The organism is Methylobacterium persicinum (genome assembly GCF_022179525.1).
In the GTDB taxonomy this organism is placed as follows: Bacteria; Pseudomonadota; Alphaproteobacteria; order Rhizobiales; family Beijerinckiaceae; genus Methylobacterium; species Methylobacterium persicinum.
In genome coordinates this window covers 55251-109265 of record NZ_BPQX01000021.1, presented here as the reverse complement: position 1 = coordinate 109265, position 54015 = coordinate 55251, and the positions used below count along the sequence as shown (strand labels likewise).

The following is a 54015-nucleotide window of genomic DNA, read 5'->3' as shown; positions in this document are numbered from 1 at the left end:
ATAGGGAGGAATGCCGACCTGTCGCAGCCCCGCAGTCGGGTAGTGCGTGACCGGCACCGGAGCGTCGCCGGGGGCGGGGGCGATCTCTGGGAATAGGTTCACCGACCGTTGTGCGCTCGCGATGACGCTGCGCGACTGATAGGCGCCGCCTGTAAGGGTCACGCGCGCCATCAGTACGGCTGCCCGGAGTAGATGTTGAAGCGGGCGGGCGCCGTAGTCAGCGTGTCGGGCATGCTCAACGTGCCGATCTGGCCGTTCGCCACCTTGACCGTGTTCAGGGATGCGCGCGCCAGCGCCGTCATCGTCGGGTCCGGCGCCTTCTGGTAAGACGGACGAAGACGAGCCGCGAGGTTGTAAAGCAGCGCCTCGGCGTACTCATCCGGCAGCACGATATCCGTCGTCAGATCGGGGAATGCCGACAGGGTGGCCTGCACGACGATGTGAATTTCGCCGGTTGAGGGCGCCGGCCACACGTAGAGCGTCCCGACCGGAAAGTCGGCGTCGAGGTAGACCGCCGCCGGGAAGCCCGGGGCACCCTTCAATGCGAGGCCGGCGTAGTCCTCGCGGCTGCGAATGACGCTCAGCGGGACATCGACCGCGTTCGCCGCCTCGCGGATCTGAGGCCCGAAATCTGCGCTGAAGTCGAGCGAGAAATCCGGCGCGATGCGTTGTCCGGGGTTGATCCGGAAATAGGCGCTTTCGATCTTGGTGATGCGGCCGGATGTGGCGAATTCGAAATTCGGCCCGATCCGGTATGCCGTAGCCCCGGTGGCGGGAGCCGAAACATCGACCAGATGGTAAACCATCCAGCGCTTTCGGTTCCACTGCGCCAGCATCATGTTGAGGTCGAGGAACGCGTCGTTCACGTCCTCGGCCTGAGGCGTCACGCCGACGCCCAGGACACCCGTCTTCTTCAACGCTTGCGTGATGAGGTCGAGCGGGGTCATGGGCGTCCGCCTTCGTTGGCCTTAGACGGGCTCGATGTTGCCGGCGTCCATGCTCTCCTGCGCCTGGACGGAAAGGCGCACGGGAGCGTTCTCGTCCTGCTTCTCCGCGATGCCGTCGAGCTTGGCGCGGGTGTTGTGATGGATCACGAGCTGCGCCTCGCGGTCGGTGCGGTGCATGTCCGCCTCGCCGGGGGTATCGAACCAGTCGTGCTCCGGCTGGAACAGGCTGGCCGCCTCGTTCGGGTCGTTGGCGGCCTTGGCGCCGAGGACGGGATGATACTTCGTCTTCGGAAAGCCCGCGAACGAAGCGCGCGTGTTGCCGGAGAGAACGGCCGCGGCCTCGGTGCGAACCGGTTCCTCACGCTCTTCCTCGGGCTGCTTAGACGCCTCGACGTTGGCCTTGGCGATCTCCTGCTGGCTCTTCACCTGCTGAGCCACATCGCTCGGGGAAAGGTCGCCGCTGCGGGTCGTGCTGCCCTGCGGGATGACGGGATCGTTCTTCGATGCCATGACGGCTACTCCTGAGTTTCGGTGAGACGGTTGACGGAGCCGGGCGGTCGGCCGCGGCGCTTGCGAGGCTCATCGGCAGGATCGCCGGCCTCGGTGTCGTCGGATTGGACGGCCTCGGACGCGTTGGCCTCGCCGAAGGGGGCCTCATTGACGCCGAGGGCGGTCATGAGCGGGGCCAATTCGGCGCGAACGATGGCCTGAAGGATCGGCGCGAGGATCGCCCCGTCGAAGCCGGGATGCGTGCTCAGTTCCTCGCGGAGCATCGCGCGCATGGTCCCGGCGTCGATTGGCCCAGGCGGGTCCACCCGCTTCTGAGCCATGAGCGGATCACCCGCGTTTGCCTGAGTGACCATGCGCCCGCCGTCAGGGTGGGCGCGGTGGACATCGCCGGGAGACGACGACCACCCCGCATAGGAATGCGCATGTTCGTGGGCACTCTGGACGATAGCTACACGGCCATCGTCGTTATAAAGCATTCGCGGGTAGTCCATTTAAGTATTCCTTAGATCATACTGCGTCGGCAATTACGGTAGCAAATTCCGGCCGCAGTGCCGCGTACCCGTAGAGGATGTCTAGACGGGTGATGAACTGGTCAGAGTTGATGTTGTAGCCTCGCACCATGCGGAGCGAGATGCCGTCGAAGGTGGCGCGGGCGGCTCGATCCACACCACCGGGGAGTTCCAGATCGGCGGTCGCCATCGTCACGGCCTGCTTACCCATGGCGATGTTCTTCCGGTACACCTCGCCTGCGTTGAACGGGGAGGTGATGGCGGCGCCGTTGGCCGGGGACGAGTCAACGGTCTGGTAGGGCACGGCGATGCCGCCCACCGGGGGGATGAGCGCCGGGTAGATCGGCAGGCTGGTCGAGCCGGTCGGGACGTTGGCGGTGATCAGGAAGGTGGCGAGGCGCCCGGTAGACTGCTTGGTCACGCGGTTGACCGAGTAGACGCCCGCGAAGCGGACGTAATCGCCCTTGTTGAGCGGGCCGGCGGTAGCGGACACGGTGATGTTCGAGCCGGACTGATTGGCCCCATTCACGGTCGGCAGCGCGCCGTAGGCGCCGGTCACATGGTTCAGAACCGTCTGATCCATCATGTAGTCGAAGCCGATGGCGTCGTTCGTCATCGTGCCAGTGCGATACTGCTCACCGATCTTCTGCTGGTTGTTGAACAGACCGGACAGCGCCGACACGGTGCGCGCCTGCGTCTCCGGCGAGAACACGATCTTGCGCTCGCCAGGGCCACGCCGAACACCGTAGTGATCGAGGCGGGCGCCGGCATCGAGGAACGTCGCGAGGTTCGGCGAGAGCGTGGCATTTGTGGCCGGGTCGGCATTGCGCGACACGGACGGGATGGTTTCCGCCAAGGTCATGATGTCGGCTGCGACGGCGCCCGCGAGGTTGTTCATCATCGGGGCGAGAATGCGCTCGCCGAAGTCGTCCAAGCTGAGCGCCATGTCCGCCGAGGAGAACGACACGTCCACACCCTTCTGCTGCGAGATCGTCAGCGGCGTGGTGTTCTCAACGGTATCCTGCGGAACGGCGGTCGGGCCGGAGCGGACGACGTAATCGTTCGGCAGGCGGATGCGCAGCGTGGAGCCGATCTTGGCGCCGACGCGGGCGTACTGGTCGTCGTACTGACGGTCGATGCCCTGCAAAAAAGCGTTCGAGTTGATGAAGCGGTTCAGCGCCTCGCGCGTGATCTGCTGTAGGGTAAGGAGATTGTTTGCCATGATTTGGCGAGCCTCATGTGCCGGCCCTGGCGCGTCGCGTCACAGGGCGAAAAGGGTGCGGTCCTTCGTCCGCGGTTCAGGCCCGGTCTCGATCCGGAGTGCTGCGAGGGAGGGCACGGCTTTGACCCGCCGAGGTGGGTGGTGGCCCGGTGCGTGAGGTCCGGAGAGAGGCACGCGAAGAGCACGGCTTGCCCTGCCGAGAAGGGTCTTGAGGGCGGGAAGCGCCGGGGCGCCTACTTGATCTCGCCGCGACGACGCCGCGCGAACCACTCATCATCCGACAGTTTGTCAGGGTCGGTGATCTCGTTGCGCCCGCCATTGCTGCCGACAGGCGCGATGGGCGGCGGGGCCTTGGACAGGGCCTTGGGCGGCGGCGGGGCGCTCAGCTTGTCGGAAAGACGGGCAAGCGCGATGGCCTGCTGACGCTCGGGCATCTGCAAGATGCGCTCGTACTCCTCCGGATTGGTGCCGAGGTGGTAGAGCGTCTTGTGCGCGTTGCCCGCGTCGATAGCCGCCTGCGCCAGCGCAGGATCGAGGCCGCCGAACGCGCGGAAGGTGGACAGCGCGTCGTTGAAATCGGCGTATTCCTTCGCACCCTGCTCCACGACGGTGTTGCAGGCTTGATCGAAGGCGCGTCGCGCGACGATGGCCGCGGCGCGGGCGTTGAGGGCAGCGTCGTCGCCTTCGGGCCGACGCTGCGGCTGTTGCTCGGCCTGCTGCTCTTCCTCGCCGCCAGCCACACGGCGCAACCGCGCTTCCAATTCAGCGGCGCGGCGCTCGGCGGCCTCGGCCCGACGCGCTTCCTCATGGCGCTGACGCGTCATCTCATCGAAGCGACGCTGCAGCCATTCCGGGGTCTTGGCGCGCTCAGGCTTAGCCTCAGGCTCAGCAGCGGCTTCCGCCTCGCCGGACGTGGCTTCCTCGCCCTCGGGGCGATCAGCGCCGTCCTGGGACTCCTGGGGCGATCCCTCGGGGGTTTGAGATGCAGGCGTAGCTTCGCGATCCGCCTCGGGGGCGGCTTCGGTTTCGTTGTCGAGCATGGGTATCCCAAGGGGTCTAGCCCGGATTTGCCGTCCGGTCGGCTTTGCGGCCCGAAGGCCGAAACTCACTGGGCGCGAGGCGCCAAGAAGGGTTGAAGCTGATTGGCCTGCGCTTCACCGGGCTGCATCATGCTCGCCGCCGCAGCGCCGCCGCCGATGAGGCCGGCTAGTCCGTACTTGCGCAGGATGCTCACGATGTCGTCGGAGAAGGTGACGTAATTGCGAGAACCGTCGCCAGCGAGCCGCGAGCCGCCATCAAGGTACTGAATGCCGGGAACGCCGGCCTCACGAAGACGCAGCGCGGCGGCAGCAGACGACCCGAAATCAGGCTCAATCAGACCACCCATATCAGAGCCAGGGATTGGCGAGCGGTCACGGATGGCCGCATAGGCGTCGCCACCCGTTGCGTCGGAGCGAAGCCGTGCGCCCATGTCGCCTGCGAGGTCACGGACGCGGGGCTGCGCGGCAAGAAGCGCGTCCCAATTCAGCATCTTAGCTGGGTCGGCGTCGATGGCGACCTCGTACATGCGGCCAGGGTTCTTGCCGGCACCGTATTGAAGTCGCCCACTCGCCAGAATTTCGCGCGCGTCAGCGCCTTGCGGGGCGTGCTGCGGCATGTACTGAAGCATCGTGTCGAGGTGCTGACGTGCCACGGCAGGGTTGCCGTGCGCAGCATCCATTACGGCAGCAGCCAAGTCAGCAGCGGACTGCGGCTGTGATGTGTTGGCGGCAAAGGGATTTCTATCAAGGGTAAATTGGGGGCGAGCGCTGAGGATATCGCGATAGTGCTGAGCGACCCCTTCATTCCCAGCAAAATAAAGCCCGTGCCCATAAGCTTGGGCGCCCTCCCCCGTGCCGATCTTTGACAGGCTGAACTTGTCGAAATCGTGCGGTGAACCATGATAGGCGCGGATCGGGCCAGAGCCCAACGCTGTCTCCCCCTGGCGAACAGCCGCGCCGCCGAGGCCGCCCGTCATCGCCAGACCAGCGATGCCGTTAGCCGCGTCCATCGCTTCCTGGCTGACGTGGCCGGTCGCGGGGTCGAAGACACCCTTCTCACCGCGCGCCACCTGACCGGGGAAAAGCGACGCATCGTAGGCGCCCAGCACCGCCTGCGGCAGCGCCACGGTCATCCGACCCTCGTCCGTGATGCCGAGCGGCAACAGGTTCGCCCGCGTCGTCACCTCGCCGGTCGGCGCGGACGTGATGACGGGCTTGCCGGTCACGTCGTCCAACACGGAGCGGCGCAGAAGCGATTGGCCGAGGTACTTCGACAGCAGGTTCCCTTGGGCCTGCTGCACCTCGGGGCTGAAGAGGTCGAGAAGACGGTTCTCGGCCATAGATCAGGCTGGCCCCATCCCCGGCTGCGGCATTTCCTGAGGGGCCGGCATCCCCTGAGGCGGCATGGGGGGCATCTGCGGCGCCTGTTCCGTGCCAGCGTCCTGATCCGCATCGCCCGGCAGGCCGGGTTGCATCATCTCAAGCAGCAGTTTGCGGAAGACCATCCGCATCGCGTCGGGATCGGTCGCCCCGACTACCTTCAGGCGATCCGTCTCTGCGCGGTAGCTATCGAGGGCATGGCCGTCCTCGGCGCGGTCGTTCTTTTGCTGCAGGGCGTCGTGCTGCTCTTGGATCCGCTGCATCGCCTGCCCGAGTGCCGTGTGAAGCTGCTGAACCTGCTGCTGCAACTGCTCTTCGGCTGGCGGCGTACCCTGCCCGAGGATGGCGGGCGGGATGGTGCGCTTGATCCGCTCCACAAGCTCGTCGGCACCGGGGAAGTCAGCGTTCTTGAACAGGATGTCGCCCGCGATCTTGGCGAGTTCCTGGTTCTGCTGCAGGATCTGCGACATGGCGTTGAACGCCTCCTGCCGCCGGGTCGCGAAGGCCGGACCGACATCCGCCTCGACGGCGTACCGACCCACGTTCGGGTTGAAGATCGTCGCCACCTTGTCGCGCAGATCCGGATCGGCTTGGGCGCGCTTCAGATCCTCGTCCGAGGCCGGCCGCCCCGCCACCATCTTCTGCACCGGCTTATCGGCATCGGGCGCCACCTGAACGTCGCTCTGATCCCCGCTCTCGGCCATGATCTTCACGACGCGTTCGGTGTCGTAGACCTTCGGGATGAGGTCGATCATGATGCGGCCGGTGAACCGGATGGCTTGCGCAAGGTGGTCGATGTAGTGGTAGGTCGCGTTGTCGCCCTGGCGCTGGCGCTGCTGGATCGCGACGCCGCTGCGCTCGTTCGAAGGGGCGCCCATCTCGGCCTGATACTGTCCGGAAACGAGCATCAGTTCATTCGAGGCGGTCTGCATCCCGGTGAGGTAGGCGGACGACTGAACCGGCGGCTGCGCGCGTTGCGGCGACGAAATCGGCGTGCCGTCCTCCGCGACGTCGTTCCACGGCAGGACGGAATAGTTCTCCCGGTTCGCGTTGTTCCAGTATTGCTCATAGCCCTCGATGGCGCGAGCGGGGGCCATGAACGGGCTCTTGCCCTGCAGGGCTCCGAACTCGGCCGCGGCCGACGTCCAGAAGTTGTACATCCGCTGTGCGTCCTTCATCGCGCGGGTGTGTCCCTTGCGATCCAGAACGCCGTCGATGACGGTCTCTTCCCCGATCACCCGCACGAGAGGGACGAACTGGCCGGGCCACACGTTGCGGTCCACGATGCGCGAGCCCGCGATCTTGAACCACTGCACCTCGAACCGTTTGGTCGGGCGCTCGGCGCGAACGCGGGTTTCTTTCTCCGCATCGAATTGCTCGCGCAGATCCGGGGGGATGTCGCTGCGCAGCAGGCTCGTGCCATCGTCCAGGGCATAGAGCGTGTCGGCGATCTCCCGGCGACGATAGTATTCGCAGATCCGGACGTGATCCTTGGTGTCCCAGGAGTTGCCCTCGTCGCACAAGGCGCGGGAGCCCACGACGTCCTTCCACTGCGGGTGCTCGGTCTTGAACAGGTCGGTCGGCACGTCCTGAAACACGAAGCCGAACCGCGCGTCGGAACCGTCGAAATCCTTGATGTCCGGGTCGAGGTAGACCGAGAGTGGGTCCGCCACACGCTGGATCTTGATGTCCTGATCGAACGAGGTCGGGTCGATATACTCGGTCAGGATGCGCCAGTAGCCCCAGCCGCCATAGATCTGGTGCCGGGATGCAGCCTCATAGGCTTCGGTCGCGTTTGAACGGTATTCGATATGCCGAACGATGCCCTCGAAGATCTTGGCGCTGTCGTAGGTCGCGCCGTCGCCGACCGGGCGGATTTCGATCCCGGCCTTGTTCTGGCGCGCGTCGTTCAGGATCTGCAGGTTGTGCTGCCGGACCTTGTTGATGGTCAGGCAGGGGCGCGGGCCGTTCGGGTCGTTGACCCGGCTCTGAACCTGCTGCTCGTCCCACTGGTACTGGTTATCGCTGTCGCCTTCCGCGAACTTCTGGTCGGCATTCCAGCGGTCGCGCGCCTCGGCCTCCCAGTCCTGGCAAGCCTTGAAACGCTTCTGCGCCTCGCGGACGATCTCCCTCTCTTCTGCGGTTTCGCGGGGCATCAGCGACGCGGCGCCTTATATTCGAGGCAGTACACCACTTCCTCGCCCTCGGTCTGAACGCGCACGGCCGGCATCTGCCGCGGCAGCTTGCGGCGGTCGCTCTCGGCGTGGTGCTCGGCCATAATCATGTCGGCGCGCAGTTGCGTGAGCGGCGCATCGGCCGGCATGCGAACGGCGGTGGTGAAGAGGATGGGGCGGGGCATTAAACCAAAACCAGCCCTTCAAAAAATGCGGCGATGGTTTCTCTTTGAATGCGCCCCCCAAATTCGCCCATCATCATGCGAAGGAGCAGCCCGTGCAGGGGGTTGTCTTGTTCAATCATCAGGCGCTGCGCACAATACGCGGAGACGTCGGCTCTACCTCATCGAGCGCAAGAACGCGCCGCGCCCAGACATCGCCGAACGAGGCGCGCAGACGAAGATCAACTTCTTGCGTCAAGCTTAGGCCGTGGCGCTCAGCGGAAGACGCAACCTGCTCTTGGATCTTCGTTGATAGTCTCATGCTTTTGCTGCGAGCCGGACCAGTCACGTTCTTCTTCATCATCACTCACCCCATCCAAGCGGTCGGAGACGCGGCGCCACGGTTCAGATCCAGCTTCGGCCGCGCCTTGACCTTCGGCGCCGCCAGCGACATCGCGAGCCCGCGAAATGCGTCGGCGCAATGCGAGTGCTCGTCGTGCAGCGGGTTTTTGCTGAACAGCTTCGTGTCCGGATCCACGTCGTAACGGTAGTGCCGGAGGTGGTTCAGGCCGTCAGCGCAGCGCTCTTCATCGAACCAGAGCGACGGGAAGAGCGTTCGGGCCGCGTTGATGCCGTCGAGGACAGCGCGGCGGGGCTGCACGATCACCGTGCGCCCAGCGGTTCGCATCATCTGCGCGATGGTTCGGCCGTTGGCCCCAAGCGTCGTGGCGTCGGCGTCGTGCGGCAGGTAGTCGGTGCCGTAGACGTAGGGCTTGGCCTGCATGGCCCGCAGAATGTCGGGAATGGCTGTCTGCGCGACTTCCATGTAGTCGAGAACGCGGTATTCGAGCCCGACCGCCTGCGCGAACCAGATCGCCGTGCTGTCGGCCCAACCCAAGTCCCAGAAGGTGTGAACCGGCTTCGTCCGGTCGTAGGGAACACGGGTGATGCGGCCTTCCTCGGTCGCGGCGCGCATTTCCTTCGCGTAGATCGCCCCGTCGAGCATCTGGCGGGTGTGGCCCTGCCAGATGTTGAGATAGGCATCGGGGTCGCGCGCCGCGAGTTCGTCCTTTTCCTTCCGCAAAACCTCGGGGAACCACGGGTTGTCGGACCAGTTCAGCGGGACGACCTTCGCGCCGGCCGGAGGGCGCAGCACGAAGCGCTGATAAGTCGGATCAGTGTCCAATTCCGGGTTGAACGTCACCCAAATTTCCGAACCGTCTTTGCGGATCGTCGGAATGAGCTTGGACCACGACGCGTTTGAGACGGTCTGGGCTTCCTCGACCCAGCAGACGTCGATCCCTTCCGTAGACTTCAAACTGTCGATCTTGTGCCGGAGGCCGGAAAAGATGAACTCCGAGCCGTTGCGGCCGATGATGCGCTTGTCCTGGACCTCGAACGCGCTTTTCAGACCCAACTCATCAATCTGGTTCGACAGCAGTTGGTGAACGCTCTCGTTGATGGAATTCTGGAACTCGCGGGCGCAGAGAACGCGCATCGGGCGAACGGCGGCCTGAATGACGAGCGCCCTGGCCGCGCCCCACGACTTGGCCCCGCCACGACCGCCGTAGAGCACTTTGTAGCGGGCCGGCTCGAACAGGAACGCCAGCTTTTCGGGGAAGTCGGCGCTAGTTTTGCCCATGAGCGGGACGCTCACTGCGTCGGATCGGCCACGAACAGGTTGACCTGCACGCCGCTCGCCGCGGTGCCGAAAATGTCGTAGCCCACGAGGCCGGTGAGGGTGCTTAGCGCCGCCGGCAGGGTCCGCGACCGCTGAGCCTTGATCGTCACGGCGGTGTGGGTATCCAAACCGTTCGCCGTGGTCCACGTCCGCCCGGTGATCTGCACGATGATCGGAGAGCCCGTGTCCTGCACCATGTAGGCGATCACGGGCACCTGACCGGACGGCACGGTGATGGGCCGGGCGAAAGTGAACGTCGCGGTGCCATCCGCCGCGGTCGTCATCACCGTTCTCTGGATGCGCGCGGCATGGGTGTGGTCGGCGCGAGCGTAGGCAGTGGACGTGCCGGGTGTGCCGTCGAGGGCAGTCGCCGGCGGCGCCACGCCTGATGCCGGGGGAACCTGCGTCGCCCGCGCCAGTCCCGACAGATCGGGGGTCACGTCGAGCCCGGCGAGCGCCCGTCCTGCCATCAGGCCGAAGACGGCGCCAGCGGCGATAGAGAAGGCGATCCGGCGCATGGCCTGCCTCGTCATGACGGATAAGCGAACCCGGCGGGCGGCGTGCCGTCCTGCGTCACGGTCCACTGAGAGCCGCCGTTGGCGTTCACCGCACCGAAGAACGGCGCCGTACCGGCATCGAATGTTTGACCGCCGACGCCCGTCGCCGGGTTGGCGGTCGTGCTGCCGTTCCACGAGGCGGGCGTGCCATTGGTGACGCTGCGTGCCCAGAGCAACTTCGCCGTGCCGTCGTAGGCGATTTCGACGCGGTCGCCGGGGTTGTAGGCGTTCACGCTGAGCTGATGGTCGGGGAAGATTAGCGTCCCGACCTTGTAGTAGCCCATCGTGAAGTTGCGACCGCCGAAGTAGCCTTGGTCGATGCCCGCCGAGGCGTTGGCGAGGCCGAACCCGCCGGGGTCGCTCGGGCCCGAGTTGTAGTAGGCCGCGACGAACGACTTCCCGCTGGGACAGGCTTTGTTGAAGCGGGTCTGCTTGTCGCTGCCGGTCCCGCCGTTCTTCGCGGTCAGGTTGTTGTTCGAGAGCGTGATCGCCGTCGAGGTGAAGGCCGGATCCCACGTCAGCGATGGCGCCGGGGTCGCCGGGTTCAGGAAACGGAAGCCGGGGCGGAAGCCGGGCGGCAGTGGCCGCGAGGGGAGAGCGTCGGCCCCAGACGCGATCAGCCCGCAGGCGCCGGCCAGCAGCCCGCGACGGGAGATCATTTCTGGTACTCGGTGACGACGCAGGTCTGCGCTGCCGCGGTGTAGGCGGTCAGTGCGGTCAGGGTGGCGACCGGCGGCGTGAAGTACGGCGCGGTGCCGGACGGGATGAACAGGGAGCCGTTGCCGACCGACGCGCCGGCCAGGGTGGCGCCCGTCTCGCTGATGCTGACCCCGCCCGACGCGCACTGGATGCCGAGCGCGATGCGGTTCGGGTTGGCCGCCGCGATCTGCGTCGAGACGTTGGCCGAGAGCGTGGTCGAGGTGACGGTGATCGCGCCGGGGCTCGACGTCGGCGTAGCGACGGCGGACTGGCCGTTGACGAGCGCCTGGGCGTGCGCGGCGACAGGCGCCAGCAGGCAGAAGCCGGCGAGAAGGAGGCGGGAGAGCTTCATCGCAGCAGCCCTCAGTTCAGCGTGTAGCCGTCGAGTAGCGATACCGTCGCCGCGGTCGTGCCGTTGATGAACGAGGCGGTAAACGTCCCGCCGAGTGCCGGCACTTTCAGGGTCACGGCAGTGTTCGCGGTGACGGCCTGGGTGATGGCGTAGGCGCCGTTGCTGATGCTCAGCGTGCCGCCCGCGGTGCTGAACACCTGCGCTTGGAAGTAGCCATACGGCGAGGGCGAGGCATTCGGGACGTTGCCCCGAGCCGTGCCGGTCAGCGTGGCGCTCGCGGCGACGCTCTGGCTCACGCCCTCGGCATACCAGACCGAGCCTTGGATCTTAGCCGTCGCCGCATTGAACTGGCCGTAGAGCCCCTTGAGGGCGGCGACGATGGACGAATTGCCGGAACCGCCGTAGGCCGTGTCCGCCGTCGTCCCGAGCGCGGCGATCTCGCTGGACTGGTTGGCGGCCGTCGAGGCGCCGGTCGGCAGCGGCAGGGCCGTCGCGCTGATGGGCTGCGTGGTCGCGCTACTGTCGGTCTTCACCGCCGTCGCGTTGCCGCCGATGACCGCGGCGGTGTTCTGGACGGCGAACGTGCCGGCGTTGGTGACGGCGCCGGAGATGACCCACGGCGACGTGCCCTGATTGGCGGTGACGGTGCCGGAGACGGCCTGCGTCGCGGGGAAGTTCGAGACGCTGACCGATCCGCCCGGCGACAGGATCAGGCGCCCGTTGCTGTCGAGCGCAACATAGCCAACCTGCGCGTTCGAGAACGTGGGCAGCGTCGAGTTGTACTGGCCGACGAAGCCGTTGACCGGAACACCGCCCGTGATGCCTTGAATGGCCTGTGCCGCACCACCATTCTGGCCAGCAGGCGTGACCGAGCCGGTCGCACCTCCGCCGCCGCCGCTCCCACCGCCGGAGACGTACAGCGGGTTCGTTGACGTGCCGAGCGGCTGACCGCGCAAGTCATACAGCGACACGCCGGCATATTGCTGTTGGGCGAGGGCAGGACTGGCGAGGCCGACGGCGAGGGCCGCGGCCAGGATGAGGCGCTTGAGCATGGGGTGGTCCGTTCAGGCGCCCGAGGTCTGGGCTTCGAGTGCGGCCTTCATCTCGGCCATGCCGCGCAGATGGGCGGCGATGATGGTCTCAAGGGACACGCGGGCGATGGCAGTAAGCGCGTGGGCGTGACCGGTCGTGCGGCCGGCCTCTTGCGCGTGCATGATGAGGTCGGCGATGGCGGCCTCGATATCGGCGGGGAGGGTCATTCCTCCCCCGGCTTCACAAACCGGATCTCGACAAGCGAGCGGATCGCCCCGCCTTCACCGTCACCGTCGATGGGCTGAGTGGGCTTGCCCCAGGCGCGGTCAAGAATGGCATTGGCCGACGCGCCGCGGGCCGCTGGCGGCGCAGCCTTGTCACGCATGATCTCGGCATGCGTCTCAATGGCTTCGACGGTCAGTGACCGAGCCAATTCCCGCACTTCGGCTGGGATTTTAGGGCGGCCGTTCGGGTTGCCGGACTTCCCCGGCTCAAAAGGGGTGCCAATCATGCTGTTTTCACGCTGTTCGCAGCGCGCTTCTTCGCCTTCTTCGCCATCACCGGCTCATCGCCGACCCGCACCACGCACACCGGCCCGCTGGAGGCCCATGCGATGCGAAGGAAGCCGTCAGGAGCGGGATCGACGGGCCGCTTGGTGTCAGTCACCCGCGAACAGCCCGAGGCCCGCCACGAGCCACGCAATCGCAAATTTGGCCGGCAGGGTAAGCCAGCGGAAGATAGCGGTGAGGGTGGGTATCAGGGCATCTCGAAAATCAAAACGCCGATGGCCAGAAGCCAAGCGATGAACAGCACATCGGCCACCATCACCGGCTCCCCCATGAACGCCGCGAAGCAACGATGCAGCCCACGACCGAAGCGAAAAACATCCCGAGGCCAAATCCCGATACAAAATCCGGCGTCGGCATCACTCGCCCTTGATCGCGCCGAACCGCCGGTCATACTCGGCCTTCCAGTCGCCCAAGAACCACGTCTGACCTTCGGCCGGGGTGATCTTGCCTTGGCAGACCAGCTTCTTGCAGAGCCCTTCGAGGCGATTCTTATCGACCTGGTTGTAGGCGCCCGTGTTCTTTTGTGGCCAGAGGTTGGCGGCCACGTTCGAGCCACCGCACTCAATCGGAACCCGGTCGTCCAGATCGCAGCCAGACGCCGCACACCATGCAGAGTGATGCGTCGGCAGGCCGTATGCCTTGTAGACCGCGTTCTTCTCGGCGGTTGTGGCGTGGCGGCGCTCGGTCGTGCGGTGGTGACAGATCACGTCCACCGATTGCGTCTCAACCGCCCCCGGCGTCAGAGCCGGATCGGGCTCCGTCCCGTCGCTCTCGACGGCCCAGGCATGGGTGGAAAGCCCTGCCACGAGGGCCAGAGCGAGGGGGAGGCGCATTGGGTTTCCGGGAGTGGGGGTCGGTGCGGCCGTGGCTTCGGGGGCGACCCGGCGGACGGCTGGTTAAGCCCCACCTCTGGGGTACCGCATTGAACTCTTTGCCCGCGCTTGGCGCGTCTGGGCGGAATTTTGGGGAGCGTCAGGGAGAGACTTGCTCGATCCCTGAATAGCATCCGCAGGGCGCGACGGTTGCATTTCTGCCACACCGAAGTCCCTGCGTCGCTCACGGTTACTAGGCCGCGCGCACCTTGTCAACACTCACGGTTGCGCGGTGTTGCTTTCCCAAAGCGGAAAAAACGACCTCGATCCGCTGTGCCGGCAGCGTGTTGAGCAGCCGACCCACGAACGCCTCGATCTCAGCCGTGCCGAAATCGACCCGTACGGGCTGCCCTTCACGAAACCGGGGCTGAGCCGCCTTGCTGAACGCGTCGGCCGCCACGGCGGCCATGAGGCGATGGATGGCCCTGTCCGGCACGGGCCTCGGCTCCCCAGCAGACGAGATGACGCCACTGACGCCGGTTACGGCGCGGATCGGGTACCACGACGCGCCATGCGGGATGCCGACGAACAGGTAGCGCGGGAAGACGGGGCGCTCCACGAGCATCCGTTGCCGATGCTTGACCATCTCGACCATGCCGGTCGGAAGCAGCACCGGGTAATCGAGCGCAGCCAAGGCGTCGCGCACGGCGACCTCGGCATTGGGCGCCGTATGGGCGGCGATCCAGATGCGGATCGGGTTCTCAGTCTCACTCATCACGGCGGCCTCTCTCGGGGTCGCCGCGGTCACGGTCGGGAATGCGCGGGAGAGATGATAGCGCGGCCCATGTGGGAAGCAATCCCACGGATGCCGCGAAACGAGGTTAGGGGGTTTCTACCCTTTCTACCCCCCTAGAGAGAAAATATGAGAGAAAGAGCATGCCCAAAAGGTGAACATCCAAGGTAGAGGGTAGGGGTGGGGTAGTAAGGTATTAACTAGAAAAAAATCTTTTTTCTCTATATATATCAATTATCTAAGTCCGGAGGTTTCTACCCTTTTCCACATGGGTAGAAAGGGGTACTAACCTCAATGGCCAAGCTTAGAGCCTGGGGTAGTAACCCCCACTAACCCCCCTTTCTACCCCCCGATTTTGGGCAGTAAAAAGCCCGCCAGAGGCGGGCTTGAAGGGGCGGTTTTCGGGCCGGTCAAGCCTGCTTGGGCCGCTTGCTCTTGGCCCCTTGCGGGGCGGGTTTTTCAGCAGCCTCCGCGATCTCCGCGAGCCGACGGTGGATGTCGCCCAGCATGCCATTCTGCTCTTCCAACATGACCGCGACCATCTGCACGGCCTTGATGAGTTGGTCGGCCTGTTCCTCGCGCATCGTTCAATGCCCCTTCACGTAGACGTAGGTCGTCCTAGGGCGCCCGCCCTTGGTCCCTGCTGACGGCTTCTCCTCGCGGATCTCAATGCTCTCGGCTTCCGCGAGGTTAGCGATGATGCCGGATAGCTCGCGGGCCTGGATCCGATTGTCCACGCGCCGGTAGAGATCCATGCGCGAGATACCCTGCCCCCGCCCCTTGCGGATGATGTCGAGCACGAGCTTGGCGTTCGCCTGATGCTCGTTCTCGGCCATGTGGTTGCGCAGACCGTCCACGAACGAGGCCATCGACCAGTCGATGAGGTTCGAAGCGAATGTCACGTCCTGGATCTCGATCCGGCATCGTCCCATGTCGCGCCAGTGCCGACCGCAGGCGAGGATGGCCGCCATGCGCTTCACCATCTCACCGGCCCGCGCGTAGACCTCAAGCACGGGGTCGGTATCCGACTGCACGATCATGGCTCGCGCCTTGGCCTGCGCTTCCTTCAGCGCGGCCTCCGCCTCCGGCGTCGCCGGCACGATGAACGCAGGCGGCGGGCGCTCCGCGTCGTCGGCGAGCGAGGAGAAGGCTTGCAGTTGCTTGCGGTCCTGCCACGTCCGAAGGGTCTGAAGGGCCTCCGCGAAAACGGGAGGCACGGCATCGGCCGGCAATGGGTCTTCAATCGGCGCGACGCGGTTGTGGCGTTGAAGCACGAGGAAGCGGTTCAGGAAGCCCCCCGCGACCTGGGCCGACCGGAGTTGCGAGAAAAAGTTCGTCGGCGTGGTCGCCCCATAGAACGTGAGGCAGGGGCGGTGGATCACCGTGTCGGTGCGGGTGGTGACGCCCTCCGGCTCGAACGAGCCCATATTCTTGCCCCAGACGGAGCAGTAGTCGTCCAGAAGCGACATTTCCTGGGACGAGGAGTTGCGCGCCACGAACTTGCGCAGCACCTTGCCGACCTCATCGATGACCTGAACCTGTGTCGGCTGCTCCGAGAGCGTCATGCCGAGTTTCGCCGCCGAGGAGACGGCCGATTTCAGCAGGTGGCCCAGCCCCGCCTCCCGATAGAGCACCTTGACGGCCTCCTGCGGCCAGTCCTTGCCCCCGCCCGTGGGGGCGATGGTCAGCCAGTACAGCGACGTGGAGGACCGCGGCACTCCCGTGTAGACCTGCCGTCCCACGGCACCGCCCACCGCCGTCAGCGCGGCGGCCGTCGCGAACAGACGGCACGGATACATGGAAGTCGCCATGATCCAGTCGGCGATGTCACCGATCAGGCCCGGCACGCGCAACGCCTCGTCGGGGTAATCCTGCGACGGGACCACCTCCACGGACGCGGGCGGGATGACCTCGCCCGTCTCCTCATCGATTACCGTGCCGTCCGGCTCGCGGCGAACCTGCCGCGTCAACAGCGCCGCAGCGATCTCCGCGCCAGTTCCATCATCTCCGACCTGCCAGCCGAAGCTCTCGGGATCCTTGCCCATCTGCTGGCAAAGCCAGCGTGCGGCCGCAAGCGGATCGCGCTCGAACCCGTACTCAATGACCAGATCGATGGGAGTCCGCGCCCCTTGGCGCGGGTCGCCCATATCGCCCACACCCCAGTCTCGAATACCTTTCGGCGCGATGGACAGGTCTTCCTCCAAATTGCGGCCGAGCGATTTGGACGATACCCGGAACGCCCCCGTGCCGGGGTGGAAGCGCGCGGCCGCGCCGAATACGGCAGGAACCCAAGCATGCAGGGCCTCCAACGCCGCGCCGTTGACGTTGCGGAAGAACGGCGTTCCGCCCTCTGCTAAGGCGGTCGGCAGGCTTGTCATTGTGCCTGATGCGATAGGCCCAAGCAGATCAGGCTTCGGCGCGTTCTCCGCATCGTATCTGGCCACGGCCTCGCGCAGAACGGTGATCGTGCGTTCCGCCGCCTGAACGACATCGGGCGTCCCCGGCAAATGCCAGCCGGTAATGGTGAGGTAGCGGCCGCGCCCGTACATCTCGACGCCGACCGGATCGCGCTTGAGAGCGGCCGCGATCTTGCCCGTGGCGATGATCCGCAGGCCGCATTCGGACGGCGTGACCTCGCAATAGGTTTCGGCCAGATCCACGACCTGCCGCGCCATCGGCGAAAGCTCACCCGTGTTAGGATCGCGGCAGTGATCGAGATCGATCCCCGTCAGATCGTCGTCGTCCGCCAAGACGAAGCCGATGCCATCGAAGCGGTTACGCTCCGCACGGGCCACCGCCTGATCATAGGTGCCCCAATTCGAGGGGTTTGCCGTGCTGGCCTTGAAGCCGGTGCTCGGCTGGTATGGCACCTTGGTCGGTTTCGGGCCGCCACGGTCTTCATAGCGCCAGCACACCCATTGGCGACGCGACTTTAGCCGCTGGATTGCGGGAATGTCCGGCAGATCAGAGTAGGTACAGGGCCGCGCGACGGCAGCCGGATCGAATGGAAACCCGAGCGCGGCCATCACGCTGCCTCGCTGTGTTCGGCCTCTTCCACGGCCTGATGCGCGGGGATGACGTCTGGCTGGGCCGGGCGATCACCACCGATCTCGGCCCGGATGCCGGCGCCGAAATCCTCCACGATCAGGCGGCAGACGTGCTGCCATTCCTCCGGATGCAGAAGGGCGAGATCGGTGCGCCCCAAGCTGTCGAGATAGGCCCCTGCCCTTCCCTGTGACGCGCGCCGCAGCGCGCCTTGCTCATATCGGTCGAACTCGCGCACTGGCATGCGACTGGCCCTCATTCCGTGACCGCCGTCGGTGCACTGCTGGCACAGCCATCCGACGCGGGTGCCTTTCATCACCCCGAGGCCGTCCGCCCGCCGTCGGCAGACGAAGCAGCACTCGGGGTCATCCATGTTCGCGATCACGCCGCCTCGGCGGGGATCACCGCGCGGGGAGACCAGCCGCTCGCCGCCGCAAAGCGGTAGCCGACCACCTCCCAGAACTTGCCGTTCTGCCGGACCTGGATCTGGTCGGGCCAGATGAGGCCGGAGGCTCTGGCAAGCCCCTCCGCCACCGTGCCCGGCGCGTCCCCGCCGCCCATCCTGCGCCACCACTCGCCCGCCTTGCGGCGCGCGGTGCCCTGATGCTCAAGGCACACCCAGACGCGGTGCGTGGCGATCCCGCAGTGGAATTCTGCGCGCAGGCTGTCGGGTGAGCCGACCTTCTGATGCCGCGCGAAGGCGACGGCGCTGACGTCGAGCCACGGCGGCCCGTCGGTCGAGAGGATGGTGTGGGTCGCGTCCGCCACGGCGTCGTGCTTCGGCGCCTCGTCGCGGATCCATTCATGGCCGCAGGTCACGCATTCCCGTGCGTTCAGCGGGTTCAGCGACTGGCAGGCCGGGCACTCCTTCGCCCTGACCTCATCCTCGCCGTCCTTGCCCTTCTTCGCCTTCGGCGCCCCCCGCGCCGTGATCGCGTCGATCGGCCCATGCGCCTTCACGCAGCCGGCATAATCTAGGATCAGCGCGTCGGTCTTGCCGGGCGCCTTGCGCAGGGCCCGGCCGACCATCTGCACGTACAGGCCGGTGCTCTGGGTCGGGCGCAGGAGGGCCAGCATATCGACCTGGGGCACATTGAACCCCGTGGTCAGCACCGACACCGACGTGAGGCAGCGGATCCGTCCGGCCTTGAACGCGCCGATGATCCGGTCGCGCTCGCCCGCGGGCGTTTCCCCCGTGACCGTCTCCGCGGTGAAGCCGGCCTCGCGGATCGCGTCGCGGACGTGCAGGGCATGGGCGACGCCCGCGCAGAACGCGAGCCATGCCCTCCTCTCGGCGCCGAACTGCACCATTTCCGCCACCGCGGCGCGGGTGATGTGATCGTGGTCCACCGCCGCCGCCAACTGGCCCGGCACGAAGTCGCCCCCGCGCTTGGCCACGCCCGTCGTGTCGAGTTGCGTGAACGTCGCCTTGGACACGAGCGGCGACAGGTAGCTTTCACGGATCAGGTCGCCCACGTTGGCGTCGTAGACCACGCGGTCGAAGATCGCGCCGTCACCCTCATCCAGTCGCCCGCTGTCGAGGCGGTACGGCGTGGCCGTCGTGCCGACCACGCGCATGTCGGGCGTCAGGTCGCGCAGGTCGGCGAGGAACCGGCCATAGGACGTGTCGGACGAGCGCGGGATTAGGTGAGCTTCGTCTACGATGATGACGTCGAAGGCGCCGAGTTGCCGGACCTTTCGAAACACGCTCTGGATCGACATGAACAGGATCCGCGAGCGCGTGTCACGCCGACCCAGCCCCGCGGAGTAGATCCCGGCTGGCGCAGCCGGCCAGTAGCCCAGCAACTCCTTGAAGTTCTGAGCCACCAGTTCGCGGGTGTGCGTCACGATCCCGATCCGGAGATCGGGCCAGCGCGCCAGGAGTTCGCTCGTGAGCGCGGCGATGACGAGCGCCTTGCCGGCGCCCGTCGGCAGGACAATGAGGCCGTTGCCGCCGCCGTCCTGCCAGTACGCGTAGAGCGCGTCCAGGCTATCGCGTTGGTAGTCGCGGAGGGTCAGCATGGCTGAGCTTCCCGCGTGCTGTTCCAGATCGTCTCGTCCGGCGTGACGACCAGCCAAGAGTGCTGGCAAAGGCGCTCACGTAAGAGGTCAGCCAATTCAATGGCCTTGCTCTGCGTGCGATGCGATCCGGCCGGAAAGCGCGGATAGTCCAATAATCCGACGCGGACCCCGACTTCGGCGCCTCCCGTGTAGATGAATTCCGTGGGCTCGACGGTGACGCACAACCCTTGCCTGCAAAATTCACGGCAGACTTGGCGAGCCATCGTAAGGTCGCCAGCAATGTAGATCGTAGCCGTGTAGGTTGGAACGCAGCGCATAGTCATGACTCGCACGTCCCCCACTGACTGCACGGCGTGCTAAATTCGACCATAGGATCCAGCAGTAAGCTTCCCTGCCGGCCGCCCTGAGTGGTGCGCGACCATTCTACTCGATCGTGGATCGTGTAGCCGCCGCGTCCGCGGTACTTTTCCGGTGACGCCTTGAAGGCCGGATCACTACTGAAGGGCATGAAGGTGCCAAGGCTGTTTTTCGCGATGCTGGCGAGCAACTGCTCCCACTCCGCGATCCGCTCAATGTGCTCCGGAAAGCGAGCTGCGATCGTCCTGATCTCGTCCTTGCTGGACATGATGCAGGGCATGCAGCCAACCCGGCTGAACCCTTTTGCGTAGAGCGGGTTCGGGTCCACGCCATGTTTTGCGTGGAAGGCGAAAACTTCATCGCGTGTCCAAGTCAGCAGCGGTCGATAGGCGTAGGACCGCCATTTTGCTTTGACCTCTTTCGAGATCTTGAGGCCATAGGGCGGCATGAGCTTCTGCCACTTCGGCAGCAGCGATCGCGCCAGGCTCTCGTCTGCACGCACGCCCTGCCAAGAAATCAGCGCGCGCCCGGCCTCAATGATCGGAAGTTGCACGCCCTCCCACATCGGGCGGATCTTCAGTTCCTCGGTGCAGAACCGCGCCTTAGTCGACGGGAACCGAAGCTTCCAGATTGCAAGATCCAAGAACGGGTTGCCAGTAGGCACCATCAACGCAACGGTGCGATCTACCTTCTCCTGCGGAATTCCTTGACCCGGCCAGTTCGCAGCGACGAACGCGCGCTTGCGAGCGATCTCCTTCGAAAAATCGGCTTTGACCCACTCAATCGCCGGACCGCCGGTCTTGCCCGGAAGCTCGCGCACAAAATCATAGGTCCATTCATGCTCATTGCCGGTGTCTGCAAACACGGCACGTGTCCGTCGTCAGGTGATTTGAGACGATCAGGGACGCTCAGGAACGGAGGCTCTGGTCCACCTAGGGTGAGAGGTTAGGCAGCCTGCGCGTGGTGGCGCAAGCGGCGGTCCATGAGGGTCTGGCGCTTGATCCGCGCTCGCTCCTGCAGGATGGCCTCGCCGCGGCCGAAGTAGACGTCGGCAGGGGTGAGGTTGCCCAGGTTCTCGTGAGCCCGAGCGTGGTTGTAGTGCTCGACAAAGGCGGCAACCCGCGCCTCCAGTTCGCCGGGCAGGTAGGCGTGTTCGAGCAGGATGCGGTTCTTGAGCGTCTGGTGCCAGCGCTCGATCTTGCCCTGCGTTTGAGGATGGCGGGGCGCGCCGCGGATATGGGTCATGCCCCGGCTGCCGAGCCAGTCTGCCAGATCACCCGCGACGTAGCTCGGCCCGTTGTCGGAGAGTAGCCGCGGCCGGTGCGCCACCTGCACATGATCGAGCCCGGCCGCCGCCAGCGCCAGATCGAGCGTGGCGGTGACATCGCCGACCTGCATGGTCGCGCACAGCTTCCACGCCACGATGTAGCGCGAGAAGTCATCCAGCACGGTCGAGAGGTAGTACCAGCCCCAGCCGATCACCTTCAGATAGGTGAAGTCAGTCTGCCAGAGTTGGTTGGGTGCGGTGGTCTTGTTGCGGAACTCGTTGGCGGCTTTGATCACGATGTAGGCCGGGCTGGTGATCAGGTCCTGGGCCTTGAGCAGGCGGTAGACGGTCGCCTCCGAGACGAAGTAGCGCCGCTCGTCGGTGAAGCGCACCGCCAACTCGCGTGGGCTGAGCTCTGGCTCCTCCAGTGCGAGGGCGACGATCTGATCGCGAACCTCGGCGGGCAACCGGTTCCAGATCCGGCTGGGTCGGGACGGGCGATCCGCCAGTGCCTCGGGGCCGCCACGCTGGAACGCGTCGTACCACCGGTAGAACGTCGCCCGGGTGACGCCGAGCTTCTCCAGGGTGGAGCGCACCGGCAGATGGGATTGCTCGACCAGCCGGATGATCTCCAGCTTCTCGGAGGCCGGGTACCTCATGCCTCGTCGCCCCCAGCCCCGGTCATGCTTTTTTTCAGCAGGCGGTTCTCCAGAACGAGATCGGCCACGACCTCCTTCAGCGCACCCGCCTCGCGACGCAGGTCCTGGACCTCGTCGGCGGTCGCGGCACGGGTCGTGTCGCCGGCCAGCCGCTTCTTGCCGGCTTCCAGGAACTCCTTGGACCAGCCGTAGTACATCGAGCTGGCGATGCCCTCGCGACGACACAGCTCGGCGATGCTGTCCTCACCGCGCAGCCCTTCCAGCACGATGCGGATCTTGTCTTCGGCCGAAAACTGCCGGCGCGTGGCGCGTCGGATGTCCTTGATCACGGCTTCTGCCGGCTTCCGCGCCGGCCCGGACGTCTGTTTCATCTTCGCTCCTGGGGGCTACGATGAACCAGACATCCTCCGTTCGTGAAGACCCTCAATCTGTCTCAGGAGTGCTGACGGCGGACAATCCGCCGGATACCAGTCGCGCTTTCCTTGCCCGCGCAATCGCGCAGGAAGCCGCTGTGGACGCCAACGGCGCACATAAGGGCACATGGAAAGAAGGCTTCTCGGTTTGCTTCTACGGAGCCACGGCCGACGAAGCGAAGGGACGGGCCGAAGCATGGATCGAGGCCGAGCGCGTCCGAGCGACAGAGACGGCCGAAAGCCGTGCGGCTGCTGCCGACAAGCAGAGGAAGCCGCGCTGATGAACTCGCTCGCCTCCATCGACAACGACCGCATCATCCGCACCCTCCGCGATGAGAACGACACCCTCCGCGAGCGCATCCGCCAGCTTGAGGAAGCGCTGATCCACCCGGTGCTGCCGCCTCTGTCATGGGGATTGAGCCCGAAGCAGTCGCTTATCCTGCAAGCCATCCGCGCGGCCTCGCCAGGATACCTGCACTTAGATCGCGCGATGATCATCCTCTACGGCATGAGCGACGAAGCCCCATGCAAGCGGGTGCTTTACGTCTTCATGGCGCACACCCGGCGCAAGCTTGAACGCGCTGGCGTGCCGCTCGTCATCGAAGCGGTGGCGTTTCGGGGTTGGCGTCTGCCTCCCGAAAGCCGTGAGACCTACGACGCGGCCATCGCTGCCGAGAATGAGCGCTTAAATCTGCCGAGGCGGGCCGCATGACCCTCCTCCTCCCCACCCTCACGATCCTGATGTCCTACCCGATCCTGCTCGCCCTGTGTGCAGCGGGTGAGGGGGTGGCTGTCTTCAAGGAGTAGCGCGATGCCGGAACTGCGACCATTGCCGACGAGCAAATTTTATCCGCAGAGCTATGAATTCGAATGCTCGTCGTGCGGCAAGACTGATCGAAACACGTTCTGCGAGCCATATGCCACGCAGATGCTTGAACGTAGGCTCTGCTACGGCTGCAATCATTGGCGCAACTTCGCTGAAAAGAAAGGTCCGGAGTGCAATAAGCTCACGATCATTGATGGGATGATCTACACGCCCGGTGACCGCACCACTGGCGAGATGCGTGGCATGGCTGGGCGCCGGTTCGACATCGAATACGTCGAACCGAGCGTCTACGCTGGGCAGAAGATCACAACGTTCGATCTGTGGAGTGGCGGCCCGCTTCCAGAGAAGCTGCGCGAACAGTTTCCCGACACCGCCCGGTTTCTTGGCGGCGCCAGAAAGGCGCAAGTTGGCGAGATCACCTGCTTCAACCCGTCAGATCGGCGGTCAGAGCCATACCCGCTACCGACAACGCTGAAGGCTAACGCAGCCCCTCTCCCGCCCACCGATCAGAGCGCAGGAGGCGGGGCGTGATCGGGCGTACCTACCTCGAACGCGGCGATCCCGTCGTCGTCCTGACCCGCTGGGGCAAGGGCGGCGGTCCCCGCAACGTCCTCATCCGCCGGGCCGATGGATCGCAGGTCGTCCGCCCGTTCCGCGGCCTTCGGAAGCCCACCGCCGCCCCCGCCCCGACCCCCACTAGGACGATGGAGTAGATGATGGTCAGCGGTATCCGACACATTGGCATTCTCGGCGCCCTCGCCGCGGCCGGCGCGCTTGCCGGAGGCGCCGACATCCTTGAGCCGCGGCACGAGAGACCGCCGGAACCGGACCGGGACGCACGCCGCGCCGCAGAGCGCGACCGCCTTGAGCGGCGGCGACACGAGGAACGCGCGTGGGAGCGTAAGCAGCGGAGACGCGCGGCCGATGAGCTTCGCGAGCAGATGCTCCGTGAGCGCATCGCGAAGGGCGTCGATAGCCGCGATGACAAGTATCTTCACAGCGCCGCCCGCCGCCGCCGTGCCGCACAACGCGCCAAGACGGAGGCTTGAGCCATGAGCGAGACCACGAACGCGGGCGGGGGAGAGCCGACCCTTCACAGAAAGGCACAGTCCTTGATCCAGCGCCTTGAACACGCGGCTGCCGGCGGCCTGTTCTGTTGTGAGGCTGACCGAGAAGAAGCTATCGAGATCGTTGCGGAAGAGATGTCCGCCCTCACCGCCCCCTCGCCCGAGCCCGGCGGGGTGGTGGCCGAGCCGGTGGCACGAACTGGTCTCAAGATATGTCCCGAGGAAGGCACGGACGAACATCTGTGCGCCTTCCCAAACTGCACCTGCGCATATGAGCGGTTGCCCTATCCAGGGCCATCCGCACCGACCCCTGCCGCCGGGGGTGGGGAGACGAATACTGAGACGACCGGCGTAGCTCCACACTCGCCGGTCCAGAGCGTGGCGGGTGAAGCTGCATTCCAAGGAACCCGTGCAGCCGATCCCGTCACGCTCGCCAATGAGAAGCCGACGTGCCTCGCACAGGGAGCCTGTGTCTATCCGCGCTGTGCTTGTGCTTTAGGGGCTGCCCCCTCCCCCGCGTCACCTGCCGGGGATCTGGCGGCGCTGAGTGCGGAAGCATTCCCCGGCCCGTGGGAATACCGGGACGACTGCATCACAGGTGCTGACCGACAAGAGGCTCAAGAGTCACCGTGGTATGGCGGCGATATCATCTGCGACATGCCCAGTGAGGGCTGCGACAGTCAAAAGCACTGGCCCGCGAATAGGGCTTTCATCGCCGCCCTCGTGAATGCTTTTAGAGAAGGCCGTCTGAATGAAGCCGCCCCCGCCGCGCCCCGGAAAGGGCCGAGCGAGGAGGAGATCGCGAGTCTGATTAGGCGCCTTGTCTTCGTAGACGCAAGCAGCCCAGAAGCCATTGACCGAGCATCGCGTGAAGCGGCCCGCGCCGTCATCGCCCTCCTCACCCCCGCAGATCGGGGAGAGACGCGGGCCGCCCGTGACGTACTGGCCGAGCGGCGGCGGCAGATATCAGGTGAACAATGGTCGCCCGAGCATGACGACTTCCACGAGGAAGGCGAGCTGGCCGACGCGGCTGCCTGCTATGCCGCCGGCTCTATTCCAATGGCGCAGGTCGCCCCGGATAGCGACCGCTATGTCTCCCTTTGTCCGTGGGACCAGTCATGGTGGAAACCAAGCGGGGGCCGCCGCCGCAACCTCGTGAAGGCCGGCGCTCTCATCCTCGCTGAGATCGAGCGCCTTGACAGGGCCGAGCGCGACGGGGGTCGGGCTGACCAGGGCGGGGAGGCGCGGTGATGACCAGCGATGATGCTTTTATGGTCGCAGCCGGCGTCCGTTACTGCCTCGGTAGGCATAGCTACGCGCCAAGCCTGTGCTGTGGATGGCTCAAGACCAAATGGCTAACACTTAGTGAGGGTGACCGCTCGGTCATCCTGCGCGACATCGGTGAGCATATCAGCGGCGTCAAGGAAGGCCGCTGGCACAATGCACACCCCGGCTGGGAGGCCGACCTGCAAGCCTGGGTTTCCTTCCGCGAGTGGGCGACACTCAGCGAGGCCAGCCGGGATCGGTATCGCGCCGCTCTTTTTGATGTGGGTCGCCCATGACCGCCCCCGATCCCACCACCCGCGCAGAGGATGGAGCGGGGCGTGATTACGTGCTGATTAAGCGCGGCCTCTACTGGCGGCCGGGCGCGCAGGGCTACACCGGCCTGCTATCGGAAGCCGGTCGCTACTCGGCGGCGGACGCCGCTGCTTATGCCGCCCACGACAACGACAGCACACGCGCATGGCCTGCCGACGAAGCGAGAGAGTTCGCGCCCGCTTGCTGGCAAGAGACGATGCTGGCGTTCCGCACGAAGGAAAGGGATGAGGCCGAGTCCCGCGCGGCGACAGCCGAAGCCGAGGTCGCGAGGCTGCGGGAGGCGCTGGCCGAGGCGGAACGCGAACACACCGATATGATGTGGCAGCTGCGTCGCGCCGAGGAGCGGTCAGAAGACGCTGAAGCCTCCGCATCCGCCCTCCGGGAGAGGGTCGCTGTGCTTGAGGCGATCCTGAAGCCATTTTCCGAAGCCGCCGAGAACTTAGACGACGATGAGCACGGGCATCTTTGGGAAAGCCCGGCAGCAATGGCGCTGGACGCTGAACATCTCCGCGCCGCCCGCACCGCCTTGGAGGCCCATTATGCAGACGACTGAGAGTGACGCGAGGATGCATAACATGCAAAATAAGTGAGGCTTTGTCTTATTATTGGAGGTACGTCGTGTTCAAGAATATATTGGCATTTTCCGTTCTTCTTGGTCTTGTCGTAACATTCGGTTTCACCATACTTGGGATCGGCATATGGTTATCTCAGATACTTAAACCATATATCGGAATGATGGCTTCTGGATTGTTATGCGCCGGTTTGACTACGTTTATCGGCATATTGTCGGCGGCTATATTTGCTGTAACCATAGTCAATGCAGCGGAAAAAGCTGGAGACCGGGCCGGTCATTGCAGTGATGAAGCGGGGCTCGCCGCGACAGCCGAAGTCGCGAGGCTGCGGGAAGAGATCGCCGCCCTCCGCGCTCAGCCGGATAAAGACGAGGGAGCGGGACGTGGTTGAGGCCCTGAAGCTGCTCAGCAACGTCCTTCTGTACGGCTACGCCATCCTCGGATGGATGCTCACCATGAAGTGGACGCTACAAGCCATGGTGGCTACCGAAAACCGCCGACTGCGCCGCGCTCTTCCCCCGTCTGAGAAAGGAGACAATCATGGCTGACGCAGTTCGTCCGCTCGCTTACCGACCCAAGGATGCAGCCACGATGCTCGGGATCAGTCGGTCACTGATCTATCAGATGGTGGCGGAGGGGCAGATCGCGTCCAAGAAGTTCGGGGCCGTCACCGTCATCCCGCACGACGAGCTTCAGCGGTTCTTGGACTCCGTAGAGCCGTCCCCCGCGACGAAAGCGGCCCAGGCATCCATCAAGTGACGGCGCTTCTCAAGAGCGTCGCCGCGCCGGTAGGCCCGCTCGGTCTCATCGCCTACGAGGTGAGCCAGCGCGGCCTCAGCTAGGTCGCCCGCGAAGTCGGTCTCTTCCGTCACCCAGTCACGAAATGACGACCGGAAGCCGTGGACCGTGAAGCCCTCATCGTTGAGGCGCCGCAGGAACATCGCGAGCGCCATGTCCGACAGAGGTTTGCCGTTCCGCGCCGGGAAAACGAAGCCCCCATCTCTCGGCGAGCCGTCACGCGCCTGTGCCAGGATCGCCAGCGCCCGCGCGGTGAGTGGGACGCGGTGGACTCGATTGCCCTTCATGCGCAGAGCCGGCACGGTCCAGATGGCGCCGGCCATGTCCACTTCGTCCCAGGTCATCCCGCGCGTTTCGCCGGATCGGGCGGCCGTCAGGATGGTGAATTGCAGAGCCAAACACGAATGGCTTTGCAGCCCGGCGGCGATCCCCGCATAGAACGCCGGCACCTCGGCATAGGGCATGGCTTTGTGGTGGCCGCGCTGCAACCGCTTCGACTGAGGCAGGAGCACATCGAGATGACCCCGCCACTGCGCCGGGTTCTCGCCGGAACGATGCCGGCCGACGCGGGCTGCATCCAGAATGCGTTCAATCCGCCCCCGCAGCCGCCGCGCGGACTCGGCCTTCTCGTGCCAGATCGGGCGCAGCACGGCGAGCACGTCGTCCGTCCCCACGGCCGCGACCGGCATGTTCCAGATCTTCGCGCCGTCCACCTCAAGCGAGGTTCGCCACTGCTTCCGATGAGCGGCGTTGCGCCATGTCTTCTCGCGATCCGTCATGTACGTGACCGCGACATCGGAGAACAGGACCGGCGCGGCGGGCTCGGCCTTCGCCTTGGTCTTCTCCGCAATGGGGTCGATGCCCTCCTGGATCTGAGCGCGGGCGGCGGCGGCAAGCTCGCGGGCCTTGGCGAGCGGCACGACGGCGAACGATCCGAGCCCCATCTCCCGACGCCGGCCGGGCAGGCGATAGCGGAGCACCCATCGCTTCGATCCGCTCGGCTCGACGGCGAGGTAAAGCCCCTCCCCGTCCAGATACCACCCCGCCTCCGTAATCGCCTGGATCTTGCGCGTGGTCAGCCGGTTGATCTCTCGCGCCACTTATCCCCCCGGCTGTCCCCCCACCTATCCCCCCAGGCGACGTGGCTCAGGCTGGCGGCAAATGGGTTGCGGTGGAATTTTTGAGGCCCAAGAGGCTCGCGGCGCAAGCGAAAAAAACTCCAAATGGGCGGTAATGGACCGGAGTTCTATAGACACCCCTTCCGCCAGCACCTTGCAGGCACCGGTTTCGTCATCGCGGCGATCCGGGCCGCCGGAACGGTATCCGCGGGGGATACGGCGACCTGCTACTTGCGTGCCATGCCGGAATTCGAGTGCACGTTTCGCACCTTGATGGTTTGATATCGCCGCCAGCGAGGTCGCCAATTGAGGATTCGTGTCGCTATTCTGTCGAGGACGAATAGCATGACGCTGATACCTATCACGACGACGCAGGACGCGCCGATGATCACACCCAAGATGCCAGGTGTCGGCAGGATCATGACACACAGCAGGCCGAGGGTTGCCACTACGGGGATCCAACGTGCCATCGCCTCACTCTCTGCTCGAAATAATTCAAGTCAGCGAATAGCGTACCCCGCAGAACTTAAGATTTTATTTGATAACTTGCCCGGCATTGCCGCTTCGGATTTCGGATCTCAGCAATACGCCAGGGTTAACTTGGCGTCGGTGTTCGCGGCAAACGCGATATCGGTCCTTTCCGGGTCACGATCCCGGCGCCACATCTTGAGCCTGAGCCGCCGACATGGCGTATCGACTGCCGTCCCCCTTGAAGTCATTGCATTCGATGGACCCGCGGGCGGTGTTCCCTGTTCTCCAAGAGGGCGGTCTGAGCCGCTATGAGACGGCGTCGATCGTGAATTCCATCCCGCGCCCAGGGCCCTGATCACCGTAATCCGTGAGGGCCAAGCCGCGTTCGGCAAGCGTCTCCTCCACGATCGCCCGCTCCTTGCGCACCATCAAGCCGATCGCCTGAGGCGTCAGACGGGGGTTGGCGGATCGCAGCTGATCGACGCCGATGGCGGCGGGCATGTCTTCGCTCTCCGCGATCCGGGCGAGCGCCAGCCCAAGATCGCGGGCCTTGCTCTCCGCCGCCGTCAGTCGCTTGAATGCCATCGTCTCATCCTCGGCCGTTCACGGGGTGGAACGGATAAAGCGATACCGTTGCTCCGCTTCTCCGCCCTTATCCACAGTGCTCCACTGCGATATCCACAGGCTCCCGCATAGCATCTTGAGCTGTGCTCCGCCCACTGTTTGTTCTTCCTTCGTTCCAGAACGGAGGAATCATGGTGGACCGCCTTGGCGATTACGCCCGCGGAATGGTGCGCATCGAATGCGCGAATTGTCGCCGGGTCGGCCGCTATGACGTGCGCAATCTGCATGCCCGGTTCGGCTTGGAGATCAAGGTGGTGGATCTCCTGCGGGCGCTCAGTGCATCCTGCCGACACCAGCAGCCGCCGGGCGCTCTCAAGCTTCGCCATGACGAAGCCGCTTGCCAGGCGCGTATCACCATGCCGCGCCGCCTATCGCCCGCCCTCTCGACGCCCGGCGGGATGCCGTACACTATTGAGACGTGGAACATTGAAGGCGGCGGGATCGAGCTTCACTTGGCCGAACTTTATCGCCTCGACATGGCTGAGGCGGCTTTTGCCGTGGTTTGCGCCCTTTGGCCCGCAACCGAAGTGACGATAAGACAGCGGGCGCGGGTCGTCAGACGGCGAAGTCGGCCAAGGTAATGAAACTCGGACGACACTACACAACAGACTGCCACACAGACGAAGTCTTGCAAGCCACCGTTCGACTGGTGGCCGAAGAATGCGCTCTGACCGTGGTGCGCAAGCCGATGCACTTATCGCGCACGGATCCGACATCCGAGGCGCAACTTACCACGCCTTGTGACCCGCCCGAATGTCGCGCCGCGACGTATATCGTATCGAGCGCGACCACGCATCGATCGCGGATCGCGAGGGGCCGGGCTCGAGGGCGATTGAAATGGCCATGGGGATCAGGGGGTATGTCATGTGCAGATTTTCTGCGCTATAATGCGCATCCCGTAATGAAAAATGTGAACCGAGCATGCGAACGGCGTAGGTGCTTAGAATTCCAAGTATTCGTACCTGCCATAAATACCCACCCGTTCGCACCTGGCCGCAGGGTGGTCCGTGGCAAGCTTCCACATTATTGATGGAGTGCTTCGGATTCTGAATGAACTTCGGACCAAGGCGGCCGCTACCGTTAGTTTATTTACGTGTTGATGAATTTAGCAATTCACAATCTTGCCGCAAACTGTTCGTTTAACCGCGGTTAACTCTGGCAAATGATGGCACGGCAATGGTTATAACTCGCTATATACTAATGGCTGTATCGGCTTTCATGGCGATCGTCATGTTATTTTTCTGGACGGTGACAGGTAAGGCGACTGATCTCGTTCTATTTATTGTGCTGCCATTTTTGCTCGTGAATGCATTTTATATATTTTTTACTCGGCCGACACTGCGGACTAGTGACATCATTAAGAAGGCGTCCACAGGATTGGCTCTCGCCTCAATTGAATTGCAATACCGCGCCCAGGATGCGCAGGATCGCGAGGTGGAGGCTGAACAGCAGTACCAAGCGGAAGCTGAAAACTATCAATACAAATTGGAAGTTGCGAGAGACATGCTCAAGCAGTTGGGTATGAAGGTTCCTCTGGCTTTGAAAAAAGAGACGAAAATTCGTCAGATCGCTCATCAATCGGAGACGAGGGACGCCGCCCTCCCGAAGCCGTCGCCGGCTGCGGTAGTGTCCGACGTGATCGGATCGGCCAACGGTCAGGTCGCCGCGGCGAAGCCGAATCCCCCGATTGGCCCGATGCGGCTGACGCCTGCCTCCACCACCCTCAATTGAAGCGACTGTCCCCGGGAAGGGATTGAAGACCGGCTCTCGCGTGGTCTTCGAGACTCGAAACAATCCCAGTCCAAGAGAGGGCGTCTTCCGAGATCATGAGATCGGCGGAGGCGCCTTATTCTTTTGCTGCCCGGCCAAGCGGGGAACCGAGCCCGAATCCACCTCGACGAGCCATTCGGTAAAGCATTGATTAGGCGACGCTCGGCCATCGCCAAAGCGATGCCGCATCCAGCGGGCGCGCCGTTCAATGCTTCGAGTTGGTAATTAATCGGCTTTGTTCAGCTGAGCTACAGTCCGAGGGGAGCTGTGGTCCAGCGATGCCAACTGAAACGGCATGCCGCCCATTTGGCTATAGGCATCTTCCGCCGTAAACAGGCCTTTCCGCACCATTTCGATTTGTGCGTAAGCCATTCCGCTCAAGGAACTGCCGATGGCTGCGATGATGAGAGCAAATTTGAAGACGCGCATCGGTTCCTCCCAAAATTTCTGGGATGAAAATGGACGTCGCAAGTAAAAGAAGATGTACGAATGGAGGACAATCGGGCGCGTTTCCTGACACGGCGTTCGATAGTGCAAATTGAGTGAATCATGTGTTGCTATGACGAGTAACTTCGCTTCTGGAAGCTGATTAGCAGGCAGCGAAGGGTCGCTAGGTGAATGCGGTGCGTCGCCCATACGGTCGTACGATTTCGCCCAAGGGATCCGCGTTATTGCACAGGCGCTATCAAGACTGTCCCTTCGCCGCGTGGACAACAGACCTGCGCGATCGCCATTCGTGTGTTGACCATCCGCAAGGCTGAGTCGACGTGTGCCTCAGACCGAAGCGAATCCCTGAATAGCTTCGCAGCGCCCGCACTAAAGCGGTTTCCGAAATCGTTGCATCGCGCGCTGTCCGTCATTGCGAGCGGAGCGAAGCAAACCAGGGCTGCGGGACATCTCAGAACTGAGCAGACCCCTGGGTTGCTTCGCTCCGCTCGCAATGACCGTGGTGATGATGTGGTTTAAGTGTCTCCGAAAATGCTTCAACAGGGCTGGCAGACAGGGATGGGTGGGGGCGTCGCCCCCTGCAACGATCCCCCTGTCCGGTGGCATACGAGGCCACGCCGCCCCGTTCTGCAACAGATGAAATGTGCGGGAAAATTGATCAGTCGAAGCGGCGAGGAAAGAAGCCCTAGCCGTGGGCGACCCACGGGTTTTCAGCTATAAGGTGGGTCTCGTTTGCGAGGAGAAGCGGCATCGGGCTCGCGTCGTGCGGCTCGGCCAGCTGCGTCATCGGTTCGGGCTCGGAAACCGGCGCGATCCGGGGCGGGATGGTGGACCGGTTTCCCTCACTGTGCCCCATGCAAGTGGCCAGGATATCGTCCCAGCGGGCGACGAAAGCCTCGATGCAGACGGGATCGAAATGCCGTCCGGTCTCGGCCCGGATGCAGCGCAAAGCCTCCTCGGGGGACAGCGCGCTCTTGTAAGGACGAACGGTCGTCAGGGCGTCGAAGACGTCGGCCACCGCCACGATCCGGGCCGCCAGGGGGATGGCCTCGCCGCTGCTGCCCTTGGGATAGCCGCTTCCGTCCCACTTCTCGTGATGTGCCCCTGCAATTTCGCTCGCAAGGCGGATGAGGGGCGAGGTGCTGTCGCCGAGGATCCGCTCACCGATGATCGCATGTCGGCGGACTATCTCGATCTCCGTGTCGGTCAACCGCGCCTTCTTCAACAGGACGGCGTCGGGAATGGCCACCTTGCCCACGTCGTGCAGGGGCGCTGCGAGATAGATCTGCTGGCAAAGCTCGCTGCCAAGGCCCAGGGCTTCGGCCATGATCTGGCTGTAACGGGCCACGCGCCACGTATGCTGCCCCGTGTCGTTGTCCCGGTATTCGACGGCGAGGGCGAGGCGGAAGATCATCTCCTCCTCCCGCTCCCGGATATGGCCCACGGCCAGTTCGACCTCCCCCGCGAGCTTCGCGGCCTGATCGTCGAGACGGCGGATGGCGGAGGCCAGCCTGAGCTGATTTCGCAGGCGGACGTTGAATTCGACGCCGTCGGTGCGCTTGTCGAGAAAGTCCGTGGCCCCCGCTTCGAGGGCGGCCAGCCTGACCGTTTCGGAGGAATCGCTGGTGATCATGATCACCGGCACCTGCGCATAACGCGGGATCGCGCAGAGCTGACGGATGAACTCGATCCCATCCATGTCCGGCATGTGCTGATCGACCAGAACGATGTCGAATGCCCGCATTTGCGCGCTCCGGAGAGCCTGCCCCGGATGGGAATACGCCGTCACTCTGACGTCGCAGGTCTTCTCCAGCATCGTGCGGAAGCGAAGCAGCATCGTCTTGCTGTCATCGATCAGAAGCGCATCCATCACCCAGGTTTCCTGCCCCTGAAACGCCGCCGACTCCGGCGCTCGCTTGTGGTGTCGTTGCAATCGTGGCTAGTCCGCCAGACGACCGCGGCTCGCGGACAAGCGGGTGACGAAGCCTCGAATGTGACGCGCGGCCCGCGGCCGTGTGAAGCTCCGCACTGTGCAAAAGAATTGTAATCGCTCTTGATAAGACAACTAGCGATTTAATTGATGGGGCATTTGTTCTTCAAGGCATGCTGTTTTGAGACCGTGTCAGTCTCTTTGCTTCGTATTAAAGAACTATTCGGGCGTGTCAGTCTTTACGGGGTGATCGTGAGGAAAATCGATCCATTCCCTTGAAATCGGGTCAGTGAACATATGTTTGGGTCGCCGGAATAATACATAAGTTGCTGAGCTAGCAGCGCTTTTTAGGGGATCGGTTGTTTCGGTCGATTTGTAAAAATGTGGAGTATGACGCGTCCCAAACGCGTAAAAACAATCCAGAGTTCGGGTCCCGGGGTGGTTCGAGAGCGTCCGAAGCCGTTGCCCGATCGTAAGTGGCGCGGCCGGTTCACGCCAAACGCGTCCGTCGCCCGCCCTATGACTGGAAACAGATCTGCCGGGCGCAAGCGAAGGTGGACGTGGGCGTCATCGACGGCTGCGATGGGCCACCAGTAGGGAAAGGCCGAAATTGAGGGCTGCCACAGCGAGCAGGATGCCCGATAGCACTCCGATTCCGAGGAATTCCGTGGCGTATCCGCAGACGATGGGGGTCGCGGCCTGTCCGAGGAGCGGCGGCCGGGCGAGGCGCCCGATCACCGCCGCGTATTCCCCCTGGCCGTACAGGGCGAGGGGCAGCGTTCCGCGGACGACGGTGCGCATCCCGTTGCCGGCGCCATAGAGTAGAATCGCGAGCCAGGCGAGGCTTGGGATTGCCACCAGGAGCAGGAGCCCCAGGGCAACGCATCCCGCCGACACAAGAAGGAGATGGATCGGGTGGGCCCGCTGGCCAAAGGACAGTTCGAGGATCCGGGCGCCGACCTGTGACGGGCCGATCAAGGCGCTCAGGGCCACGGCGGACGCCGCGGTGATGCCTTGCGCTTCCAGCAGCAGCAGCATTTCCACGGACATCGCCGTCATCAGGATCGCGGCGGTGGCGAAGGTGATGGCCAGAAGCCCCTCCCCTGCCAGCCGTTCCGCCTTGAGGACCGTAGCGACGGTGCCGGGCCGGAGTGCGGCGCGGCCATCATGCACGGGGCGTCCGTTGGGCAGGGCGAAGGCGAAAATCGGCGCCACGATGAAGACCGCCAGGGCGGCATAGGCGAGGCAAGCCCCCCGCCATCCGACATGGGCGACGAGGAAGGTCGATGCGGGCCAGCACAGGGTGATGGCGAATCCCGACGCGATGGCGATCTGCGTCATCGCAGTCCGGGCCGAGGCGCCATAGGCCTGCCCGATTGCCGCGAAGAGCGGATCGTAGAGGGCGCCCGCCATCCCGAGCCCCATCACCGCCCAGGCTAACAGGAAGACCGGCAGGGACCCGGCCAGGGCCATCAGCACGAGCCCGAAGGCCATCACCAGCGTGCCGGTCACGAGAACCGGGCGCCCCCCAAGGTGCCGGATCCGTCGGCCGATCCAGGGTGAAAGAAGGCCGGAGATCAGGATTGCGAGGGACAGGGCGCCGATCACCGCACCCTGGGGCCAGCCGGTCGTTGCGACGACGGGGCCGACGATCACCGCCACCAGAAAGAACGAGCCACCCCAAAGGATGATCTGCGTCAATCCAAGCAGGGCATTGCCGAGGGTCGTCGGCGCGCGGCGCGACAGATTGGAGGGTAAGGCTTGGGGAGGCACGGAGCAGCTTCGATCGGGCGCAGGACCGCGCCGGGACGGAGGGAGGGGATGAGAGCCCCGACTCTACCGTTCCGAACGAGGTCGAGTCGATGGCGGAGGGTGCCGCCTCGATCCGCTGGACATTGTCGATCGGCCCGCTGCGTCAGCCGACGCGGCGTGCCGTCCACTTGCCCGTGCAGGAGCCGAGCCCGGACAGGGTCCATTGCCCGCTGCCCGCGCTTCCCGCGAGGCGGCCGCTCACCGACACCACCGCCAGGCCCTGGCGGATCGTGCCGTTGATGTCGCCATCGGCTTCGGCCCGCCCACTGGCATCGACATTGTTGCCGCCGGCATCGTCGACCTGCCCGTCCCGGATGACGATGGGGTAGCGGTACGGCCCCGGGCAGGCGCCCTCGCTGCCCGTCGCTTCCACTGACCACGAGCCGTCGAACCGGTTCTCGGCCTGAGCCGCCCCCGCCGGGAGAGCGCTGGATACGATGAATACGAGTGGCGCGAGGGCCGTAAGCCGAAGTGTCGTCATAGTCACCTCATTGAGGCCGTCGAGGCGGCCCGTCGGTTTGGTACCCGCGGTGGCACAGTGCCGGTTGCGAGGCGTGAGCCACCGTCATGACCACTCGGGGATGGGGGAAGGGCAACGGGCCGGGCGCTGACCCGGAGCGGTACGAACGCCCGGCCTCGCGGCCGTGCCGGGTCCTGAAGGGGCAGGATTCCCCGGCACAACCTCAAAATGGAATTGGTGGCGCGGATGTCTCCCGCACACCAGGACCGCATATTGGGTAGGTTTAGGTCATCTGCTTGAGACAGATTTACTAGTATGCGTTATTTTTCCGAGATCGACCGCGATAACGGCGTCATGCCTCGCCGAGATCGTGCGACAAGCGGTCGCGAGCCCGGCTGACCCGGCTCTTTACGGTGCCCGGAGGGCAGCCGATGATCGCTGCAGCGGCTTCGTAGGTCAGACCCTCGACTGCCACGAGCGTCAGAGCCTCCCGATGGGCGGCGTCGAGTCGCCCGAGGGCGGTCTCGAGGTCCTTGAGGTCGATCCGATGCTGCTGGCTGGCCGGCTCCGAAAGGGTGCCCGCGTGGGTGCCGTCCGGATCGGCCACTTCGCGCCAGTATTTCCGGCGGCCGTTGATGTGGCCGTTGCGCAGGATCGTGAACAACCACGCCACGAAGTTCGTGCCCGTCGCGAACCGGTCCCGGAATTCCCACGCCTTGAGCAGCGTCAACTGGACGAGGTCGTCCGCTTCAACAGAATCGTGGGTGAGGGAGAGTGCATAGCGGCGGAGCCGGGGGACCATTCCAATCAGGTCGTCCCGGAAGGCCGTTGGAACCGTCTGCTGAGGCTCGGGCGCCCGAAGGGCCTCGGTGAGCCGTCCCAAAACTCGCCCAAGACGAGAGTCTGGTTCAATTTCCACAACTTGTGGGTAGTATTCCCTCAGTCGGCGACCGAGCTGCTCCTGGACGAACGTCAATACGTCGTCCGAAGCGGGCGCAGAGGGGGGCTTAAGGGCTGCTGTCTGCAAGGATGCGTCACTCATGGGGTCGGGTGTGAGCCTCGACGTCCGCTACAAATCGGGTGCGGCCGGGTGACGACTTATTTTTGGTCGATCTTGAGCCGGTCAATGATACGGCGATACCAGTGAACAAGCCAAATTCGATGGAACCGGGTGGTGCGCAATCCGTTTTCGCCCCGCTGCCGAATGGGCAGGCGGCAGCGGAAAGGGACGAAGCGAACCGTGACCACGGGTGTCGACAGGCATGAGCTCCGGCAGATCATCGCCGGCCTGAGCGAGGGCGTGATCCTCGTCGAGCCGGATCAGACGATTGCCTATGCCAACGAGGCCGCCCTGGTGATGCACGGGGTGGCGAGCCTCGACGACCTCGGCTCGACCGTCGATGATTACCGGGAGCGGTTCGCCCTGCGCTACCGCAACAACCGGTCTCCCGACTCATACCCGATCGAGCGGGTGGTTGCCGGGGAACGCTTCCACGATGTGATCGTGGAAGTGACCCGCACCGACCGGCCCGATCTCGATTTCGTGCATTCCCTCCGCAGCCTCGTGGCGACGGACCATGACGGCAAGCCGAGCTGCCTCGCGCTGATCCTGAAGGACGTCACCGACCAGTTCGAGGCCGAGGATCGCTTCGAGAAGACCTTCAATGCCAACCCGGCGCCCGCGGTGATCACGCGGCTGTCCGATCTGCGCCACGTGAAGGTCAATCACGGCTTCCTGGAGATGACAGGCTACACCCGCGATTCCGTTATCGGTCGCAGCGTCTACGAGCTGGATGTGCTGGCGGGCGCCCGCAACCGCGACCTTGCCGTGTCCCGCCTCAACGAAGGGGCCACGGTCCCGCAGATGGAGGCTTCCCTCGTTCTCCCCGATGGGGGCAACCGGTTCGTCATCGTCGCGGGCCAGCCCATCGAGATGGGCGATGAGCCCTGCATGCTCTTCACTTTCGCCGACCTGGAGCTACGGCGGAAGGCCGAGACCGCCCTTCGCCAGAGCGAGGAGCGCTTCGCCAAGGCGTTCCGCCTGACCCCGGTGCCGACTGTGCTCACCCGCGCGGACGAGTTCCAGGTGACGAGCATCAACGAGGCCTTCACCCGGGTCTTCGGCCACGGCGAGGATCGCATCCTCGGACGCAGCCTCATCGAAGCCGGGCTTTGGGTGAACGAGGCGCAGCGCGCCACGTTCGAGGCGAACCTTGAGCGCAACGGCTACGTGCTCGGCGTCGAGGTCTGTCTGCGGCATGAGACCGGTAATTACCTCGATTGCCTCGTCTCCGCCGAGCGCGTCGAGATCAACGATGCGGCGTTCGTCCTGCTGGTGATGCAGGACATCACCGATCGCAAACACACCGAGCGCGAGCTGTTCGAGGCCATCGAGACGGTGATGGCCGACACGTCGTGGTTCAGCCGCGGCCTCATCGAGAAGCTCGCCAACCTGCGCCGGCCGAGCCGTTCGGACCTCGACCCGACGGTCCCCGACCTGACCACCCGGGAGCGCCAGATCCTGAACCTGATCTGCTCCGGGCTGGATGACGGTGCCATTGCCCGCAAGCTCAACCTCTCCCGCAACACCGTCCGGAACCACGGGGCGGCGCTCTACCGCAAGCTCGGCGTTCACAAGCGCACCGAAGCGGTGGTCTGGGGCCGGGAAAATGGCTTTCCCGTTCATTTATCCGGTACATAAATTTCATTGTACCAGTAGTTCTGTACCATTGAAGACAGAATGGGAGTCTACATCTGCAAGCCGGCAGGCATCGTCCGTGAAGTACGGGCCGCGCCTGAGCGGACAAGGCAGTTTTGCTTTCGGCGGGCGCGATCGTGCCCGGCGATGGCGATCCCGGGACGAGCCGGCCGTGCTGAGGCTGGCCAGGACCGGGATCGGGTTCGGGTGCGAGGCGGACCGCCTGACGATGGCGGCGGTCCTCAAGCTCCGATCCGCATCCGCAACGCGCGTCCCATGCCGGGGCGCCGTCATCTGACCACCGAACAAGGGGATACACATGGTCGATACGAACAGGATCACGGGCGCTGCGAAGGACATCGGCGGCAAGATCCAGGGTGCCGTCGGCGATCTCACCGGCTCGAAGCACGACTCCGTCGAAGGGCGCCTGCGCGAGGCCGGCGGCCAAGCCGAAAACCTCTACGGTCAGGCCAAGGACACGGTGCGTCACGCGGCCGACGAGGCCTACCACTACGCCGAGGACTTCTACGAGCAGGGCGGCCACAGCCTCCGCCGCGGCACCCGCGAGGTGAGCCGTCAGGTCGCCGAGTACCCGCTCGCCTCCCTCGTCGTCGCGGGCTTGGTCGGCTTCGGCCTCGGCCTTCTCGTCAACGCCAGCCGCGACTGATCCGTCGGCGACCCTCTTCCCCCGAACGAACCACCCGGAGTGAAAGCGTGACCATTCAGACCACCGTTTCCCCCCTCGGCGCCGATGCGCAAGCCGATACGCGGGCCGTCCTGCTCCACCAGGTGTCCTGGGGCGCGATCTTCGCAGGCGCTGCCATCGCCCTCGTCGCGCAGGCCGTCATCAACCTGATCGGCGTTGGGGTCGGGCTTGCGAGCGTGGGCGTCAACGCCTCCGACAATCCGGCCGCGTCCACCGTCTCGGCGGGCGCCGGGATCTGGTTCGTCGTCTCGGGGATCGTCGCCTCGCTGATCGGCGGCCTCATCTCCGGCCGCCTTTCGGGCAAGCCGATCCCCGGTACGGCCGGGCTGCACGGCCTCGTCTCGTGGTCGGTGACCACCCTCGTCGTGCTGTACCTCCTCACCTCCGCCGCCAGCGGCATCGTCGGCGGGACGCTCAGCACCGTGTCGGGTGCCCTCGGCGGCGCCGGCAGCCTTGTGGGCGGCACCGTGCAGACGGCGGCCCAGGCGGCTGCGCCGTCCCTGTCGAAGATCTCCAACCCCCTCGACGGGATCGAGCAGAAAGTCCGCGAACAGGCCGCCGGTCAGGACCCACAGGCTGCCCGCGATGCGGCCGTCGCCGCGATCAAGGCCCTCTTCACGGGTGACGCCACGCAGAAGCAGCAGGCCGAAAGCCGCGCCGCCGATGCCCTCGCTAAGGCGCAGAACATCCCGGTCGATCAGGCCCGCCAGCAGGTGCAGGACTACGAGAAGCAGTACGATCAGGCGGTCGCCACGGCCAAGCAGAAGGGTGAGGCTGCCGCCATCGCCGCCAAGTCCGCCGCGACCCAAGGCGCCTTCTACGCTGCCATCGCCCTCGTCCTCGGCGCCCTGGCCGCGTTCCTCGGCGGCCGCTTCGGTGCCCCGAAGCCCGCGACCCTTCTCGGCGCCTACGACTCCCGTCGCGCCTGACCCCCTTCACCGGCTCCCGCTGCGAGGCGGGGGCCACACCTAACCGGGTGAACCGGTTTCCCAAGCAAAGATGGAGTTCATGCGATGAGCAGCACCACCGATAAGCTCAAGGGTCTCGCCAACGAGGCCGTCGGCAACGTCAAGCAGGGCGTCGGCAACATGACCGGCAACGACAAGCTCGTGGCCGAAGGCAAGGCTCAGGAACTGAAGGGCGAGACCCAGAAGACGGTGGGCGACGTCAAGGACGGCGCCAAGAACCTCGCGGACAAGATCACCGGCCACAAGTAACGCCAAGCGCGCGAGGCCGGCGGCAGGGCCGGGACGGCGCACACGCCGCCCCGGCCCTGCCGCCCTTTCCATTCCGGACACGACACCGGCGAAAGGACAAGCGGATGAGCAAGGGATATCCTTCGATGACGGCCCTTCTGGGCCTCCTGGCGGTGGCCGGGTTCCAGCATCGCGACAAGATCGGGGAATGGCTCGGCGGCCATTCCGGCGACGCCCACCGGACCCCCCTGCCCCCCGCCCGTGAGCCCGCGTCGGGCAGCACCCCGGGGCTACCCTCGAACCTCTCCAGCATCCTGGGTGGCGTGGGTTCGGCCGGCGTCGGCGGGCTGATCTCGAGCGGCCTGAGCGAACTCGTCGATCACTTCACCAAGGGCGGTCATGGCGAGACCGCGAATTCCTGGATCAACCACGGCCCCAACCGGGACATCCCTGAGGCGGATCTGGAAAAGGCGATCGGGCCGGAGACGCTCGACCATCTCACCCGCCAGACGGGCCTGAGCCGCGCTGCCCTTCTCTCCCGGCTGTCGCGCGAGCTGCCCTCGGCCATCGACCGGTACTCGCCGGACGGTCGTCTGCCGGTGTGATGCCCCATCGGGGCGTCCCCCTGCCGGGGGCGCCCCATCTTTCCAACGGGAGATACCACGAATCGGGCGCGGCAGTCCGTCGGCGCCGCCGAGTCCGAAATTCTCCCATTCAGAGGTAATAATCCTGCGGCGGTGATAGAATGCCGTGGAGTAACAGCGACGTTTGCGCTCATCGTTAACAAGGTGATAAAGCCCGTCTCAGTAGAATACTGAAACGCGCATCACCGGGCACACGCATGAGAATGACGCTCGTCGCTGTCGCCGCCATCGGGCTGACGGCTGGGGCCTGCTCGCTCGGAACACCCGGCGGAGCCGGGAGCTACAGCGCGATCCAGCCTGACCTTGCCGGACCGGCCGCGACCGCCGCCATTCCCACCGTTTCCACCGCGACGAACGGCGATTTCGTGGAAGTGCCCGTACAAGGGGCGATGCCCGGCGACCTCAAGCGGTCCGCCGCCGACGGCGCAGGCCGGGGTGTCGAACCGGTTGCCGCGCTGAGCGCATCGGCCCGGGAGCGCTCGCGATGGGAAACCCTCCGCCCAGGGGATCTGACCCGCGTGCCGGTCGCCGGCCAGCAGGCTGCTGCTCCCGCCGGAGCAGGCATGTCGACGGGGGCGGCCTTGATGGCTCCCGCTGCCGGCACAGGGAACCGGAAGGCGCCCAAGACGGAGGCGAAGAGCTACGACCGCGAGGCGGCGATGCAGGGGCTGATTGATGGCGGCCGCAGCGCAGGCAAGGGCATCTGCAGCGGCTGCTGATCGGACAAGCGCACGATCCGACGCCATCGATGCGACTTTCGATAAACGCCCGACATTGCTCTCTAGAAGCGCTCTAAACTCAATGTTGCAAGATAAATCCGGCTTGAGTTGATTGCCGTCGTGTAAGATCATGGTTGCGGACCACCACTACGCAAACAGTGATCGAGGATATGATGGAGCAGGGCTCCGCTTACATTGAAATGGCGAGCGATATTGTCGCCGCCTACGTGTCTCACAACCACGTTTCCCCGCAGGACCTGCCGGCCGTGATCGCCAAGGTCCATTCCGCCCTCCTGGGTCTAGGGACCGGCGAAAGCGCGCCTTCGGAAGAGGCGGCCCCCACCCTCAGCGCCGCGCAGATCCGCAAGTCCGTGCAGCCGGATCGGCTCATCAGCTTCATCGACGGCAAGGCCTACAAGACGCTCAAGCGTCACCTGACCGCCAACGGCCTCACGCCGGCGACCTATCGCGAGCGGTTCGGCCTGCCGGCGGACTATCCGATGGTGGCATCGGATTACAGTGAGCGGCGTTCGAGCCTCGCCAAGGCGCATGGCCTCGGGTCTCCGGGGAACGAGCGCCTCGCGTCCTGAACCGGGGCTTCAGGCCTCTCGGAGGTTGAGGGCGAAGCCGGCCGAGTGGATGTAGCGCTGCTCGGTCGGCCAGCCGGCCTCGCCCTGGCCTTTCTGAACGTCCTCGCGGCGCTGACCCATCCCCCGTCAGCGCGGTCGCTGTCGCCTCACCGCCTCCCGCAGGACGCGGGACAGCTGATCGACGGAATAGGGCTTCTGCACCAGCTCGAAGTCGTGGACGCCCTCCTGCGCCAGGACGTGGCTGTAGCCGGAGGTCAGGATCACCGGCAGGTCCGGGTGGCTCACCCGCAGGCGCTTGGCGAGCTCAATCCCACCCATGCCCGGCATGACCACGTCGGAGAACACGGCGTCGAACCGGAACGGGATCGTCTCCAGTTCGGCGAGGGCATCCTCGGCGTTGGCGGCGAGGACCGTGCTGTAGCCGAGATCCTCCAGGATCTGCGTGGCGAAGCGGCCGACCTCCACATTGTCCTCGACCACGAGGATGCAGAGGCCGCCGGATTCGTCGAACTCCTCGTCCACGACCGCCGCGGCGCGGTGCTCCGCAGGCGCATCGACCTGGGGAAGATAGAGGGTGAACATCGACCCGCGGCCGAGTTCGCTCGATACGTCGACGTCTCCCCCCGACTGCTTGGCGAAGCCGAAGACCTGGGACAGGCCGAGCCCGGTTCCCTTACCGATTTCCTTCGTCGTGAAGAACGGCTCGAACACCCTCGGCAGGACGTCCGGCGGGATCCCCGCACCCGTGTCCGCGATCGACACCGCGGCGAAGGCGCTTTCCGATCCCGCATGCCCGCGGATGCGCGGCATTGGCTGGCCCCCCACGAGGTGAAGCGTCAGCACCCCCTCCCCGCTCATGGCATCCCGGGCGTTCACGGCGATGTTGATCAGCGCCGTCTCGAACTGGCTGAGGTCGGCCCGGATGTAGCAGGGCTTCTCGGGCAGCTTGGTTTCGATCGTGATCCGGGCACCGGTGACCGAATCCAGCATCTCGGCCACCGACTTGAGGGCGCCGCCGATCTCGAACACCTCCGGCTTCAGCGCCTGACGCCGGGCGAAGGCGAGGAGCTGGCCCGTGAGCTTGGCGGCCCTGTCGATGGTGTCGGAGATGGCTTCGACATAGCGCAACCGACGCTCCTCGGGGAGGTTCGGGCGCTTGAGGAAGTCGGTGGAGGACTTGATGACCGTCAGGAGGTTGTTGAAGTCGTGGGCGACGCCTCCCGTGAGCTGGCCGACTGCCTCGAGCTTCTGCGATTGGCGCAGGGCCTCCTCGACCCGCTCGCGTTCCTGGGCTTCGGCCTGGAGCCGGTCGTCGGCTTCCGCCAAAGCCCGGACGTGCCGCTTCTGCTCCGTGAGATCGGTGAGGATGCCGCAAAGCAGCGGCACGTCGTTCGAGCGTTCGAACAGGCTCAAGGTCAGGTAGGCCGCCCGGAGCGCGCCATTGGCCTCCCTGAGGACGATCTCTTCCCGCACGGGCTCGTCCTCGGCGCCGCGGACGAAGCGCATCAGGCAGGTGGGTTCCCCGGCGAAGGTGTTCAGGTGCTGGCCGATCAGCCGCTCCTGGGGAACGCCGAGCATCTCGGCCATCCGCTTGTTGCAGTAGAGGATGACCCCCGAGGCATCGAGGGTGAAGGCACCCTCCTGCATCTGCTCGATCAGGGCCCGATAGGGCCGGTCCGCCGTGTCGAGGGTGTAGACGAGGCGCTCCCGGTTCGGTCCCTCGATCACCACGGCGTCGAAGTCGCCGCGGCGGATGGCGGCGAGGGTCTCCTCGGCCTCCTCCACCCGCGCCTCCAACTCGCGGATGTGGGCGCGGTAGGCCTCCGGGCTTGGGTCGATCAGGGGCAGAGGCTTCTCGCCATTCACGGGCGTTCCTCCACCACGGAAACCGCCAGCAGGTCGCGGAGCAGGCGCGCCTCGTCCAGGGTTCCGGTGAGGCGCCGTTCCGGCCCGGGCGACAGCTTCAGCAAGGTCGGCGCGGCCAGGATGCCGTCCCTTTCGGCCAGGGCCGGTTGCTGGAAGACATCCACGATTTCCAATTCATGCCTCTCGGAAAGGTGGGTCTCGCAGAAGCGACGGACAATCTCCACCGTCCGCCGGGAGCGCGGTGCTGTCCCGGCGATGAAGAGGCGCAGATGGAAGCGGGCCGTCGGATCAGACCTGCCGATACTCAAGACCTGTCGTCCTTCGGCCTGATGTCGAGGCCGACGAGAACCTTTTCCGTGTTCGAGAGGTCGCCGATGATGCGTTTCAGGGGTGATGGCAGGCGGCGCACCAGGGTCGGGATCGCGAGGATCTGATCGCCGGCGGCGAGCTGGGGGCTCTTCATCAGGTCGATCACCTCGATCTCGTATCGCCCCGCGAGGTGTTCATCGCAGAAGCGTTTGAGGTTCCTCATGGCCGCCACCGACTTTGAGGTCTGGCCGGCGACGTAGAGGCGCAACCGGTAGTGTCCGTCCTGCGGTTCCGGGTCGGTTTCCGGCTCGCCGCTCAGGGAGGTTTCTCCCATCATTCCGCGCCGCTCCGCCTTACGCTGAGTTCCTTGCGCTCTTCGTCGAGGATGGCCGTCCGCAGCTCGTCCTCGCTCCGGAGAAAGCTCTCTTCGTCCTCGATCGCCGCGAGGCCGGCCTGCAGTTCGGCGATCTGGCGCTCGATCGACATCCGCCGCCGCGCCGTCTCCCTGGCACGGCGTTCGCTCTCATGCCTCCGCTGGAGGGCTTCGCGTCGTTCCTTGGCCTCCTGCACGAGGCGTGCCGTCCCCGTCAGCACCCCGGCCGGCCCGATATAGGCGTCCACCAGCGCGATGCCGTGCTCGGACATCAGGAACTCGCGCACCTGATGGGAGTGGCTCATCCCGCGGGCCTTGATCACGTACAAGGTGCGGCTTCGCTCGCCGTTGGCCTCGACGTTCAGGAGCTTGATCCACGAATCCATCAACGAGGAAACGCCGAGATCGTCTCCTTGCTCCCCCAAATTGTCCTGCCGAAGGCTCGTGAAGACCGCCGTGATGCCCCGTCCCTTGAGGAGGTCGATCATCCGCAGGAGTGTCGCCTGCAACTCGTTCGCCGGCCCCCGCAGGGCCGAGAGCGGATCCACCACCACCACGGAGGGCGCGAACGCGTCGAGGTCCCGATGCATACGGGCAAGGTGCATCTCCAGCCCGAACAGGCTCGGCCGGGCCGCCTCGAAGCGCAGCAGCCCAGCCTCGACATGCGCGGTGAGGTCGAGCCCGATGGATCTGGCGTTCCGGCAGAGCTGCGCGCCGCTCTCCTCGAACACAAAGGCCATGCAGCGCTCGCCGCGCTTGCAGGCCGCGTCGATCAGGCTGGACGAGAGGGAGGTCTTTCCGGTGCCGGCCTCGCCGGAGATGAGGATGCTGGATCCCCGGTAGAACCCGCCCGGCCCGAGCATGGCGTCGAGGCCGCCGACACCGCTGGACACGATCCCGTCCGAGACGCCGTAGTTGAGATCCGCCGCGGTGACGGGGAGGACGCTGATCCCGCCCTCGTCGATCAGGAAGGGATATTCGTTGGTGCCGTGTGCGGAGCCCCGATACTTCACCACGCGCAGGCGCCGCGTGGTGATCTGATCCTCGACGCGGTTGTCGAGCAGCACCACGCAATCGGAGACGTATTCTTCCAGGCTCTGGCGGGTCAGCTGGCCTTCGCCACGTTCGCCGGTGATGACGGCGGTGAGACCGCGATCCTTGATCCATCCGAACAGGCGGCGCAGCTCACCACGCAGGAGCGCTAGGTCGGTGAAGCCGGAGAAGAGCGTCTCGATCGTGTCGAGCACGATGCGCTTGGCGCCAACGCTGTCGACGGCGAACCCGAGCCGGATGAAGAGGCCTTCGAGGTCGTACTCGCCCGTCTCTTCGACCTCGCGCGAGTCGACCTGCACGTGGTCGATGGCGATGCGCCCCTGGGCGGCGAGGCCGTCGAGATCGTAGCCGAGGGAGGCCGCGTTGGCGGCGAGATCCTCGGCCCGCTCCTCGAAGCTTACGAAGACGCCGGGCTCGCCGTAGCGAGTCGCCCCGTTGACGAGGAACGTCGTCGCGAACAGCGTCTTACCGCAACCCGCGGCACCGCAGATCAGGGATGGCCGGCCGGCCGGCAAGCCGCCCTGGGTGATGTCGTCGAATCCAGCGATCCCGGTCGGCGCCTTCGGAAGCCTCGGAGCAGACTGGCCATCTTGCACGGAAACTCGGCTCCTCAGCGTTGCCGGCCCAGGGCTCGGAGCATGGCAGCGCGGTCTCGATGGATCGGCGGGTGAGGCCCGTGCCGCGCGGGGGCTATCGTCCCAACCTCCGGAAGCACCTCCTGAGAGGACAGTCCGAGGGCACCGGAAGCGGATCACCGGGGACCGTCCGGGGACGGTTGCCCATCGCCGCCCGCCTTAAGCGCACGTATGAGAAGTTGCAACCAAAGAGCTGAGATAACTTTAGCGCGAAATCCCCCGCCGGTTACGGATCCTGCCGCCCGCCCCGGGCCACTTCGCGCAGATCCTCGTCCGGCAGCGGGCGTTGAAGCGTCAGGGCCTCCTGGACCGGCGCCTCCAGCCAGGCCGCCCATTCCTCCGGCTTCGTCAGAAGCACGGGCATGGCCTTGGGGTGCACCGGCCCGACGACACCGTTCGCCTCCGTGGTGAGGAACGAGAACAGGCGATGCTCGGCCTCGGCGCGATCGGGATTCTCAGCCTTGGTCCCGCGGACACCCGTCCAGGGCCGCCAGATGCCCGCGAAGGCGAAGAGGGGGCGCTCCTCGTCGAGGGCGAACCACACGGGTGTCTTCCGGGGCTTGGTGTCGGCGTACTCGGAGAAGGCGGTGGCCGGCACGAGGCAGCGATAGGCCGGTTTCAGCCACGGCCGCCAATGCGGCGAGGCGACGTTGCGCACGTTGGTGACCGGGTGCTCGCCGAACGCCTTTGGGCCCGGTATGCCCCAGCGCATCATCGTGAGGGTGCGCCCGGTCTCGCCGCCCACGACGACCGGAGCCATCCTGTCGGGGAAGATCGCCGGCAGTTCCGGCATGTTGCCGGTCTCGTCGCGGGTGGCGCCGAAGAACGTCCGGAGGGCGTCCGGGCCCTGCCGGCCAAGGGAGTAGAGATTGCACATCGGCCTACGACTCACCCGCGAAAAGATTCGCAGGTGTGGTCACGCTCAACGGCCCGGAAGCGCTCGTGATGTCGGTTGGCGTCAGCGCAGGGCGACGATCTGCGCCGCGTAGGACGCCACCGTCTGTGTGACCGGAATATCGGCCGCGTAGATGCGCCCGGCCAGGATCAGGAGCGCGAGGCTCCAGAACACCGCTCCGCCGATCCGGCGCGCGGTGCGATCACCCGCTGCGGTGGCGCATGCGCCCGCAACGACCCCGGTGACGGGCTCACCGAAAGGATCGAAGGCGGCTTCGGCCTGCGAGGATGTCGCCGTGGCGGACGTATTGCGCATGGGAGAAATGTCGCGCTGAGACCCGTCTCGTGCAATGGATACGTCTTCCGAAGTTCCCTCGCTTGAGAGAGTGTCCTTCTCCTAAGCGCTCCGGCGACGACGGTTTTCTTTTCCGATGGGTGCAAAGGGTGATCGTGAGTTCGCAAGCTTCCTCGAAAGCCGTCGCGGACAGCGGGGCTGTCCGGTCTCCTTCGATCCTGCCTGGCATCGGCCTCTGCCTTGCGATCACCATTGTGGCCATGGCCGGTCAGGCGGTCGAGGAAAGGATCTTCTCCCACCCCTATGTCGAAGCCCTCGTCCTGGCGATCCTCCTCGGGATCGCCGTCAGGACCGCGTGGTCGCCGGGGGCGCGGTTCCGCACGGGGATCGCCTTCTCGGCCAAGCAGCTGCTTGAAGTCGCGGTCACCCTGCTTGGGGCCTCATTGAGCCTTGGCGCGATCCTCGCCTCCGGGCCGGCCCTGATCGGCGGCATCGTTGGCACCGTGGCTATCGGCATCGCCGCCAGCTACGGCATCTGCCGCGTGCTCGGCCTGCCGGAGCGGATGGCGATCCTCGTGGCCTGCGGCAACGCGATCTGCGGCAACTCGGCCATCGCGGCGGTGGCCCCCGTAATCGGCGCCGAGCCGAAGGACATCGCCGCCTCCATCGCGTTCACGGCCGTGCTCGGCGTGCTGATGGTCCTCGGCCTGCCGCTCTTCGTGCCCCTGGCGGGCATGAGCGACAACCAGTACGGCGTGCTGGCCGGGCTCACCGTCTACGCGGTGCCGCAGGTCCTGGCCGCCACCGTCCCGGTGAGCCTCCTGGCGACCCAGGTCGGGACCCTCGTCAAGCTCGTGCGGGTGCTGATGCTCGGCCCGGTGGTCGTGGCCTTCTCCCTCCTCGCGCCGCGTCTGCCCGGTGAGGGCGGCCACCCGGCGGGTGCCCCACCACGGAAGGGCGGGCGCCTCGCCTTCACCAAGCTGGTGCCGTGGTTCATCCTCGGCTTCCTGATCCTCGCCTCGCTCCGGTCCCTCGGGCTCATCCCGGACGGGGCGGTCCGGCCCCTCACCCAGCTCGCCGGCTTCCTGACGGTGCTCTCCATGGCAGCCCTGGGACTGGGCGTGGATGTCCGTGTCCTGGCCCGTGTGGGCGGACGCGTTACCCTGGCGGTGACCGGCTCCCTGGCCGTGCTCATCGCCATCAGCCTCGCGCTCATCCGGCTCCTGGGCATCGCCTAAGGGAGAACCCGCGGGCGCTTTCGCGCCCTTGCGCGATTCCCTGCCCTTGGCCATAGGCCCATGATGCGGCCCCCGATTCGAACACACGTTGCGATGCCCCCGCGGACGACATCCCTCTCCGCCCATCCGCATCCGGCCGCCCTTCCGGCGGCGCGGGCGCGGCAGGACGTTGCCGGTGTCTGACCTACTGGCCTTCCTCGCCGGGGGCGGAGAGGCCGCCCGGATGATCCGCGAGCGTGACTGGACCGGCCATCCGCTGGGGCCGCCGGAGCATTGGCCGGCGGAGCTGCGCACCGCCCTGAGCCTCGTGCTCAACTCCCCCGAGAGCATGATCCTGGCCTGGGGCCCGGACCTCACCTTCTTCTTCAACGAGACCTACTTCCCTCTGCTCGGCCCTCGCCTCGCCTGGGCGATGGGCGAGCCGTTCGAGAAGGTCTGGGCCGATGCCTGGGACCAGGCCAAGCCGATCATCGCTGACGCCCTGGCCGGCCGTGCCGCCCGGTTCAACGACCTGCCGTGGACCCTCGACACGGACCGCGGCGACGCGCAGACGTGGTGGAGCTTCTCGTATTCCCGGGTTCTCGACGCCGCAGGCAAGGTGGTGGGGCTGTTCATCCTCACCAACGAGACGACGGAGCGGGTCAAGGCCGAGCGCCGCCAGCGGGATTTCGAGGCCGCCCTGCGGATCGAGCGGGACCGGGCGCACGACGTCCTCGACAACATGGGCGAAGCCTTCGCCCTCCTCGGCCGCGACATGCGCATCGCCGACATCAATGCGGAGGGTCTGCGCATGGACGGGCGCAGCCGCGACGAGATCGTCGGCAGGCCCTATCGTGAAGCTTATCCGGACGCGGACCCGGTGCTCGAGCTGGCCTATCTGCGGGCGCTCCGGGACTCGCAGCCCTTCACCATGGAGCATGCCGCCCCCGGGCCCGACGGAAGCGTCACGTGGATCGACATCCGCGCCTACCCGGTCGGGGGCGGGCTGGCGCTGTTCTATCGCGACATCACCGCCAAGCGCATCCAGCAGGAACGGTTGCGGGCCAGTGAGGCCCTCGCGCGGGAGAATGCCGACCGGGTGCAGATCGCCCTTTCGGCGGGCGCGATCATCGGCACATGGTTCTGGGACCTGCCCACCGACCGCTTCACCGTCGATGAGGCCTTCGCCCGAAGCTTCGGGCTCGATCCAGCGGTGGGCCGCATCGGCCTGAGCCTCGCGCAGGTGATCGAGACGGTCCATCCGGACGACAAGCCCGGCCTCGCGACGGCGATCGAGGCGGCTATCGCCCGGGGCGGCTCCTATTCGCACCAGTATCGCGTCCGCCGGTCGGACGGGAACTATTACTGGCTCGAAGCCAATGGGCGGGTCGATTGCGCCTCGGACGGGACGCCCCTGAGCTTCCCGGGCGTGCTGATCGACCTCGACGAGCGCCGGACCCTCGTGGCCGAACGCGACCGGGTCCGGGACGCCCTGCGGGAGCAGGCTTTCGAATTCGAGGTCTTGGCCGATAACATCCCGATCCTGTGCTGGATGAGCCGGCCGGACGGGCACGTCTACTGGTGCAGCCGCCGCTGGTACGACTACACCGGGGCGGAGCCGGGATCGCTCCTCGGCTGGGGCTGGACCGTCGCCCACGATCCGGCGATCCTTCCCGAGGTTCTCGACCGGTGGAATGCGTCTCTCGCCACGGGCGAGCCGTTCGAGATGACCTTCCCCCTCCGCGCCCGCGATGGGTCGTTCCGGCCGTTCCTGACGCGGATGGTCCCGATCCGCGACGAGGACGGCACGATCGCCCGCTGGTTCGCCACCAACACCGACATCGCCGAGCTGCGGGCGGCCGAACAGGCCCTGCGCGACCTGAACGCAACGCTGGAGCAGCAGGTCGCCGAGCGCACCGCCGAACGGGACCAGATCTGGAAGGCCTCCACCGACCTGCTCTGCGTGGCGAATTTCGACGGGTACATCGTCAGTCTGAACCCGGCATGGGTGGCGACGCTGGGTTGGACCGCCGAGGAGATGACCGCGCGGCCCTTCGTGGACTTCGTCCATCCGGACGACCGGCAGTCGACCCTCGCCGCGGCGGCCGGACTGACCCGCGGCGCCCCGCAGCTGGCCTTCGAGAACCGCTACCGGCGCCGGGACGGCAGCTACCGCTGGCTGTCGTGGAACGCGGTCTCCAAGGACGGCAAGATCTACGCGACGGTCCGCGACGTGACCGTCATGAAAGAGCAGGCCGAGGCGCTGGCCCATGCCGAGGACGCCTTGCGGCAGGCCCAGAAGATGGAAGCGGTCGGCCAGTTGACCGGGGGCGTCGCCCACGACTTCAACAACCTGCTGACCATCATCCGTTCGTCGGTGGATTTCCTCCGCCGCCCCAACCTGCCGGAGGAGCGCCGCGCCAGGTACATGGACGCGATGTCGGACACCGTGGATCGGGCGGCCAAGCTGACGGGCCAGCTCCTCGCCTTCGCCCGGCGGCAGGCTCTGAAGCCCGAGGTGTTCGATGTGGGCGCCCGCCTCGACGAGGTCGTCGACATGTTGAACTCAGTGACCGGAGCGCGGATCCGCGTCCGCACGGAACAGCCGGACACGCGCTGCCACGTCCGCGCCGATGCGAGCCAGTTCGAGACCGCCCTCGTCAACATGGCCGTCAACGCCCGCGACGCCATGCGCGGCGAAGGCGAGATGACGATCCGCGTCGCCCGCAGCCGTCCGCTGCCCGCCATCCGCGGCCATGCCGGCGCCACGGGCCCGTTCGTCGCGGTCTCGGTGATCGACCAGGGCTGCGGGATCCCCGCCGACCACCTGTCGCGCATCTTCGAGCCGTTCTTCACCACGAAGGAGGTCGGCAAGGGGACGGGCCTCGGCCTGAGCCAGGTGATCGGCTTCGCCAAGCGATCCGGCGGCGACGTGGACGTCACGAGCACTGTGGGCCGGGGAACGGAGTTTACCCTTTACCTCCCCGAAGCGGAGGCCATCGCCGGCCAAGCCACCGAGGAGGCGGCCTTCGAGCCGGAGCCGGAGGGGCGCAGCCTGTGCGTGCTGGTAGTGGAAGACAACCTTGAGGTGGGCCGCTTCTGCACGCAGATCCTGGAGGATCTCGGCCATTCGACCGTGTGGGCGCACAATGCGGAGGATGCGCTCGCCGAGATCGACCGGATCCCGTTCCGGTTCGAGGCCGTCTTCTCCGATGTGGTCATGCCGGGCATGGGCGGAATCGAGCTCGCCAAGCGCCTGCGGGTGAGCCACCCGAACCTTCCGGTGATCCTGACCTCTGGCTACAGCGACGTCCTCGCCAGGGACGATGGCCACGGGTTCGACCTCGTGCGCAAGCCCTATTCCGCCGAGCAGGTGGCAAGCGCCTTCCGGAAGGTCGCGCTCCGCGAATTCCGGCGCCGGAGGGATCGGACATAATGCCGGTTGCCAGCCGGCCCCGGCCGGTGGACCATTCCGCGCGATGGCGAGGCGAAGGTATGACATGGCCGGCCCCGAGCAGCGCGAGCCCGATCTGCCCGACAGCCTGACGCGGCACCTCAAGGCGCCGCGGAGTGCGATCTGGCCGACGCCGGACGATCGCCACCGCCCGCGGACGGGGGCCCACCGCCCCCGCGTTCCCAGCGGTGTATTCAAGGGCCTGTGGCTCTGGGCCGTGGCCTACAACCTCATCGGTGCCGCGATACTCGCCGTCCTCTGGGCGAGCATGGGGCGATGAGGGCGGGACCTGAGCGCAGAAAGACCGCCGGGGCCAGTTGACCCGTCCCGCCTTTCCCCCTATCTGACGCCAGCCCGTTGCAGAGCTTCGGGCCTTTCTTCCGTCCGTGCAATGGATTCGGAAGCGCGAGCCAGCGAAGCGGCTCATTGGGGGATAGTTTAACGGTAGAACGGTGGACTCTGACTCCTCTAGTCCTGGTTCGAATCCAGGTCCCCCAGCCACCTTCTCGTCTTTCGCGTCAACTCTCTGAAAACTAGTCTGAGGTCGCGACCGTTGCGCGGGCGTTCGCACCGTGATCGGAGCGGACACGCGTGACCGGCCTGTCGGGCGATGCCGACGGGTGTTGGCTCCGACGCTTTCACGACAATGGAAAGGATGGCGCCTTTCCGGTCGGTCACTCAGGTGACGGGGGCCGGATTGAAGAGCGTCAGGTCGTTGTAGAGCCCCCAGCGGTCCGACCACGGGCGTGTCCGCCCGCTCGCCACATCGATGATCAGCTGGAACAGCGCGGCGCCGGCCTCCTCCAAGGTCATGTGGCCCGTAGCGACGCGCCCGGCATCGAAATCGATCAGGTCCGACCAGCGCTCGGCGAGTTCCGTGCGGGTGGCGACCTTGATCACTGGGGCCTGGGCGAGGCCGTAGGGCGTGCCGCGGCCCGTGGAGAAGACCTGCAGCGTGATCCCCGAGGCGAGTTGCAGCGTGCCGCAGACGAAGTCGCTTGCCGGCGTCGCGGCGAAGATCAGTCCGCGCTCCCGCACCCGCTCGCCGGGCGCCAGCACGCCGCTGATCGGCGCGGAGCCGGACTTCGCCACCGAACCGAGGGCCTTCTCGACGATGTTGTTCAGGCCACCCTTCTTGTTGCCCGGCGACGGGTTGGCCCGGCGGTCGGCTCCTCCCTTGGCGAGGTAGGCATCGTACCACGCCATCTCTCGCACCAGCGCGCTGGCGACCTCCGGCGTCGCCGCCCGGGGGACGAGGAGGTGGATCGCGTCGCGCACCTCGGTGACCTCGGAGAACAGCACCGTCGCGCCGCACCGGACAAGCATGTCCGCGCAGACTCCCATGGCGGGATTGGCTGTGACGCCCGAGAAGGCGTCGCTCCCGCCGCATTGCAGACCGACCACGAGGTCGGAGACCGGGCAGGTCTCCCGCCGACGCTCGTTCAGGACGGCCAGACGCTCCTCGGCCATGGCCATGATCGTGTCGAGCATCATGCCGAAGCCCGCATGGTGCTCGTCCTGCAGGCGCGTGACGCCGCCCGCCCGGGCCCCGTCGGGGACGAGCCGTTCGGAGACGAGCTTCTCGCAGCCCAGGCCGACGACCATCACCTCGCCGCCGAAGTTCGGGTTGCGGGCGAGGTTCTGAAGGGTGCGGATCGGGATCGCCGCCTC

General features: G+C 65.6%; 65 protein-coding genes and 1 tRNA gene (2 of these 66 running past the window's edge). 24 read left to right on the top strand and 42 right to left on the bottom strand.

The genetic code is table 11. The features are described from left to right. The 28 genes from MFF22_RS09410 to MFF22_RS09275 all read right to left on the bottom strand — a co-directional run. Positions 1-171, bottom strand: partial view of a packaged DNA stabilization protein gene (locus tag MFF22_RS09410; RefSeq protein ID WP_238248710.1) — the beginning only. The gene continues 1308 nt to the left of window position 1, outside the view; 171 of the gene's 1479 nt are visible here — the first part of the coding sequence; it begins with the start codon at positions 169-171; its stop codon lies off the left edge, out of view. Further along, entirely contained in the window at positions 171-947 is a 777-nt protein-coding gene (locus MFF22_RS09405; protein ID WP_238248709.1) for a phage adaptor protein, read from the bottom strand. Before MFF22_RS09405 ends, MFF22_RS09410 begins: the two co-directional genes overlap by 1 nt. A 21-nt stretch (positions 948-968) precedes the next feature. Next, entirely contained in the window at positions 969-1457 is a 489-nt protein-coding gene (locus MFF22_RS09400) for a hypothetical protein (RefSeq protein ID WP_238248708.1), read from the bottom strand. A gap of 5 nt (positions 1458-1462) precedes the next feature. Further along, positions 1463-1948 carry a hypothetical protein gene (locus MFF22_RS09395; protein ID WP_238248707.1) on the bottom strand — a complete coding sequence of 162 codons (486 nt, stop codon included), beginning with the start codon at positions 1946-1948 and terminating at the stop codon, positions 1463-1465. A gap of 16 nt (positions 1949-1964) precedes the next feature. Then, positions 1965-3188: a P22 phage major capsid protein family protein gene (locus tag MFF22_RS09390; RefSeq protein WP_238248706.1), complete on the bottom strand. Its 1224-nt coding sequence runs from the start codon at positions 3186-3188 to the stop codon at positions 1965-1967. Between the two features lie 233 nt (positions 3189-3421). Further along, complete coding sequence (locus tag MFF22_RS09385) at positions 3422-4228, bottom strand: hypothetical protein (protein WP_238248705.1); 807 nt, start codon at positions 4226-4228, stop codon at positions 3422-3424. Between the two features lie 65 nt (positions 4229-4293). After that, positions 4294-5568, bottom strand: coding sequence for a hypothetical protein (locus tag MFF22_RS09380; protein ID WP_238248704.1), 1275 nt, complete (start codon positions 5566-5568; stop codon positions 4294-4296). Positions 5569-5571: 3 nt separating this feature from the next. After that, positions 5572-7764, bottom strand: a complete 2193-nt coding sequence (locus MFF22_RS09375) for a portal protein (RefSeq protein WP_238248703.1) — start codon at positions 7762-7764, stop codon at positions 5572-5574. After that, positions 7764-7967 (bottom strand): hypothetical protein, encoded by a 204-nt coding sequence (locus MFF22_RS09370; protein ID WP_238248702.1) that lies wholly within the window; start codon positions 7965-7967, stop codon positions 7764-7766. The genes MFF22_RS09375 and MFF22_RS09370 overlap by 1 nt, the downstream gene beginning before the upstream one ends. A 118-nt stretch (positions 7968-8085) precedes the next feature. After that, positions 8086-8307, bottom strand: a complete 222-nt coding sequence (locus tag MFF22_RS09365) for a hypothetical protein (RefSeq protein ID WP_238248701.1) — start codon at positions 8305-8307, stop codon at positions 8086-8088. Between the two features lie 3 nt (positions 8308-8310). Continuing rightward, positions 8311-9600: a PBSX family phage terminase large subunit gene (locus tag MFF22_RS09360; protein ID WP_238248700.1), complete on the bottom strand. Its 1290-nt coding sequence runs from the start codon at positions 9598-9600 to the stop codon at positions 8311-8313. Next, a complete protein-coding gene (locus tag MFF22_RS09355; protein WP_238248699.1) occupies positions 9597-10142 on the bottom strand; it encodes a hypothetical protein in 546 nt (181 codons plus the stop codon). Before MFF22_RS09355 ends, MFF22_RS09360 begins: the two co-directional genes overlap by 4 nt. 11 nt (positions 10143-10153) lie before the next feature. After that, entirely contained in the window at positions 10154-10840 is a 687-nt protein-coding gene (locus MFF22_RS09350) for a hypothetical protein (protein WP_238248698.1), read from the bottom strand. Next, positions 10837-11232, bottom strand: a complete 396-nt coding sequence (locus tag MFF22_RS09345) for a hypothetical protein (protein ID WP_238248697.1) — start codon at positions 11230-11232, stop codon at positions 10837-10839. The genes MFF22_RS09350 and MFF22_RS09345 overlap by 4 nt, the downstream gene beginning before the upstream one ends. Before the next feature lie 11 nt (positions 11233-11243). Beyond that, on the bottom strand, positions 11244-12284 hold the full coding sequence (locus tag MFF22_RS09340) for a hypothetical protein (protein WP_238248696.1): 1041 nt from the start codon (positions 12282-12284) through the stop codon (positions 11244-11246). A gap of 12 nt (positions 12285-12296) precedes the next feature. Beyond that, a complete protein-coding gene (locus tag MFF22_RS09335) occupies positions 12297-12491 on the bottom strand; it encodes a hypothetical protein (protein ID WP_238248695.1) in 195 nt (64 codons plus the stop codon). Continuing rightward, positions 12488-12775: a DUF5681 domain-containing protein gene (locus tag MFF22_RS09330; RefSeq protein WP_238248694.1), complete on the bottom strand. Its 288-nt coding sequence runs from the start codon at positions 12773-12775 to the stop codon at positions 12488-12490. The genes MFF22_RS09335 and MFF22_RS09330 overlap by 4 nt, the downstream gene beginning before the upstream one ends. Continuing rightward, positions 12772-12930, bottom strand: a complete 159-nt coding sequence (locus MFF22_RS09325; protein WP_238248693.1) for a hypothetical protein — start codon at positions 12928-12930, stop codon at positions 12772-12774. Before MFF22_RS09325 ends, MFF22_RS09330 begins: the two co-directional genes overlap by 4 nt. A 90-nt stretch (positions 12931-13020) precedes the next feature. Continuing rightward, positions 13021-13224, bottom strand: a complete 204-nt coding sequence (locus MFF22_RS09320; protein ID WP_238248692.1) for a hypothetical protein — start codon at positions 13222-13224, stop codon at positions 13021-13023. Then, positions 13190-13666, bottom strand: coding sequence for a hypothetical protein (locus tag MFF22_RS09315; protein WP_238248691.1), 477 nt, complete (start codon positions 13664-13666; stop codon positions 13190-13192). The genes MFF22_RS09320 and MFF22_RS09315 overlap by 35 nt, the downstream gene beginning before the upstream one ends. 232 nt (positions 13667-13898) lie before the next feature. Further along, a complete protein-coding gene (nusG, locus tag MFF22_RS09310; RefSeq protein WP_238248690.1) occupies positions 13899-14453 on the bottom strand; it encodes a transcription termination/antitermination protein NusG in 555 nt (184 codons plus the stop codon). A 395-nt stretch (positions 14454-14848) separates the two neighbouring features. Then, a complete protein-coding gene (locus MFF22_RS09305) occupies positions 14849-15022 on the bottom strand; it encodes a hypothetical protein (RefSeq protein WP_238248689.1) in 174 nt (57 codons plus the stop codon). A gap of 3 nt (positions 15023-15025) precedes the next feature. Further along, positions 15026-17464, bottom strand: coding sequence for a DUF3987 domain-containing protein (locus tag MFF22_RS09300; RefSeq protein ID WP_238248688.1), 2439 nt, complete (start codon positions 17462-17464; stop codon positions 15026-15028). Next, the gene (locus tag MFF22_RS09295) at positions 17464-17868 is read right to left on the bottom strand and encodes a hypothetical protein (protein ID WP_238248687.1); all 405 of its coding nucleotides are present in this window, start codon (positions 17866-17868) and stop codon (positions 17464-17466) included. Before MFF22_RS09295 ends, MFF22_RS09300 begins: the two co-directional genes overlap by 1 nt. Next, positions 17865-19505 (bottom strand): DEAD/DEAH box helicase, encoded by a 1641-nt coding sequence (locus MFF22_RS09290; protein ID WP_238248686.1) that lies wholly within the window; start codon positions 19503-19505, stop codon positions 17865-17867. Before MFF22_RS09290 ends, MFF22_RS09295 begins: the two co-directional genes overlap by 4 nt. Further along, positions 19499-19768 (bottom strand): hypothetical protein, encoded by a 270-nt coding sequence (locus MFF22_RS09285; RefSeq protein WP_238248685.1) that lies wholly within the window; start codon positions 19766-19768, stop codon positions 19499-19501. Before MFF22_RS09285 ends, MFF22_RS09290 begins: the two co-directional genes overlap by 7 nt. Before the next feature lie 56 nt (positions 19769-19824). Next, positions 19825-20727, bottom strand: coding sequence for a phosphoadenosine phosphosulfate reductase domain-containing protein (locus tag MFF22_RS09280; protein WP_238248684.1), 903 nt, complete (start codon positions 20725-20727; stop codon positions 19825-19827). Positions 20728-20807: 80 nt separating this feature from the next. Beyond that, a protein-coding gene (locus MFF22_RS09275) for an IS3 family transposase (RefSeq protein WP_238248683.1) occupies positions 20808-22159 on the bottom strand; the annotation gives its coding sequence in 2 pieces (ribosomal slippage) (positions 20808-21821 and positions 21824-22159; 1350 coding nt in all). A 20-nt stretch (positions 22160-22179) separates the two neighbouring features. On the opposite strand from MFF22_RS09275, the gene MFF22_RS09270 reads away from it, so the two are divergent. The 11 genes from MFF22_RS09270 (at position 22180) to MFF22_RS24760 (ending at position 27024) form a co-directional block, all read left to right on the top strand. Beyond that, positions 22180-22482 carry a hypothetical protein gene (locus MFF22_RS09270; RefSeq protein ID WP_238248682.1) on the top strand — a complete coding sequence of 101 codons (303 nt, stop codon included), beginning with the start codon at positions 22180-22182 and terminating at the stop codon, positions 22480-22482. Beyond that, on the top strand, positions 22482-22913 hold the full coding sequence (locus MFF22_RS09265; RefSeq protein WP_238248681.1) for a helix-turn-helix domain-containing protein: 432 nt from the start codon (positions 22482-22484) through the stop codon (positions 22911-22913). Before MFF22_RS09270 ends, MFF22_RS09265 begins: the two co-directional genes overlap by 1 nt. A 99-nt stretch (positions 22914-23012) precedes the next feature. Then, a complete protein-coding gene (locus tag MFF22_RS09260; RefSeq protein WP_238248680.1) occupies positions 23013-23558 on the top strand; it encodes a hypothetical protein in 546 nt (181 codons plus the stop codon). Continuing rightward, positions 23555-23740, top strand: coding sequence for a hypothetical protein (locus MFF22_RS09255; protein ID WP_238248679.1), 186 nt, complete (start codon positions 23555-23557; stop codon positions 23738-23740). The genes MFF22_RS09260 and MFF22_RS09255 overlap by 4 nt, the downstream gene beginning before the upstream one ends. Further along, positions 23741-24076, top strand: a complete 336-nt coding sequence (locus MFF22_RS09250) for a hypothetical protein (RefSeq protein WP_238248678.1) — start codon at positions 23741-23743, stop codon at positions 24074-24076. It abuts the gene before it with no gap. A gap of 3 nt (positions 24077-24079) precedes the next feature. Beyond that, a complete protein-coding gene (locus MFF22_RS09245; protein ID WP_238248677.1) occupies positions 24080-25345 on the top strand; it encodes a hypothetical protein in 1266 nt (421 codons plus the stop codon). Then, entirely contained in the window at positions 25345-25656 is a 312-nt protein-coding gene (locus MFF22_RS09240; RefSeq protein WP_238248676.1) for a hypothetical protein, read from the top strand. The genes MFF22_RS09245 and MFF22_RS09240 overlap by 1 nt, the downstream gene beginning before the upstream one ends. Further along, positions 25653-26246, top strand: coding sequence for a hypothetical protein (locus MFF22_RS09235; RefSeq protein WP_238248675.1), 594 nt, complete (start codon positions 25653-25655; stop codon positions 26244-26246). Before MFF22_RS09240 ends, MFF22_RS09235 begins: the two co-directional genes overlap by 4 nt. A gap of 65 nt (positions 26247-26311) precedes the next feature. After that, positions 26312-26656 (top strand): hypothetical protein, encoded by a 345-nt coding sequence (locus MFF22_RS09230; RefSeq protein WP_238248674.1) that lies wholly within the window; start codon positions 26312-26314, stop codon positions 26654-26656. After that, a complete protein-coding gene (locus MFF22_RS09225; RefSeq protein WP_238248673.1) occupies positions 26649-26813 on the top strand; it encodes a hypothetical protein in 165 nt (54 codons plus the stop codon). The genes MFF22_RS09230 and MFF22_RS09225 overlap by 8 nt, the downstream gene beginning before the upstream one ends. After that, on the top strand, positions 26806-27024 hold the full coding sequence (locus MFF22_RS24760; RefSeq protein WP_306424670.1) for a helix-turn-helix domain-containing protein: 219 nt from the start codon (positions 26806-26808) through the stop codon (positions 27022-27024). Before MFF22_RS09225 ends, MFF22_RS24760 begins: the two co-directional genes overlap by 8 nt. On the opposite strand, the gene MFF22_RS09215 is transcribed toward MFF22_RS24760, so the two are convergent. Together MFF22_RS09215 and MFF22_RS09210 are read right to left on the bottom strand one after the other, a co-directional pair. Continuing rightward, positions 26958-28163: a tyrosine-type recombinase/integrase gene (locus MFF22_RS09215; RefSeq protein WP_238248672.1), complete on the bottom strand. Its 1206-nt coding sequence runs from the start codon at positions 28161-28163 to the stop codon at positions 26958-26960. The genes MFF22_RS24760 and MFF22_RS09215 overlap by 67 nt on opposite strands. A 795-nt stretch (positions 28164-28958) precedes the next feature. Continuing rightward, on the bottom strand, positions 28959-29237 hold the full coding sequence (locus MFF22_RS09210; RefSeq protein WP_238248671.1) for an adenylosuccinate synthase: 279 nt from the start codon (positions 29235-29237) through the stop codon (positions 28959-28961). 170 nt (positions 29238-29407) lie between these two features. On the opposite strand from MFF22_RS09210, the gene MFF22_RS09205 reads away from it, so the two are divergent. Together MFF22_RS09205 and MFF22_RS09200 are read left to right on the top strand one after the other, a co-directional pair. After that, positions 29408-29857, top strand: coding sequence for a hypothetical protein (locus MFF22_RS09205; protein ID WP_238248670.1), 450 nt, complete (start codon positions 29408-29410; stop codon positions 29855-29857). Between the two features lie 637 nt (positions 29858-30494). After that, positions 30495-31007, top strand: a complete 513-nt coding sequence (locus MFF22_RS09200; RefSeq protein ID WP_238248669.1) for a hypothetical protein — start codon at positions 30495-30497, stop codon at positions 31005-31007. A gap of 264 nt (positions 31008-31271) precedes the next feature. Here the strand turns inward: MFF22_RS09200 and MFF22_RS09195 are convergent, their stop codons facing one another. From MFF22_RS09195 to MFF22_RS09175, 5 genes are all read right to left on the bottom strand, one after another. Then, positions 31272-31475, bottom strand: coding sequence for a hypothetical protein (locus tag MFF22_RS09195; protein WP_238248668.1), 204 nt, complete (start codon positions 31473-31475; stop codon positions 31272-31274). A gap of 703 nt (positions 31476-32178) precedes the next feature. Next, a complete protein-coding gene (locus MFF22_RS09190) occupies positions 32179-33363 on the bottom strand; it encodes an HD domain-containing phosphohydrolase (protein ID WP_238248667.1) in 1185 nt (394 codons plus the stop codon). A gap of 627 nt (positions 33364-33990) precedes the next feature. Then, a complete protein-coding gene (locus MFF22_RS09185) occupies positions 33991-35196 on the bottom strand; it encodes an MFS transporter (RefSeq protein ID WP_238248666.1) in 1206 nt (401 codons plus the stop codon). A 142-nt stretch (positions 35197-35338) separates the two neighbouring features. Further along, positions 35339-35716, bottom strand: a complete 378-nt coding sequence (locus MFF22_RS09180) for a hypothetical protein (protein ID WP_238248665.1) — start codon at positions 35714-35716, stop codon at positions 35339-35341. A 331-nt stretch (positions 35717-36047) separates the two neighbouring features. Continuing rightward, positions 36048-36497, bottom strand: coding sequence for a sigma-70 family RNA polymerase sigma factor (locus MFF22_RS09175; protein ID WP_238248664.1), 450 nt, complete (start codon positions 36495-36497; stop codon positions 36048-36050). Between the two features lie 438 nt (positions 36498-36935). Here MFF22_RS09175 and MFF22_RS09170 point away from each other — a divergent pair, with 438 nt between their 5' ends. From MFF22_RS09170 to MFF22_RS09140, 7 genes are all read left to right on the top strand, one after another. Further along, positions 36936-38396, top strand: coding sequence for a helix-turn-helix transcriptional regulator (locus MFF22_RS09170; protein ID WP_238248663.1), 1461 nt, complete (start codon positions 36936-36938; stop codon positions 38394-38396). A gap of 316 nt (positions 38397-38712) precedes the next feature. Then, complete coding sequence (locus tag MFF22_RS09165; protein ID WP_238248662.1) at positions 38713-39060, top strand: CsbD family protein; 348 nt, start codon at positions 38713-38715, stop codon at positions 39058-39060. Between the two features lie 47 nt (positions 39061-39107). Then, positions 39108-40028 carry a PhnA-like protein gene (locus MFF22_RS09160; RefSeq protein WP_238248661.1) on the top strand — a complete coding sequence of 307 codons (921 nt, stop codon included), beginning with the start codon at positions 39108-39110 and terminating at the stop codon, positions 40026-40028. Between the two features lie 84 nt (positions 40029-40112). Continuing rightward, the gene (locus MFF22_RS09155; protein ID WP_238248660.1) at positions 40113-40316 is read left to right on the top strand and encodes a CsbD family protein; all 204 of its coding nucleotides are present in this window, start codon (positions 40113-40115) and stop codon (positions 40314-40316) included. A gap of 104 nt (positions 40317-40420) precedes the next feature. Then, positions 40421-40900 (top strand): YidB family protein, encoded by a 480-nt coding sequence (locus tag MFF22_RS09150; protein WP_238248659.1) that lies wholly within the window; start codon positions 40421-40423, stop codon positions 40898-40900. 242 nt (positions 40901-41142) lie between these two features. Next, on the top strand, positions 41143-41658 hold the full coding sequence (locus MFF22_RS09145) for a hypothetical protein (RefSeq protein WP_238248658.1): 516 nt from the start codon (positions 41143-41145) through the stop codon (positions 41656-41658). Positions 41659-41858: 200 nt separating this feature from the next. Continuing rightward, the gene (locus MFF22_RS09140) at positions 41859-42248 is read left to right on the top strand and encodes a Ros/MucR family transcriptional regulator (protein WP_283206165.1); all 390 of its coding nucleotides are present in this window, start codon (positions 41859-41861) and stop codon (positions 42246-42248) included. Between the two features lie 126 nt (positions 42249-42374). On the opposite strand, the gene MFF22_RS09135 is transcribed toward MFF22_RS09140, so the two are convergent. The 6 genes from MFF22_RS09135 to MFF22_RS09110 form a co-directional block, all read right to left on the bottom strand. After that, the gene (locus MFF22_RS09135) at positions 42375-44114 is read right to left on the bottom strand and encodes an ATP-binding protein (RefSeq protein ID WP_238248657.1); all 1740 of its coding nucleotides are present in this window, start codon (positions 44112-44114) and stop codon (positions 42375-42377) included. Beyond that, positions 44111-44422, bottom strand: coding sequence for a circadian clock KaiB family protein (locus MFF22_RS09130; protein ID WP_238248656.1), 312 nt, complete (start codon positions 44420-44422; stop codon positions 44111-44113). Before MFF22_RS09130 ends, MFF22_RS09135 begins: the two co-directional genes overlap by 4 nt. Further along, complete coding sequence (locus MFF22_RS09125) at positions 44419-44757, bottom strand: circadian clock KaiB family protein (RefSeq protein ID WP_370877550.1); 339 nt, start codon at positions 44755-44757, stop codon at positions 44419-44421. Before MFF22_RS09125 ends, MFF22_RS09130 begins: the two co-directional genes overlap by 4 nt. Then, positions 44757-46445, bottom strand: coding sequence for a circadian clock protein KaiC (kaiC, locus tag MFF22_RS09120; RefSeq protein WP_238248654.1), 1689 nt, complete (start codon positions 46443-46445; stop codon positions 44757-44759). The genes MFF22_RS09125 and kaiC overlap by 1 nt, the downstream gene beginning before the upstream one ends. Before the next feature lie 265 nt (positions 46446-46710). Then, positions 46711-47361, bottom strand: a complete 651-nt coding sequence (locus tag MFF22_RS09115) for an SOS response-associated peptidase (RefSeq protein WP_238248653.1) — start codon at positions 47359-47361, stop codon at positions 46711-46713. Between the two features lie 81 nt (positions 47362-47442). Beyond that, positions 47443-47694 carry a hypothetical protein gene (locus tag MFF22_RS09110; RefSeq protein WP_238248652.1) on the bottom strand — a complete coding sequence of 84 codons (252 nt, stop codon included), beginning with the start codon at positions 47692-47694 and terminating at the stop codon, positions 47443-47445. 134 nt (positions 47695-47828) lie between these two features. On the opposite strand from MFF22_RS09110, the gene MFF22_RS09105 reads away from it, so the two are divergent. The 4 genes from MFF22_RS09105 to MFF22_RS09090 all read left to right on the top strand — a co-directional run bounded on the left by MFF22_RS09105 (position 47829) and on the right by MFF22_RS09090 (position 52845). Beyond that, positions 47829-48911 (top strand): YeiH family protein, encoded by a 1083-nt coding sequence (locus tag MFF22_RS09105; protein WP_238248651.1) that lies wholly within the window; start codon positions 47829-47831, stop codon positions 48909-48911. A 175-nt stretch (positions 48912-49086) separates the two neighbouring features. Further along, positions 49087-52326 (top strand): hybrid sensor histidine kinase/response regulator, encoded by a 3240-nt coding sequence (locus MFF22_RS09100; RefSeq protein WP_238248650.1) that lies wholly within the window; start codon positions 49087-49089, stop codon positions 52324-52326. A gap of 64 nt (positions 52327-52390) precedes the next feature. Then, positions 52391-52624, top strand: coding sequence for a hypothetical protein (locus MFF22_RS09095; protein WP_238248649.1), 234 nt, complete (start codon positions 52391-52393; stop codon positions 52622-52624). 147 nt (positions 52625-52771) lie between these two features. After that, positions 52772-52845, top strand: a tRNA-Gln gene (locus tag MFF22_RS09090). A 177-nt stretch (positions 52846-53022) separates the two neighbouring features. Here MFF22_RS09090 and garD read toward each other — a convergent pair. Then, positions 53023-54015 carry the 3' portion of a galactarate dehydratase gene (gene garD / locus MFF22_RS09085; RefSeq protein WP_238248648.1) on the bottom strand. 579 nt of this gene lie beyond the right edge of the window, so the window shows 993 of its 1572 coding nt (coding positions 580-1572); its start codon lies beyond the right edge, outside the window; its stop codon occupies positions 53023-53025.

What these genes read in the sequence shown, in the direction of transcription:
- MFF22_RS09210 (WP_238248671.1), bottom strand. Translation starts at nt 29,237, where the DNA reads ATGGCATTCAAGCGACTGACGGCGGCGGAGAGCAAGGCCCGCGATCTT.
- MFF22_RS09285 (WP_238248685.1), bottom strand. Translation starts at nt 19,768, where the DNA reads ATGGCTCGCCAAGTCTGCCGTGAATTTTGCAGGCAAGGGTTGTGCGTC.
- MFF22_RS09145 (WP_238248658.1), top strand. Translation starts at nt 41,143, where the DNA reads ATGACGCTCGTCGCTGTCGCCGCCATCGGGCTGACGGCTGGGGCCTGC.
- MFF22_RS09140 (WP_283206165.1), top strand. Translation starts at nt 41,859, where the DNA reads ATGGCGAGCGATATTGTCGCCGCCTACGTGTCTCACAACCACGTTTCC.
- MFF22_RS09365 (WP_238248701.1), bottom strand. Translation starts at nt 8,307, where the DNA reads ATGATGAAGAAGAACGTGACTGGTCCGGCTCGCAGCAAAAGCATGAGA.
- MFF22_RS09320 (WP_238248692.1), bottom strand. Translation starts at nt 13,224, where the DNA reads ATGACCGGCGGTTCGGCGCGATCAAGGGCGAGTGATGCCGACGCCGGA.
- MFF22_RS09385 (WP_238248705.1), bottom strand. Translation starts at nt 4,228, where the DNA reads ATGCTCGACAACGAAACCGAAGCCGCCCCCGAGGCGGATCGCGAAGCT.
- MFF22_RS09265 (WP_238248681.1), top strand. Translation starts at nt 22,482, where the DNA reads ATGAACTCGCTCGCCTCCATCGACAACGACCGCATCATCCGCACCCTC.
- MFF22_RS09380 (WP_238248704.1), bottom strand. Translation starts at nt 5,568, where the DNA reads ATGGCCGAGAACCGTCTTCTCGACCTCTTCAGCCCCGAGGTGCAGCAG.
- MFF22_RS09345 (WP_238248697.1), bottom strand. Translation starts at nt 11,232, where the DNA reads ATGAAGCTCTCCCGCCTCCTTCTCGCCGGCTTCTGCCTGCTGGCGCCT.
- MFF22_RS09350 (WP_238248698.1), bottom strand. Translation starts at nt 10,840, where the DNA reads ATGATCTCCCGTCGCGGGCTGCTGGCCGGCGCCTGCGGGCTGATCGCG.
- MFF22_RS09260 (WP_238248680.1), top strand. Translation starts at nt 23,013, where the DNA reads ATGCCGGAACTGCGACCATTGCCGACGAGCAAATTTTATCCGCAGAGC.
- MFF22_RS09190 (WP_238248667.1), bottom strand. Translation starts at nt 33,363, where the DNA reads ATGGATGCGCTTCTGATCGATGACAGCAAGACGATGCTGCTTCGCTTC.
- MFF22_RS09390 (WP_238248706.1), bottom strand. Translation starts at nt 3,188, where the DNA reads ATGGCAAACAATCTCCTTACCCTACAGCAGATCACGCGCGAGGCGCTG.
- MFF22_RS09150 (WP_238248659.1), top strand. Translation starts at nt 40,421, where the DNA reads ATGAGCAAGGGATATCCTTCGATGACGGCCCTTCTGGGCCTCCTGGCG.
- MFF22_RS24760 (WP_306424670.1), top strand. Translation starts at nt 26,806, where the DNA reads ATGGCTGACGCAGTTCGTCCGCTCGCTTACCGACCCAAGGATGCAGCC.
- MFF22_RS09315 (WP_238248691.1), bottom strand. Translation starts at nt 13,666, where the DNA reads ATGCGCCTCCCCCTCGCTCTGGCCCTCGTGGCAGGGCTTTCCACCCAT.
- MFF22_RS09300 (WP_238248688.1), bottom strand. Translation starts at nt 17,464, where the DNA reads ATGGCCGCGCTCGGGTTTCCATTCGATCCGGCTGCCGTCGCGCGGCCC.
- MFF22_RS09180 (WP_238248665.1), bottom strand. Translation starts at nt 35,716, where the DNA reads ATGACGACACTTCGGCTTACGGCCCTCGCGCCACTCGTATTCATCGTA.
- MFF22_RS09125 (WP_370877550.1), bottom strand. Translation starts at nt 44,757, where the DNA reads ATGGGAGAAACCTCCCTGAGCGGCGAGCCGGAAACCGACCCGGAACCG.
- MFF22_RS09165 (WP_238248662.1), top strand. Translation starts at nt 38,713, where the DNA reads ATGGTCGATACGAACAGGATCACGGGCGCTGCGAAGGACATCGGCGGC.
- MFF22_RS09290 (WP_238248686.1), bottom strand. Translation starts at nt 19,505, where the DNA reads ATGCTGACCCTCCGCGACTACCAACGCGATAGCCTGGACGCGCTCTAC.
- MFF22_RS09240 (WP_238248676.1), top strand. Translation starts at nt 25,345, where the DNA reads ATGACCAGCGATGATGCTTTTATGGTCGCAGCCGGCGTCCGTTACTGC.
- MFF22_RS09205 (WP_238248670.1), top strand. Translation starts at nt 29,408, where the DNA reads ATGGTGGACCGCCTTGGCGATTACGCCCGCGGAATGGTGCGCATCGAA.
- MFF22_RS09405 (WP_238248709.1), bottom strand. Translation starts at nt 947, where the DNA reads ATGACCCCGCTCGACCTCATCACGCAAGCGTTGAAGAAGACGGGTGTC.
- MFF22_RS09340 (WP_238248696.1), bottom strand. Translation starts at nt 12,284, where the DNA reads ATGCTCAAGCGCCTCATCCTGGCCGCGGCCCTCGCCGTCGGCCTCGCC.
- MFF22_RS09250 (WP_238248678.1), top strand. Translation starts at nt 23,741, where the DNA reads ATGATGGTCAGCGGTATCCGACACATTGGCATTCTCGGCGCCCTCGCC.
- MFF22_RS09330 (WP_238248694.1), bottom strand. Translation starts at nt 12,775, where the DNA reads ATGATTGGCACCCCTTTTGAGCCGGGGAAGTCCGGCAACCCGAACGGC.
- MFF22_RS09355 (WP_238248699.1), bottom strand. Translation starts at nt 10,142, where the DNA reads ATGCGCCGGATCGCCTTCTCTATCGCCGCTGGCGCCGTCTTCGGCCTG.
- MFF22_RS09375 (WP_238248703.1), bottom strand. Translation starts at nt 7,764, where the DNA reads ATGCCCCGCGAAACCGCAGAAGAGAGGGAGATCGTCCGCGAGGCGCAG.
- MFF22_RS09335 (WP_238248695.1), bottom strand. Translation starts at nt 12,491, where the DNA reads ATGACCCTCCCCGCCGATATCGAGGCCGCCATCGCCGACCTCATCATG.
- MFF22_RS09305 (WP_238248689.1), bottom strand. Translation starts at nt 15,022, where the DNA reads ATGCGCGAGGAACAGGCCGACCAACTCATCAAGGCCGTGCAGATGGTC.
- MFF22_RS09400 (WP_238248708.1), bottom strand. Translation starts at nt 1,457, where the DNA reads ATGGCATCGAAGAACGATCCCGTCATCCCGCAGGGCAGCACGACCCGC.
- MFF22_RS09395 (WP_238248707.1), bottom strand. Translation starts at nt 1,948, where the DNA reads ATGGACTACCCGCGAATGCTTTATAACGACGATGGCCGTGTAGCTATC.
- MFF22_RS09115 (WP_238248653.1), bottom strand. Translation starts at nt 47,361, where the DNA reads ATGTGCAATCTCTACTCCCTTGGCCGGCAGGGCCCGGACGCCCTCCGG.
- MFF22_RS09200 (WP_238248669.1), top strand. Translation starts at nt 30,495, where the DNA reads ATGGCGATCGTCATGTTATTTTTCTGGACGGTGACAGGTAAGGCGACT.
- MFF22_RS09195 (WP_238248668.1), bottom strand. Translation starts at nt 31,475, where the DNA reads ATGCGCGTCTTCAAATTTGCTCTCATCATCGCAGCCATCGGCAGTTCC.
- MFF22_RS09235 (WP_238248675.1), top strand. Translation starts at nt 25,653, where the DNA reads ATGACCGCCCCCGATCCCACCACCCGCGCAGAGGATGGAGCGGGGCGT.
- MFF22_RS09175 (WP_238248664.1), bottom strand. Translation starts at nt 36,497, where the DNA reads ATGGTCCCCCGGCTCCGCCGCTATGCACTCTCCCTCACCCACGATTCT.
- MFF22_RS09370 (WP_238248702.1), bottom strand. Translation starts at nt 7,967, where the DNA reads ATGCCCCGCCCCATCCTCTTCACCACCGCCGTTCGCATGCCGGCCGAT.
- MFF22_RS09270 (WP_238248682.1), top strand. Translation starts at nt 22,180, where the DNA reads ATGAACCAGACATCCTCCGTTCGTGAAGACCCTCAATCTGTCTCAGGA.
- MFF22_RS09155 (WP_238248660.1), top strand. Translation starts at nt 40,113, where the DNA reads ATGAGCAGCACCACCGATAAGCTCAAGGGTCTCGCCAACGAGGCCGTC.
- MFF22_RS09110 (WP_238248652.1), bottom strand. Translation starts at nt 47,694, where the DNA reads ATGCGCAATACGTCCGCCACGGCGACATCCTCGCAGGCCGAAGCCGCC.
- MFF22_RS09095 (WP_238248649.1), top strand. Translation starts at nt 52,391, where the DNA reads ATGGCCGGCCCCGAGCAGCGCGAGCCCGATCTGCCCGACAGCCTGACG.
- MFF22_RS09245 (WP_238248677.1), top strand. Translation starts at nt 24,080, where the DNA reads ATGAGCGAGACCACGAACGCGGGCGGGGGAGAGCCGACCCTTCACAGA.